50 protein-coding genes and 1 riboswitch (1 of these 51 running past the window's edge) are annotated in these 57,671 nt (G+C 41.4%); of the genes, 40 read left to right on the forward strand and 10 right to left on the reverse strand.

The window, feature by feature from the left end:
* Positions 1 to 132 precede the first annotated feature (132 nt).
* Positions 133 to 2,397, reverse strand: a complete 2,265-nt coding sequence (locus DWW33_RS05320; RefSeq protein ID WP_199650741.1) for an LTA synthase family protein — start codon at positions 2,395 to 2,397, stop codon at positions 133 to 135.
* Positions 2,398 to 2,659: 262 nt separating this feature from the next.
* Here DWW33_RS05320 and DWW33_RS05325 point away from each other — a divergent pair, with 262 nt between their 5' ends.
* From DWW33_RS05325 to DWW33_RS05365, 9 genes are all read left to right on the forward strand, one after another.
* Positions 2,660 to 3,385, forward strand: coding sequence for an ABC transporter ATP-binding protein (locus tag DWW33_RS05325; protein WP_118639009.1), 726 nt, complete (start codon positions 2,660 to 2,662; stop codon positions 3,383 to 3,385).
* A 14-nt stretch (positions 3,386 to 3,399) separates the two neighbouring features.
* Positions 3,400 to 4,317, forward strand: coding sequence for a SufB/SufD family protein (locus DWW33_RS05330; RefSeq protein WP_117841369.1), 918 nt, complete (start codon positions 3,400 to 3,402; stop codon positions 4,315 to 4,317).
* A 229-nt stretch (positions 4,318 to 4,546) separates the two neighbouring features.
* Positions 4,547 to 5,398 carry an EamA family transporter gene (locus tag DWW33_RS05335; RefSeq protein WP_118639010.1) on the forward strand — a complete coding sequence of 284 codons (852 nt, stop codon included), beginning with the start codon at positions 4,547 to 4,549 and terminating at the stop codon, positions 5,396 to 5,398.
* A gap of 20 nt (positions 5,399 to 5,418) precedes the next feature.
* Positions 5,419 to 7,722, forward strand: coding sequence for a glycoside hydrolase family 31 protein (locus tag DWW33_RS05340; protein WP_118639011.1), 2,304 nt, complete (start codon positions 5,419 to 5,421; stop codon positions 7,720 to 7,722).
* Positions 7,723 to 7,763: 41 nt separating this feature from the next.
* The gene (locus DWW33_RS05345; RefSeq protein WP_118639012.1) at positions 7,764 to 9,071 is read left to right on the forward strand and encodes a patatin-like phospholipase family protein; all 1,308 of its coding nucleotides are present in this window, start codon (positions 7,764 to 7,766) and stop codon (positions 9,069 to 9,071) included.
* A 73-nt stretch (positions 9,072 to 9,144) separates the two neighbouring features.
* The gene (locus DWW33_RS05350) at positions 9,145 to 9,534 is read left to right on the forward strand and encodes a hypothetical protein (RefSeq protein WP_117946135.1); all 390 of its coding nucleotides are present in this window, start codon (positions 9,145 to 9,147) and stop codon (positions 9,532 to 9,534) included.
* A 195-nt stretch (positions 9,535 to 9,729) separates the two neighbouring features.
* Complete coding sequence (locus DWW33_RS05355) at positions 9,730 to 12,264, forward strand: hypothetical protein (RefSeq protein WP_118088113.1); 2,535 nt, start codon at positions 9,730 to 9,732, stop codon at positions 12,262 to 12,264.
* A gap of 185 nt (positions 12,265 to 12,449) precedes the next feature.
* Positions 12,450 to 12,704, forward strand: coding sequence for an HPr family phosphocarrier protein (locus DWW33_RS05360; RefSeq protein WP_117698651.1), 255 nt, complete (start codon positions 12,450 to 12,452; stop codon positions 12,702 to 12,704).
* Positions 12,705 to 12,724: 20 nt separating this feature from the next.
* The gene (locus tag DWW33_RS05365; RefSeq protein ID WP_117698652.1) at positions 12,725 to 13,207 is read left to right on the forward strand and encodes a DUF6465 family protein; all 483 of its coding nucleotides are present in this window, start codon (positions 12,725 to 12,727) and stop codon (positions 13,205 to 13,207) included.
* 63 nt (positions 13,208 to 13,270) lie between these two features.
* Here the strand turns inward: DWW33_RS05365 and DWW33_RS05370 are convergent, their stop codons facing one another.
* The 4 genes from DWW33_RS05370 to murC all read right to left on the reverse strand — a co-directional run bounded on the left by DWW33_RS05370 (position 13,271) and on the right by murC (position 18,248).
* On the reverse strand, positions 13,271 to 14,458 hold the full coding sequence (locus DWW33_RS05370) for a ribose-phosphate pyrophosphokinase (RefSeq protein ID WP_022243630.1): 1,188 nt from the start codon (positions 14,456 to 14,458) through the stop codon (positions 13,271 to 13,273).
* A 71-nt stretch (positions 14,459 to 14,529) separates the two neighbouring features.
* Entirely contained in the window at positions 14,530 to 15,522 is a 993-nt protein-coding gene (locus DWW33_RS05375) for an ATP-binding protein (RefSeq protein ID WP_117841363.1), read from the reverse strand.
* Positions 15,523 to 15,556: 34 nt separating this feature from the next.
* Positions 15,557 to 16,585 carry a DnaD domain protein gene (locus DWW33_RS05380; protein WP_118541926.1) on the reverse strand — a complete coding sequence of 343 codons (1,029 nt, stop codon included), beginning with the start codon at positions 16,583 to 16,585 and terminating at the stop codon, positions 15,557 to 15,559.
* A gap of 283 nt (positions 16,586 to 16,868) precedes the next feature.
* On the reverse strand, positions 16,869 to 18,248 hold the full coding sequence (murC, locus tag DWW33_RS05385) for a UDP-N-acetylmuramate--L-alanine ligase (protein WP_117841362.1): 1,380 nt from the start codon (positions 18,246 to 18,248) through the stop codon (positions 16,869 to 16,871).
* Positions 18,249 to 18,540: 292 nt separating this feature from the next.
* Between murC and DWW33_RS05390 the strand changes: the two genes are divergently transcribed.
* From DWW33_RS05390 to DWW33_RS05435, 10 genes are all read left to right on the forward strand, one after another.
* The gene (locus tag DWW33_RS05390; protein WP_022243626.1) at positions 18,541 to 19,815 is read left to right on the forward strand and encodes a glucose-1-phosphate adenylyltransferase; all 1,275 of its coding nucleotides are present in this window, start codon (positions 18,541 to 18,543) and stop codon (positions 19,813 to 19,815) included.
* The gene (gene glgD, locus DWW33_RS05395; protein WP_117698654.1) at positions 19,812 to 20,930 is read left to right on the forward strand and encodes a glucose-1-phosphate adenylyltransferase subunit GlgD; all 1,119 of its coding nucleotides are present in this window, start codon (positions 19,812 to 19,814) and stop codon (positions 20,928 to 20,930) included. Before DWW33_RS05390 ends, glgD begins: the two co-directional genes overlap by 4 nt.
* 39 nt (positions 20,931 to 20,969) lie before the next feature.
* Complete coding sequence (spoVG, locus tag DWW33_RS05400) at positions 20,970 to 21,239, forward strand: septation regulator SpoVG (protein WP_117698655.1); 270 nt, start codon at positions 20,970 to 20,972, stop codon at positions 21,237 to 21,239.
* 435 nt (positions 21,240 to 21,674) lie between these two features.
* Positions 21,675 to 22,427 (forward strand): sugar phosphate nucleotidyltransferase, encoded by a 753-nt coding sequence (locus DWW33_RS05405; protein ID WP_022243623.1) that lies wholly within the window; start codon positions 21,675 to 21,677, stop codon positions 22,425 to 22,427.
* Entirely contained in the window at positions 22,415 to 22,975 is a 561-nt protein-coding gene (gene pth / locus DWW33_RS05410) for an aminoacyl-tRNA hydrolase (RefSeq protein WP_117698657.1), read from the forward strand. The genes DWW33_RS05405 and pth overlap by 13 nt, the downstream gene beginning before the upstream one ends.
* A 12-nt stretch (positions 22,976 to 22,987) precedes the next feature.
* A complete protein-coding gene (mfd, locus tag DWW33_RS05415) occupies positions 22,988 to 26,536 on the forward strand; it encodes a transcription-repair coupling factor (RefSeq protein WP_118639013.1) in 3,549 nt (1,182 codons plus the stop codon).
* A 75-nt stretch (positions 26,537 to 26,611) separates the two neighbouring features.
* Positions 26,612 to 27,709, forward strand: coding sequence for a peptidyl-prolyl cis-trans isomerase (locus tag DWW33_RS05420; protein ID WP_022243620.1), 1,098 nt, complete (start codon positions 26,612 to 26,614; stop codon positions 27,707 to 27,709).
* 89 nt (positions 27,710 to 27,798) lie between these two features.
* On the forward strand, positions 27,799 to 28,302 hold the full coding sequence (locus tag DWW33_RS05425) for a shikimate kinase (RefSeq protein WP_118173092.1): 504 nt from the start codon (positions 27,799 to 27,801) through the stop codon (positions 28,300 to 28,302).
* A 3-nt stretch (positions 28,303 to 28,305) separates the two neighbouring features.
* Positions 28,306 to 29,937: a M23 family metallopeptidase gene (locus tag DWW33_RS05430; protein WP_243088547.1), complete on the forward strand. Its 1,632-nt coding sequence runs from the start codon at positions 28,306 to 28,308 to the stop codon at positions 29,935 to 29,937.
* Positions 29,938 to 30,087: 150 nt separating this feature from the next.
* On the forward strand, positions 30,088 to 31,380 hold the full coding sequence (locus DWW33_RS05435; RefSeq protein ID WP_118639015.1) for a UDP-N-acetylglucosamine 1-carboxyvinyltransferase: 1,293 nt from the start codon (positions 30,088 to 30,090) through the stop codon (positions 31,378 to 31,380).
* A gap of 275 nt (positions 31,381 to 31,655) precedes the next feature.
* On the opposite strand, the gene DWW33_RS05440 is transcribed toward DWW33_RS05435, so the two are convergent.
* Positions 31,656 to 32,786 carry an HD-GYP domain-containing protein gene (locus DWW33_RS05440; protein ID WP_117841357.1) on the reverse strand — a complete coding sequence of 377 codons (1,131 nt, stop codon included), beginning with the start codon at positions 32,784 to 32,786 and terminating at the stop codon, positions 31,656 to 31,658.
* Between the two features lie 249 nt (positions 32,787 to 33,035).
* Positions 33,036 to 33,137: riboswitch (SAM riboswitch) on the forward strand.
* A 156-nt stretch (positions 33,138 to 33,293) separates the two neighbouring features.
* Between DWW33_RS05440 and metK the strand changes: the two genes are divergently transcribed.
* The 6 genes from metK to DWW33_RS05465 all read left to right on the forward strand — a co-directional run bounded on the left by metK (position 33,294) and on the right by DWW33_RS05465 (position 39,012).
* On the forward strand, positions 33,294 to 34,481 hold the full coding sequence (gene metK / locus DWW33_RS05445) for a methionine adenosyltransferase (RefSeq protein WP_022243616.1): 1,188 nt from the start codon (positions 33,294 to 33,296) through the stop codon (positions 34,479 to 34,481).
* 336 nt (positions 34,482 to 34,817) lie between these two features.
* On the forward strand, positions 34,818 to 36,305 hold the full coding sequence (locus tag DWW33_RS05450) for a sensor histidine kinase (RefSeq protein ID WP_117698662.1): 1,488 nt from the start codon (positions 34,818 to 34,820) through the stop codon (positions 36,303 to 36,305).
* The gene (locus tag DWW33_RS05455) at positions 36,298 to 36,987 is read left to right on the forward strand and encodes a response regulator transcription factor (protein ID WP_022243614.1); all 690 of its coding nucleotides are present in this window, start codon (positions 36,298 to 36,300) and stop codon (positions 36,985 to 36,987) included. Before DWW33_RS05450 ends, DWW33_RS05455 begins: the two co-directional genes overlap by 8 nt.
* A gap of 23 nt (positions 36,988 to 37,010) precedes the next feature.
* Positions 37,011 to 37,151, forward strand: a complete 141-nt coding sequence (locus DWW33_RS15645) for a hypothetical protein (RefSeq protein WP_158564710.1) — start codon at positions 37,011 to 37,013, stop codon at positions 37,149 to 37,151.
* Positions 37,144 to 37,917 carry an RluA family pseudouridine synthase gene (locus DWW33_RS05460; RefSeq protein WP_118639016.1) on the forward strand — a complete coding sequence of 258 codons (774 nt, stop codon included), beginning with the start codon at positions 37,144 to 37,146 and terminating at the stop codon, positions 37,915 to 37,917. The genes DWW33_RS15645 and DWW33_RS05460 overlap by 8 nt, the downstream gene beginning before the upstream one ends.
* 18 nt (positions 37,918 to 37,935) lie before the next feature.
* Positions 37,936 to 39,012: an AI-2E family transporter gene (locus tag DWW33_RS05465; protein WP_118639017.1), complete on the forward strand. Its 1,077-nt coding sequence runs from the start codon at positions 37,936 to 37,938 to the stop codon at positions 39,010 to 39,012.
* A 98-nt stretch (positions 39,013 to 39,110) separates the two neighbouring features.
* Here DWW33_RS05465 and DWW33_RS05470 read toward each other — a convergent pair whose 3' ends face one another.
* On the reverse strand, positions 39,111 to 40,451 hold the full coding sequence (locus tag DWW33_RS05470) for a butyryl-CoA:acetate CoA-transferase (RefSeq protein ID WP_118639018.1): 1,341 nt from the start codon (positions 40,449 to 40,451) through the stop codon (positions 39,111 to 39,113).
* Between the two features lie 78 nt (positions 40,452 to 40,529).
* Positions 40,530 to 41,558, reverse strand: coding sequence for a glycosyltransferase family 2 protein (locus tag DWW33_RS05475; RefSeq protein ID WP_118639019.1), 1,029 nt, complete (start codon positions 41,556 to 41,558; stop codon positions 40,530 to 40,532).
* A gap of 163 nt (positions 41,559 to 41,721) precedes the next feature.
* Between DWW33_RS05475 and DWW33_RS05480 the strand changes: the two genes are divergently transcribed.
* The 10 genes from DWW33_RS05480 to DWW33_RS05530 all read left to right on the forward strand — a co-directional run bounded on the left by DWW33_RS05480 (position 41,722) and on the right by DWW33_RS05530 (position 51,667).
* Complete coding sequence (locus DWW33_RS05480; RefSeq protein WP_118639149.1) at positions 41,722 to 42,675, forward strand: DMT family transporter; 954 nt, start codon at positions 41,722 to 41,724, stop codon at positions 42,673 to 42,675.
* 1 nt (position 42,676) lies between these two features.
* On the forward strand, positions 42,677 to 43,876 hold the full coding sequence (locus DWW33_RS05485) for a class I SAM-dependent rRNA methyltransferase (protein ID WP_118639020.1): 1,200 nt from the start codon (positions 42,677 to 42,679) through the stop codon (positions 43,874 to 43,876).
* A 135-nt stretch (positions 43,877 to 44,011) separates the two neighbouring features.
* Positions 44,012 to 45,304, forward strand: coding sequence for an ATP-binding protein (locus DWW33_RS05490; RefSeq protein WP_118639021.1), 1,293 nt, complete (start codon positions 44,012 to 44,014; stop codon positions 45,302 to 45,304).
* A 208-nt stretch (positions 45,305 to 45,512) separates the two neighbouring features.
* The gene (locus DWW33_RS16125) at positions 45,513 to 45,767 is read left to right on the forward strand and encodes a zinc ribbon domain-containing protein (protein WP_256385585.1); all 255 of its coding nucleotides are present in this window, start codon (positions 45,513 to 45,515) and stop codon (positions 45,765 to 45,767) included.
* A 232-nt stretch (positions 45,768 to 45,999) separates the two neighbouring features.
* A complete protein-coding gene (rlmD, locus tag DWW33_RS05500; RefSeq protein ID WP_118639022.1) occupies positions 46,000 to 47,244 on the forward strand; it encodes a 23S rRNA (uracil(1939)-C(5))-methyltransferase RlmD in 1,245 nt (414 codons plus the stop codon).
* 208 nt (positions 47,245 to 47,452) lie between these two features.
* A complete protein-coding gene (locus DWW33_RS05505) occupies positions 47,453 to 47,719 on the forward strand; it encodes a type II toxin-antitoxin system Phd/YefM family antitoxin (protein ID WP_118639023.1) in 267 nt (88 codons plus the stop codon).
* Between the two features lie 3 nt (positions 47,720 to 47,722).
* Positions 47,723 to 48,037: a type II toxin-antitoxin system RelE/ParE family toxin gene (locus DWW33_RS05510; RefSeq protein WP_118639024.1), complete on the forward strand. Its 315-nt coding sequence runs from the start codon at positions 47,723 to 47,725 to the stop codon at positions 48,035 to 48,037.
* A 388-nt stretch (positions 48,038 to 48,425) separates the two neighbouring features.
* Positions 48,426 to 48,647 carry a transcriptional regulator gene (locus tag DWW33_RS15925; protein ID WP_243088548.1) on the forward strand — a complete coding sequence of 74 codons (222 nt, stop codon included), beginning with the start codon at positions 48,426 to 48,428 and terminating at the stop codon, positions 48,645 to 48,647.
* 140 nt (positions 48,648 to 48,787) lie between these two features.
* A complete protein-coding gene (locus DWW33_RS05525) occupies positions 48,788 to 50,233 on the forward strand; it encodes an alanine/glycine:cation symporter family protein (RefSeq protein WP_118056591.1) in 1,446 nt (481 codons plus the stop codon).
* Positions 50,234 to 50,311: 78 nt separating this feature from the next.
* Positions 50,312 to 51,667 carry a sodium-dependent transporter gene (locus tag DWW33_RS05530; protein WP_118639025.1) on the forward strand — a complete coding sequence of 452 codons (1,356 nt, stop codon included), beginning with the start codon at positions 50,312 to 50,314 and terminating at the stop codon, positions 51,665 to 51,667.
* Positions 51,668 to 51,938: 271 nt separating this feature from the next.
* Here DWW33_RS05530 and DWW33_RS05535 read toward each other — a convergent pair whose 3' ends face one another.
* A complete protein-coding gene (locus DWW33_RS05535; RefSeq protein ID WP_118056589.1) occupies positions 51,939 to 53,585 on the reverse strand; it encodes a SulP family inorganic anion transporter in 1,647 nt (548 codons plus the stop codon).
* 357 nt (positions 53,586 to 53,942) lie between these two features.
* Here DWW33_RS05535 and DWW33_RS16130 point away from each other — a divergent pair, with 357 nt between their 5' ends.
* The 3 genes from DWW33_RS16130 to DWW33_RS05545 all read left to right on the forward strand — a co-directional run bounded on the left by DWW33_RS16130 (position 53,943) and on the right by DWW33_RS05545 (position 55,332).
* Positions 53,943 to 54,071, forward strand: a complete 129-nt coding sequence (locus DWW33_RS16130) for a hypothetical protein (RefSeq protein WP_256385586.1) — start codon at positions 53,943 to 53,945, stop codon at positions 54,069 to 54,071.
* A gap of 20 nt (positions 54,072 to 54,091) precedes the next feature.
* Positions 54,092 to 54,184 carry an MscL family protein gene (locus DWW33_RS16205; RefSeq protein ID WP_330408422.1) on the forward strand — a complete coding sequence of 31 codons (93 nt, stop codon included), beginning with the start codon at positions 54,092 to 54,094 and terminating at the stop codon, positions 54,182 to 54,184.
* A 200-nt stretch (positions 54,185 to 54,384) separates the two neighbouring features.
* A complete protein-coding gene (locus DWW33_RS05545; protein ID WP_118056588.1) occupies positions 54,385 to 55,332 on the forward strand; it encodes a tRNA dihydrouridine synthase in 948 nt (315 codons plus the stop codon).
* 78 nt (positions 55,333 to 55,410) lie between these two features.
* On the opposite strand, the gene DWW33_RS05550 is transcribed toward DWW33_RS05545, so the two are convergent.
* Positions 55,411 to 55,863 (reverse strand): metallophosphoesterase family protein, encoded by a 453-nt coding sequence (locus DWW33_RS05550; RefSeq protein ID WP_117699060.1) that lies wholly within the window; start codon positions 55,861 to 55,863, stop codon positions 55,411 to 55,413.
* A 537-nt stretch (positions 55,864 to 56,400) separates the two neighbouring features.
* On the opposite strand from DWW33_RS05550, the gene DWW33_RS05555 reads away from it, so the two are divergent.
* A complete protein-coding gene (locus tag DWW33_RS05555) occupies positions 56,401 to 57,234 on the forward strand; it encodes a deoxyribonuclease IV (protein WP_118639026.1) in 834 nt (277 codons plus the stop codon).
* 90 nt (positions 57,235 to 57,324) lie between these two features.
* On the forward strand, positions 57,325 to 57,671 hold the 5' portion of the coding sequence (locus tag DWW33_RS05560; RefSeq protein WP_118639027.1) for a flagellar filament capping protein FliD. The gene runs 316 nt beyond the window's last position; only the first 347 of its 663 coding nucleotides appear in the window; it begins with the start codon at positions 57,325 to 57,327; the stop codon falls past the right edge of the window.

A 57,671-nucleotide genomic window follows, 5' to 3' on the forward strand; every position in this document is an offset into this window, starting at 1 on the left:
CTATAACGCATAAAAACACCCTCCTTACTGGTTGTCCAGTAAAGAGGGTACATATCATAGAAGAATTCATCCCATCGGGACTTTCTGTTTACGCGAGAAACTCGCAAAGTGTGTTTCTCGTAGTTTATTCTTTTAATTCTGTGTCAGTGGAGTATTGACTGCATGCTCTACAGACTGGTCAGTTGCTGTACCGGCACCACTTAAAGACTGTTCAGAGGACTGCTCTGTGGATTTCTCAGTGGACTGGGTAGAACCTTCTGTATCAGTAGAAGGCTGTTCTGTTTCGGTAGCAGGCTCTTCCGTATGTTCTACATCCGGGTCCTCATAGAGGAACTCGTTGGAGCTTCGGAAGATGGTGCTGCTGGAACCTACAATGTTAGCAACAATCGTATCGCCGTCTTCAATGTCGTCAAGATTAATCTTTAACATGGTGCTTCCCAAGAAGGAAGTGGATACCTTCTCTCCGTTGACATAAATTTTCGTCCAAGGAGTAAATCCGGAGCCGTAAATACATAACTTATTGTCATCGGATTTCCATACACTGTTAATCGTTACATCATCAATACCCATAACCAGATCACTTGCTGGATATTTATCTGTTCCGTTGTAAGCATAACGTTTTCCGTAAAGAAGGTCATACTGTAAATTCTCTAAGTTCTCGTCGTAAGAAGCAGAACCCTTCTGGCTCTGGATGTAAGAGAACATGGTTCCTTTGTGGATGTCAAGCTGGTTGGTGATGTTTGCTAATAATTCATAAGCAGCACAGTCAGCATCCTGTTTTGGTAAATTAAAGTTGTTCCAGGTAACATATTTGGTTTTGAAAATGTCACCGGATACCATATCATCATCGGTCAGTCCCATGGTAGGAAGGTGGTCGCCGAAGAATACCACGATGGTCTTTTCATCCCGTTTGGAAAGCTCTTCGGTTAAGTTGCCGATGAATTTATCTACTTCGTGAATCATGTTAATGTAATATTCCCACCGATTGTTAGAAGCCTCATCTGCAGCACCGCTTACTGCAATTTCCGGATTTTCAAGAATCTTTTCAGTAGGATAATCACCATGTCCCTGTACGGTAATGGTATATACCAGATCTGACTGGTCAGGGGTAGAATCCATAGCCTTTAAGGTTTCACTGATTAAGATGTTATCGGTTGGCCAGGAACCAAGTGGTGTGTACTCCTGAATGTTCATACACTCTTTACTGGTGAAACTGTCAAATCCCATCAGGGAGAAGGCATTGGCACGGCTGTAGAAGTTACCACCGTTGTTATGTACAACATGTGTACCATAGCCGAGACTTCCAAGGTCGGAAGCAATACTTTCGCAACTGTCGATTTCTTTTAAAGTAGTCTTATATGGGTATTCGCCGGTACCAAAATACTGCATGCTCATACCGGTTAATACTTCAAATTCAGTATTGGCTGTTCCGGCACCTACAACAGGAACTTTTAAGTAACCGGAAGAATAGTTGTTTAATAAGTTGTGAAAATTTGGAACCGGATCTTCTGAAGTATGTAAGAACTTAACATCAGAGGGATCTACAAAGGATTCCAGTAAAACAACAATAATATTTGGCGCATCTTCGGCAGCTTCGGTAGTTTCTTCCGGAACGGAAGCCCCTATTTTGGCAATACGCTCTTCGGAATAACTGTCCGGTTTACTCATACCACGGTCAACAACGCTGGATGAGAAGCCGTAGACAAAACCATAATTTTCATAGCCCTGTGCAATATTGGCAAAATAGGAAGCAACAATATTATTGGACTGGGCTGCCTTGGTAGTTACCGGTAACATCAGGAAGATAACAGCAACCATAAGCGGACTTACAATCCAGTTGATTTTGCCCTGATATTTTGGTCCTTTGATAAAAAGCCAGATACAGAAAAGCAGGAAAAGACCGACTACGATAATAACGGCGAGTGCTTCACCAAAGGTAAAGTATTTGGTGTTCTGCATGGCAAATAAGTCAGACAGACATTTCAAATCTGTAAAACCAAATGGAGTTACACGTTTGGAAAGAATAACACCATTGATGGTTCCAAGGAAAAGCCAGAAGCCGCTGATTAAGAGACGGGCAAGTGTTCTTCTTCGAATCAGATAGACCAGGGATAAACTTGCAAAAATAATAAATGAGTTATAAAGGTAAGCAATGGTGTGTCCTGCAATAAAGGAAAATGCAGAAAGCACATTTCGTCTGGAAATACATTCAATCACCAGAACGAGGAAACAGGACAGTAACAGATGGAATACCAAAGAGTATTTGTTCATAATCACAACTGCACGGTCAAGGTGTGGATGTGGTTTCTTCTCCCGGTTCTTAAAAGTATTTATTTTGTTTTTTAGTTTAAAAAATAAGTTCTTGCACTTACTTAAAAAAGAATGTTTTTCTCTCATAATAATGGTTCTCCTCCCAGTAGATTACACACTTTTTACATATAATTTACTTTTGACTGAATAAGGATATATCTATTTAAGAAAAAAAACAACGGTAAATCTCGATAAAAATTTATTAATATTTCATTAAAAAGAATCCAAAATGTATAATAGAAGGGAAAGAAGTTGGCAAAAAAGCCATTTTGTGCTATCCTTTTTTTATAAAAACCAGGTTCGCAGAGAGGCAGATAGGTGAATCTGATAGTAAGGTGAGGAAAGAGAAATGCTGGAATTAAAAGACATTAGTTTTCAGGTAAATGATGAAACAGCAGACAGGGAAATATTAAAAAATATCAATCTGAAGATAGAAGACCGGTTTGTGGCAATTACCGGACCAAACGGTGGAGGTAAATCCACACTGGCGAAGCTGATTGCCGGAATAGTGACACCAACTTCCGGACAGATTTTATTGGATGGAGAGGATATTACGGGATTATCCATTACTGAACGGGCAAGAAAGGGAATCAGCTTTGCGTTTCAGCAGCCGGTAAGATTTAAGGGATTGACCGTAAAGGATTTGATTACACTGGCATCGGGAAAAGATATTTCCATCAGTCAGGCATGTTCCTATCTTTCAGAAGTAGGACTTTGCGCAAAGGATTATATTGGCAGGGAGGTAAATGACAGCCTTTCCGGTGGGGAGCTAAAGCGTATTGAGATTGCAATGATAATTGCAAGAGGAACCAAATTATCCATATTTGATGAGCCGGAGGCAGGAATTGACCTTTGGAGTTTTAACAATCTGATTCAGGTATTTGAGAATATGTATCAGAAAATCAATGGCTCGATTCTGATTATTTCACATCAGGAGAGAATTTTAAACATTGCAGACCGGATTATTGTAATTGCAGATGGAGAAGTAAGCACAGCCGGAAGCCGGGAAGAAGTGCTTCCAAAGCTGTTAGGCAGCAGTGAAGCCTGCTCTACTTTGATGGAAAAATTAGTCTAGGAAAAGGTGAGAAAATGGACAGTATAGAAAAGAATCTTTTAGCAGAGATATCAGATTTACACAGCGTGCCGGAAGGCGCATATAATATCCGTAACAACGGAAAACTGGAGGCAAGAAATACAACTGCAAATATTGATATTGTAACTAAGAAGGACAAGCCGGGAATTGATATCTATGTAAAACCGGGAACAAAGAATGAGAGTATGCATATTCCGGTTATCTTAAGTGAAAGCGGCTTAAAGGACCTGGTGTATAATGATTTTTATATCGGGGAAGGTGCAGATGTGACAATCATTGCGGGATGCGGTATCCACAACTGCGGAGACCAGACATCACAGCATGATGGAATACACACCTTTTATATAGGAAAGAATGCAAAAGTAAGATATGTAGAAAAGCATTATGGTGAAGGGGATGGAAATGGAGCCAGAGTCTTAAATCCAACTACAGTGATCCACATGGAAGAAGGCGGATTCATGGATATGGACAGTGTTCAGATTAAAGGAGTAGACTCCACAATCCGTACAACCGAAGCAGACCTTAAAGAAGATGCGTCCCTTGTGATTCATGAACGTATTATGACTCATGGACAGCAGAAGGCAGAGACAGATTTTACGGTAGATTTAAATGGAGCACATTCCAGTGCAAATGTGGTATCGCGTTCGGTAGCAAAGGGAGATTCCCACCAGAAGTTTGTTTCTTATATTCGTGGTAATAATGCATGCAGCGGACATACAGAATGTGATGCCATCATCATGGACAATGGAAAGGTGGAGGCAATTCCGTCTCTTGCAGCGAATGATATCGATGCAGCATTGATTCATGAGGCAGCAATTGGAAAAATAGCAGGAGAACAGCTGATTAAGCTGATGACACTGGGACTGTCTGAAAAAGAGGCAGAGGAGCAGATTGTAAATGGATTTCTGAAATAGGATATGTATGGGGAATGAAGGGAGCAGGAAAGAACAAACAAGAGAAGAGAAATACCGAAAGAGGCGGAAGAATGGAATAAGATAATATTTGAAATATTATGACGGGTATGGATATTAAGTGAAGTGGCATCTGTATTTGAACGATGCAAAAGTGGGTGGTAAAAATAAAGTCTGCTGCAGTGCAGATTAAGACAGAATTTTCCCGGGATAATAGAAAAGAGGAATAAATATGTGGCTTGCATATGCATGTGGCTCTGCTTTTTTTGCAGGTATTACGGCAATATTGGCAAAAGTTGGAATTAAGAAAATAGACTCGAATCTTGCAACAGCAATCCGGACGATTGTAGTATTGATGTTTGCATGGATTATGGTATGGCTTACCGGATCTTATACTCCAGTCAGAAGTATAGAAACACGGACGTTAATTTATCTTGCATTATCAGGAATAGCGACCGGAGCATCCTGGCTTTGCTATTTTCGGGCATTGCAGCTAGGCGATGTAAACAAAGTAACACCGATTGATAAATCCAGTACAATCCTGACAATGATTCTGGCAGTCATTTTCTTAAATGAAGGACTGAACGAGAAGAAAATTATTGCCATGGTATTAATTGGCGTTGGAACGATGCTCATGATTACCAGAAAGAAAAGCGGTGGCACAAAGAGCCGGGCATGGCTTATCTATGCACTGCTGTCTGCAGTGTTTGCCAGCCTGACATCCATCCTTGCCAAGGTGGGAATAGATGGTGTGAATTCCAATCTCGGAACGGCATATCGTACTGGAGTGGTACTTGTTATGGCATGGGTGGTAGTATTTGTAACAAAGAAACAGAAGCAGGTCCGGAGTATGACCTTCCGGGATGGAATGTTTCTGATTTTATCCGGAATAGCAACCGGAGCATCCTGGCTTTGTTATTACCGGGCGTTACAGCTGGGCGAAGCCAGTGTAGTGGTACCGATTGATAAACTAAGCATTGTAGTTACAATTGTATTTTCATCTGTGTTTTTAAATGAAAGACTACAGCCAAAGGCATTCTTTGGATTAATTATGATAGTGGGAGGTACATTGCTACTAATATAAGCAAAAGTGGAGGAAAAAGTATGCTGGGAAAAAGAAAATCTTATTATGTGGAGAGTGGAATCATTCATTTTGTATTTGAATATGGCATGGGAAGCTTAGAGGTTCTGACAGATAACATTGTAAATGTGTTTGTTCCGTTCGAAAGTGAGGAACATCGTTCAAAAGCCATCGAGGGAGAAAAGTCAAAACATATACATTTTGATGTGCAGGAAGGAATTGACTATCTTGAGGTTCGGACTGCAAGATTAATCATACGCGTATATGATAATTTTATGGTGGATTTTTATGATGTGAATGGACAGCTTCTCTGTGCGGACTATCGTGGTGGAAGGGAATTTGCAACACAGATTAGTGAGAAATTTATCGAATTCTTAAAAGCAGAGGGACATGAGGTGCCGCAGGCGACAGATAAGAATTATCATGTGCAGGCTGTAAAACGCATGGAGGGAGACGAAGCCTTCTATGGCTTTGGTGATAAAGCAGGGGTATTAAATAAGAAGAATTACGATTATGAGATGTGGAATACAGATAATCCGGCGGCGCATACGGAAGCCTTTAAAGCATTGTATAAATCGATCCCGTTCTTTATAACATTGCGTGAAAGCTGCGTATACGGAATCTTTTTTGATAATACCTGTAAGACTTATTTTGATCTGGCAAAAGAAAATGCGGGATACTATTTCTTTGGCTCAGACCGTGGCAATCTGGATTACTATTTTATTGCCGGGTATAATATGCCGGAGGTAGTAGCTGGTTATACTTATCTGACCGGAAGAACACCGCTTCCGCAGCTTTATACATTAGGCTATCATCAGTCGCGCTGGGGATATGAGACTTCCGCAGAGATCCGCGCAATTGCGGATAAATATCGTGCATTAAAGATTCCGATTGATACGATTCATCTGGATATTGACTATATGGATGGCTACCGGGTCTTTACCTGGAATGAAAAGGACTTTGGCAGACCGGGTGAAGTAATTGAGGATTTAAAGAAAAAAGGATTTAAAATTGTTACCATCATTGACCCGGGTGTCAAATTAGATCCAGGTTATGATATGTATGATGAAGGCATGAAACAGGGATATTTTGCCAAGACACCGGAAGGAGATACCTATGTAAATGCAGTATGGCCTGGAGATGCGGTATACCCTGACTTTGGAAATCCGAAGGTAAGACAGTGGTGGGGAGAGAAGCAGAAATATCTTGTGGACTTAGGAGTCCGCGGTGTATGGAATGATATGAATGAGCCGGCAAGTTTCCGTGGAGAACTGCCGGAAGATGTCGTGTTTACGGACGAAGACAGACCATGTGATCATGGCCAGATGCATAATGTCTATGGGCATCTGATGGCAAAGGCTACCTATGAAGGCTTGAAGAAGCAGGATGGCAGAAGACCATTTGTAATCACACGTGCCTGTTACAGTGGTTCCCAAAAGTATACCACAGCATGGACAGGAGATAATCAGAGCCTGTGGGAGCACCTGCGGATGGCAATTCCGCAGATGTGCAATCTGGGATTATCCGGTATGGTATTTATCGGAACAGATGTAGGTGGATTCGGTGCAGATGTGACACCGGAACTGCTGTCAAGATGGATACAGGTCGGCTGCTTTTCACCGTTGTTCCGGAATCATTCTTCCAAGGGTTCTACCAGACAGGAGCCGTGGCTTTTCGGAGAAGAGACATTAAATATTAACCGGAAATATATTGAACTTCGTTATAAATTACTGCCATACCTTTATGATTTATTCCATGAGACGGAGCAGAATGGTATGCCGGTAATCCGTCCACTGGTATTACATTATGAGAAAGATAAAGAAACATGGAATCTCAATGGAGAATTCCTGTTTGGAGAGCGTATGCTGGTAGCTCCTGTAGTAGAGCAGGGAATGACGAAGAAGCTTTTATATCTGCCGGAGGGAATCTGGTATGACTACGATACAAGGGAAAAATATACCGGAAAGCAGTATATTGTAAAAGACGCACCTCTTGATGTATGTCCGGTTTTTGTAAAAGCAGGAAGCATTATCCCATGTTTTGAACCAATGCAGTATGTGGGAGAAATTGAACTGGATACGCTGATTCTTGATGTATATCCGGGAGAAGGTCGTTATGTGCATTATCAGGATAACGGAGAAGATTTTACATATCAGGATGGTGTATATAATGAATATGAGATGACCATCACAAAGGATGAGACATTAACAGTCCAGATGCTGCATAAAGGTTATGAAAAAGTATATAAGAAATTTGTGATATGTTACAAAGGACGTAAAAATGAGTTCGCATTCAATGGAGAGAAACTGACAGTCTGGCTTTCTTAAAAGAAAGGCAGAAGCCGGGAGATAACCGGAGGAGGACTTATATGAAACGTGGAATTGCATTAAGTGGAGGCGGTACGAAAGGCTCTTATGAACTGGGAGTCTGGAAAGCATTAAATGAACTTGGTATCGATTATCAGATTGTAACCGGAACATCCATAGGTTCCATTAACGGAGCCTTAATGGCAACGGGAGATTATGACAGGGCTTATGAACTATGGAGCACCATAACCATGGAAGATATGATGGAGGATGGAATCAATCTGACGGATACCATAGAGGGCATGTATGACCAGAGAGAGGCAATTGGTCCATTCCTGAAAAAATATGTAAAGAATAAAGGTGCAGATATTTCACCTTTTACTGCTTTTATTGAAACACTGATAGAAGAGGATAAGATTCGGAAATCAAAGACAGATTTTGGATTGGTTACGGTGGAATTTCCGTCTTTAAAACCCTGCGAACTGACAAAGCGTGACATTCCGGAAGGACTTATGAAAGATTATATTCTGGCATCTTCTGCAATTTTTCCATTATTCCCGATGCATAAAATCGGAGAGATAACGTATCTGGATGGATGCTATTATGATAATCTTCCAATTGACCTTGCCATCCGAATGGGAGCACAGCAGATTATTGCTGTTGATTTACATACATCACCGGCACACGATGCCTATGCAAAGCGGCCGTATGTAACTTATATCAAGCCAAGCCGCGCCCTTGGAACCATGATGAATTTTGACCATGCTCTTTTAATGGCAAATGCCAGAATGGGATACCAGGATACCATGAAGGTTTATGGAAAATATTATGGCTATGTATATACCTTTGAAAAGGAATCCATGGAGAAATACCGCAGGGCAATGGATCACTTTTTGTATCGGATGACAGAACTGGATTTACTGGTCAGGGATGAAATGCCGGTAAAACGTTTTGCTAAGAAAAGCGAATTTAATAAAGTACATACACTTCTGGCAGAACGAAGTGAAAAGGAGAAAATGTCACCGAGGGAATATTTCCTTGCAGCGGCAGAAATCTGTGGAGAGGTATTTGATGCAGATGCAGCAATTGAATATTCCATGGAACATTTTGTGGAAACACTTCATAAGAAGTTGGCAGATGCAGAGTTAAGACAGGTGACAGAATGTATCATTGCACATAAATTAAGGGAGCCGGCAGGACTGATTGCAGAGGTTAAAAACTTTGGAAAAGAAATGCTGGTGGCTGCGGCTGCATATTATGCGGCACAACAGGACACACTGACGTCAAAAGAAATTCTGAAACTGCATGCCATGTTCCCAAAGGAACTGACAGCGGTGTTATTTCTGATGTCGTTGGAAACAAACAGATAACAGCATTTTTGCCGTCAACAAACAGTCTCTGTTGCATATATTATACTGATGAGAATCAGGAGAGAAGGAAACATTGGATTATAATCAGGATATTTTCTTTAAGATGCAACAGCAGCAGATGCCGGGCAAACAGCCCTTTTACATGACAAATCCAATCCAGAATCTTTACATGACGGAGTTAGAATATCAGAGGGATTTAGACCGCATGAAAGAGATGTATCCGCTGGAGATAAGAAAAGTACAGGAGCTGGTGGAAGAAGAATGCGATAAGATGGAATATGAGGGAAGTCTCATGTTTGACGAGTATCCGGACCGGCTGATGCTACGGCAGATTTGTAAGAGAATCCGTGATAAGGCGGGACTTGGGGAAAGCCGGGAAGACATGGATGCTCCGGAAATTCTTCTGTTTCATGAGATGTTTCACCGCAGATGCCGTTACAGACGCTGCCGCAGATGCTGGTAGCGGATAATAAAATAGAGGTTGAGCTTTTGCAAAAAAGGAATTACAATATAGCTGTCGTTTTTTGATGGCTATATTGTTTGTTTACGTGAGTAGCGAGAAAAATCGCATGCCTGCATGCAGATTTGACGAGCACCGCGATAACTTGAGAAACTCGCAAAGCGTGTTTTTCGTAGTTTAGGAAGATGAGGAATACAGATGAATAAAGGAATGATTCGGGCACTGGTGTTAGCAGGTGTGTTTCTGGTATCAACCGTAGTGTTTAGTTTTTTGACAAATAAAACAAATCCCGATATGACAACAGAACTGGAGGAGGCAACGCTGCCGACTGTCCAGCTTTATTATAAAGAGCAGAAAATCAATGAACTCTACGGGTATGTAGATGAAATGAATGCAGTTTACATGAGGGACAGCATTACGCCGATTGATACGGACAGGCTGCTTCCAATCCGCGTTCAGAATGGAAGCTATGCAGTGGATGAACTTTCCTATGAGATCCGGAGTATGGATACTAAGCGTCTTATTGCAGATGCGAAGGTAGATAGTTATTCCCAGAAGAATGGAGTGATTACAGCAGACCTTCCGATTCAGAATCTTCTGGATTCCAATGCAGAATATCTGTTGATTATACATTTACTGCATGGGGATGATACTTTAAATTATTATACAAGGATTATTGAACCGCAGGATTGTTATGTGAAGGAAAGCATTGATTTTGCAAAAGATTTCCATGAAAAAACATTTCAGGAGGATGGAAGCGGCTCTCTGGCAACTTATATGGAACCGGATTCTTCTGCGGATAATACCACGCTTGCCAATGTCAGTATTCATTCCACACTGCGACAGGTAACATGGGATAAATTCAATGGGACCGTTCTGACGGACCCATCGGTAAGCATTAAAGAAATCAATAATTCCTATAATGTAATTCTATTGGATTATGTAGTGACGGCAACCGGAGATAATGGGGAACTGGAATATTATAATGTAGAAGAATATTACCGTGTCCGTTATACCAATGACCGGATGTATCTATTGAATTTTGAAAGAACCATGGATGAAATTTTCCGGGCAGAGAATGATGATTTTTATGAGAATTATTTACAGCTTGGAATATGTTCGTCCGATGTGGAATATAAGAGTAATGAGACAGGAAGTATTCTTTGTTTTGTAAAAGAAGGAGAACTCTGGTGTTACAATGCGACAGAAAAAAAGCTTTCCCAGGTGTTCAGCTTCCGTGGTTATGAGGGGATTGATTCCAGGGAAAATCATAAGGAACATGATATCCGGATTATTAAGGTGGATGAAACAGGAAGTGCTGATTTTGTTGTATATGGTTATATGAACAGGGGAAACCACGAAGGTCAGGTGGGTGTAGGTGTTTATCATTATGACAGCGTGGCAAATACAGTAGAAGAGGAACTGTTTATACCATCCACCCACTCTTACGAAGTGCTGAAATCAGAACTGGGACAGCTGATGTATGAAAATGAAAGTGGAATGTTCTACATTATGATGGGTGGGACACTGTATGAGATTAATCTTGCTACTACCAAAGAAAAGGAAGTAGTCAGCGGATTTGAAACAGGAAATTATGCGGTATCAGAGAATAACCAGTTTGTTGCTTATATTGCAGATGGCAACAGTGACAGCGGTTCGAAAATTACTGTTCTGAATCTGGAGAATTCGAAAAGCTTTGAAGTGGCAGCGGCAGCAGGAACGTATATCCGGCCACTGGCATTTATGGAAGATGATTTTATCTATGGCGAGGCGGATGACAGTGATGTGTATACAGATTCTGCCGGAAATGTACAGTTTCCGATGAATCATATTTATATTGTAGATACGGATGATGAAGAACACGGAGTGTTAAAAGATTACCATAAGGATGGATATTATGTGGCATCTGTAGAAGTTGTGGATTATACTATTTATCTGAACCGGGAACAGTATAACGGTATGGCTTATGTTCCGGCGGAACAGGATACAATTATGAATCGTGAGGGAGATTCTGCAGAAGTAGTCAGCATTCACAGTACGGTAACGGAACGAAAACAGACGCAGCTGCAGCTGCAATTATTACAGGAAGAAGAGATAAGCTCGGGTCGTCTTCTGACTCCGAAACGGATTGTATTGGAGTCACCGAGAAATGTGAATCTGAAAGAGCCGGAAGAGACAGATTATTATTATGCTTATTCTGCCGGAAGAGTAGTGCTGGCAACGGATAATGCGGCAAAAGCCATTGCAGTGGCAAATGATAATGTGGGCGTTGTGGTAGGAAGCAGACAGCAGTATATCTGGAAGAGGGCAAGAAAATCTTCCCAGTCACCACTGACGATTACAATAGGTGATGCAGACGCATCCGGAACAACGATAGCAAAAGCAATCAATGGTATGCTTTCGATGCAGGGATTAAATGTTGGTGTAGGAGAATTGATGACATCCGGAAATACACCAAAACAAATTTTAAAGGATACCCTGCAGGACTCTGTAGTCATTGATTTGACCGGAAGCGATCTGGATGCAGTGTTATATTATGTCAATCTGGGAACACCGGTATTTGCCATGAACAGTGGAAGCGAAGCTGTATTGATTACAGGCTATGATAACGCAGGAGTCTATATTTATAATCCGGCAACCGGTGCAACAGAGAAGATGTCAATGACGGATGCACAGAATTTATTTGATACAGCAGGTAATGTATATTTTGCTTATATGAAAATGGCAGAATAGGGATGCAGGCAGAGACAGGCGTGAAAAAGACGCAAAAAACGTATAAAATTGCCTAAAAAAAGCCGAAGTTTTTTGGCAGTTTCGGTATTAGTGCTGTATTTTCACAAAGTCTATTGCAAAATCTGTTAGTGTAGGATATATTAACTTTTGTACTAATTGTACTACTTAGAAGCGAGGAAGATAACATGAGTAGAAAAGAAGTTACAGTTTCAAACGTTTCAAAAAAACACGATAATCCAATTGCAGAGTTGGTTCAGGTTGCCTGCCAGTTTGACAGCAATATTACTCTGGAAAGTGATAACCGTAAAATTAATGCCAAGAGCATCATGGGAATTATGGCATTTAATCCGTCCAAAGGAATGACGGTTAACATTGTTGCAGAGGGAAATGATGAAGAAGAAGCCCTATTAGCAATGGAGAAGTTTTTAGTGTGTGATTAATTTTCAGGGAGGGAATTATAATGCAGAAGAGACCAGTTGAAAAAGCAGCCGAAGTAAAGGCAGCAGTAAAAGCTACAGAGACAAAGGCAGTAGTTAAGGCAGAAGAGGTTAAGGCAGAAGCAAAAGAAGTTGTAGCGAAGAAAGCAGAAACCGTAGTAAAGAAAGCGGAAGAGACAGTTAAGAAGGCAGAGGAGACAGCAAAGAAAGCAGAGACAACTGTAAAAGCAGCAGCAAAGACTACCGCAAAGAAAGCAACCAAGAAAGCAGCGGCTAAGAAAACTACTAAGGTAGAGAAGAAAGAACTTGTACCGGAAGTATTTGTTCAGTTTGATGGTAATGAAGATGTTGTTGCAAACGTGATTGAGAGAGCAAAAGAAGCTTTCACAGCAGACGGACACAGAGCATCCAGCATCAAGTCTTTAAAGGTTTATTTAAAACCGGAAGAATATGCAGCATACTATGTTATAAACGATACATATGCAGGCAAGGTTAACTTATTCTAGTTTTATTTTGCCCATGATATTAAAATGGCTTCGGAATTCCGAAGCCATTTTTGCTGTTGTTATTTATTTCTTTTTCTGATTAGCTTTATATTTCTTTATAAGCTTCTGGATACGCTCGTTTGGATCTAAGAGCTCGCTGATAGAAGCATCATGATTCAATGTATCAATAATATAAGCAATATATTTGCTCATGTCACAGTTGATATAATATGGACGGCTTAAAAGCTCCGGAGTCTGATAAGTCAGGTTGGTGGTAACTACACGGTAGATAGTTCCATCTTCTACAGCTTTATCGAATTTTTCCAGACCATTGGTGAAAAGTCCGAAGGTTGCAACGACAAAGATTCTGTTTGCTTTTCTCTTCTTTAGTTCGGTTGCAACGTCAATCATGCTTTCTCCGGAAGAAATCATATCATCGATAATCAGAACATCTTTTCCTTCTACGGAAGAACCTAAAAATTCATGTGCGACAATAGGGTTACGTCCGTCAACAATTCTGCTGTAATCACGACGTTTGTAGAACATACCCATATCCAGACCAAGTACACTGGAAAGATAAATTGCACGTCCGGTACCACCCTCATCCGGGCTGATAATCATCATGTGGTCAGAATCAATCTGTAAGTCAGGAACGTTTTTGCAGATACCTTTGATAAACTGGTATGCAGGCTGAACAGTTTCAAAACCACCCTTTAAAGGAATTGCATTCTGGACACGAGGGTCATGTGCATCAAATGTAATAATGTTGTCAACGCCCATGGCAACCAGTTCCTGTAAAGCCAGTGCACAGTCTAAAGATTCCCTGGTGCTTCTTCTATGCTGGCGGCTTTCATAAAGGAATGGGATGATAACAGTAATTCTTCTTGCCTTGCCGCCAATTGCAGCAATAATTCTCTTTAAATCCTGATAATGATCGTCTGGGGACATATGGTTTGTCTGACCGCACAGAGAATAAGTAAGGCTGTAGTTGGTGACATCAACCATAAGATAAAGGTCATAACCACGAACAGTTTCTTTGATCATTCCCTTTGCCTCGCCTGAACCAAAACGAGGGGTAACTGCTTCAATGATATAAGAATCACGTTTGTAGCCCATAAAAGCTGCATCATTCTGGTGCTGATGCTGTCTTTCGTCTCTCCATTTGACAAGGTATTTGTCAACTTTTTCTCCTAATTCCTGGCAGCTCTGTAATGGAATAATTCCAAGAGAACCAGTAGGAAGGGTTTCTAAGTTTCTTTCACTGTTTGACATGAATAGGTTCCTCCATAGAAATAATTTATCTTATATAGTTCAATAGATATAGCATCTAATTGAATGCGTAATTAATGCAGCTTTTTCTTAAGACGGATATCGTCCCCAAAAAGCTTGATCATCGTATAGCTGCTGAAGATGCGGGAGCAGATACGCTCGGAATATACATCAGCAAGCTGGTCGATACTTAAATTCGTAGAAATCAATGTTGATTTCTGACGCAGCATACGTTCGTTCAGACACAGGAAAAGCCGGGATGCCGTAAAGGAGTTGGCAAGCTCGGTTCCAAGGTCATCAATGATTAAAAGATCACAGTCGAAGATATTCTGTCCGGCAGCAGAAGCTGCAGCGTCCTTCTGGAAAGTGTCCTTTTCAAATATATCAAATAATTGGAAGGCTGTAAAATAAATAACGGAATGTCCTTTATCTAAAAGCTCTTTGGCAACGCAGTTTGAAAGAAAAGTCTTACCGACACCGGTTGCTCCATAGAAAAAGAGATTTTCAAAAGAGGTATCGAAATGCTCAATAAAGGACTTACAGTCTGCAACAGCTTTTTTTGCAGTATCATAAGCAGATAATCCGGTTGTGGGATTTATCTGCTCTTTGGAATAGTATGCATAAGAGAAATTCGAAAAATTCTCTTTGGCTAAAATATCTTTTACATTAGACTGCGTATAGACTAAATCAATGGCAGCCTGTACAAAACAATGACAGCGTTCATTCCCAATATAACCGGTATCCTTACAGTCCTTACAGGTGTAAACCGGTTCCAGATAATCAGCCGGATAACCCAGAGAAGCAATCAGATTCTGTTTCTCCCTGCGAAGAGCAGCAAGCTGTTCTTTTAATGAAGAGAGAACAGAGGAATCTTCTGCTCCATCATCAGATAAAAGCTGTTTTGCACTTGCTACTGAGATGGAAGAAATCTCGTTGTCTATTTCTGTAAGGCGCGGACATTTTCCGTAGACTTCCTGAATGCGTTCATCCAGAAGATGCTGATTGTGAAACTGTCTGGCATTATATTGCCGGATTAAAGTATCGTATTGTGAATTATTAAGAGACATGAAATGCTCCTTTAGTATTCCTGAAAAAAGTGTCTTAATTATTTAAGAGCTGTTTTTCAAGCTGTTCAAAATTATAGGTACGCTGTGAAAAATTGTTAAACCGGTTGGCGGCAGTCTTGTTTACGGTGACATTGCGGGAAGAAGATGCCTTGCTTTTTTTGTAAGCAGTGTCTAATATAGCAATATCCTCTAAATGGTGGATATTGCATTTATGCCAGTTCTCTAAGATGGTATCGGCATACTGGAAGCTTGGCTGATTTGTCGCCTGCAGTGTCCGTTTGCATGCCTCGGAAATGATATCCAGTGTAAATCCAAACTGGCTGGTCCATTTATCTACCAGTTCAAGTTCGTATTCAGCCAGTTTTCTGCCGCTGATTCCAAATGCCTTCATGACACCATAATGTGTCTGCTTATAGGCACTGGAAGAACGTCTGGCATCTTCCGCAGTACGGATAGAAGAAGCAGACCAGGAAAGGGCAATCTTGTCCATATAGCGGATGCTCTTATGGCCGTTGTCCACACAGGATTCTACCAGATATTCAATCAGGTCTGTGGAGAATTTCAATTCATCTGACCAGTAAAGAATGGTTTCATAATCTTTGATGGACAAAGGATGTCCGATATAGCGTTCAATAATGAATAATAAATCGCTGGAAGCCTCATCATTCTGGAAAGACAGAATCTGGTCTTTCGTATAGGATGGACGGATATCTACAGAAGATGCCTCCGTAGGATTTTCCACATGTTCAGAATCCTGCGTAACCGCAGAAACAGGCTCACACAGGCAGATGCCGGTAAGCTGTTCGCCGGAATTATATTCTAACTGGAGTAAGTGTTTCTTCTCCCAGTATTTTAAGGCACGTTTAATATCCTTTTCTGTATGGTCAAATTTATCAGCCATCTTAGAAATGGAAAAATTCTCAGCTGCGTTGATGCAGCGGAGTAAATATAAATAAATTTTTACAAATTCTCCATTGGCATCTGCCATATACTCATCAATAAAGGTATTGGATACGCAGGTAACCGTGGATTTGCTTTTCGTATGTAATGTTATGTCTGTCATAAGAACTCCCTCTTTCACCGACCACATTATAGCATATGAATCTAAAATTGAGAAGTCTTATTTTAACCAAAAATCCAGTAAAATCAAGGGTTTCCACATTTGCACAGAATTGTGAATAATGTGGATAACTTTCTTTTGAAAGTGCATTATGGTAACTGAAATGGGAGCAGTTTGGCGGTTAATGCAGATAGAATGGCGATTTTCAAAAATACATTATGTAAACAAAAAAATCCACATCCATAATTCACAAAAATGTGAATTACGATGTGGATAATGTGGATAACTACTGCTGAAGCAGGTGTTCTCCTATAAGATACACGTCTCCGGCCCCCATAGTTATCAACAAATCATTGTTTATGCATTTTTCCGATAAAAATTTTTCAATCTCATCAAAAGACGGGAAGTAATAACTTTCCTGACCGTTTTTCTGAAGCTCTGCCAAAAGGTCTTTGGAAGAAATTCCGATCGTATTTTTCTCTCTGGCTGCATAGATGTCTGCAAGGACTACAATATCTGCCATGGAAAGCACCCGGGCAAAATCACTTAAGAATGCCTTGGTTCTGGAATAGGTGTGTGGCTGGAAAACGCAGATAATCCGTCCGTGTGGATAATTCCGGGCTGCGGTTAATGTAGCAGCTACTTCGGTCGGATGATGTGCATAATCATCGATAACGGTGATACCGTTCTTTGTTCCTTTGTATTCAAAACGACGTTTGGTGCCGCCAAACTGAAGCAGTCCCTTTTTGATAACATCCAAAGGAAGACCGAGATTTAAGCAAAGTGCAATGGCAGCCAGTGAATTGGAGACATTATGCTTGCCTGGAACGCTTAAGGAAACGGTTCCTAAGTCTTCGGTTTTGTGCATCAGAGTATATGTGCCGCAGGCATGGTCATTATAAGTAATATTTTTAGCATAAAAGTCATCGTTTTCGCATAAACCATAAGTAGTGACGCTACAGGACAAATTGTTGGTAATCTGATCTAAAGCTGCAATCTGGCCGTTGATGATTAATACACCATCATGTGCAGTATTTCCGGCAAATTCATGGAAAGAACGGCGGATATCATCGATATCTTTGAAGAAGTCGAGATGCTCAGCTTCCACACTGGTGATGATACTGTATTTCGGATGAAAATGCAGGAAACTGTTGGTATATTCGCAGGCCTCGGTAATGAATACTTCTGAACCACCTACGCGGATATTTCCACCGATTGCTTCTAAGATACCACCAACACTGATTGTAGGGTCAGCCTTTGCAACAAGAAGAATCTGTGAAATCATGGATGTGGTAGTGGTTTTTCCATGGGTACCGGCAACTGCAATGGATTTCTCATAGTTATCCATAATCTGTCCAAGCAGTTCTGCACGGGAAAGCATTGGAATACCGGCATCTACGGCTGCTTTAAATTCCTCATTGTCCTCGCGGATGGCAGCAGTATAGACAACCAGTGCAGGACGGATGGATAAGTTAGATGCTTTCTGGCCAATGTAAATGGCTGCGCCTTTTTTTGCAAGGCTGTCGGTAAGCGCAGACTGCTTTGCATCAGAACCGGAAATGGTAAAACCTTCTTCCAGCAAGATTTCTGCAAGACCACTCATACTGATACCGCCAATACCGATAAAATGTACATGAATAGGTTCTTCAAAATTTAATGAATACATAATTCTTTACCTGCCTGACTTATAATTTCGTTTCTTGAGAAAAGATTTCTTCCTAATATTATAACCATATGCAGGGAATTTGCAAATCTATTTTGTCTGTCAGGAAAAAAGAATGCAAAATAATGGAGGTGATTTTGTAAAAATGACAAGAAATGTTTGAAAATTGTCTAAAATGACTAAAATTTGCGAAAAAAGATAAAATAATTATACAAAATGCTGTACAACATATGGGCAGTGTGTTATACTTTTGTTATACCAAAATGACCTGATTTTATGACGAGAGGTGAATGACGTGATTAAGAAAGAAATGATAGCCATGCTTTTGGCGGGCGGACAAGGAAGCCGTCTTGGAGTATTAACTTCCGGTGTAGCGAAGCCTGCAGTCGCATTTGGAGGAAAGTATCGTATTATCGACTTTCCATTGAGCAACTGCATCAACTCAGGTATTGATACCGTCGGAGTGCTGACACAGTATCAGCCATTGAGATTAAACAGACATATTGGAATTGGAATTCCGTGGGACTTAGACCGTAATAACGGAGGAGTAACGGTTCTTCCACCATATGAGAGAAGTGATAACAGTGAATGGTATACTGGTACAGCAAATGCGATTTACCAGAACCTGAAATATATGGAGACTTATAATCCGGATTATGTGCTGATTTTATCAGGCGACCATATTTATAAGATGGATTATGAAGTAATGCTTGATTTCCATAAGGAAAATAATGCAGACGTAACAATTGCAGCAATGCCTGTTCCAATAGAAGAAGCAAGCCGTTTTGGTGTGGTTATAACAGACGAAAATAAAAAAATTAAAGAGTTCGAGGAAAAACCGGAACATCCGAGAAGTAACCTCGCATCCATGGGAATATACATATTCAACTGGAAAGTATTGCGTGACAGTTTAATTGCTATGAAGGATCAGAGTAATTGTGACTTCGGAAAGCATATTATTCCATACTGCCATGAGAATGGAAAGCGTTTATTTGCTTATGAATTCAATGGTTACTGGAAGGATGTTGGAACACTTTCCTCCTATTGGGAAGCAAATATGGAATTGATTGATCTGATTCCGGAATTTAACCTTTATGAAGAATACTGGAAGATTTATACCAAGAGCGATAATGTAGCTCCGCAGTATCTTGCAGCAGAGTCAAAGGTTGATACCAGCATTATCGGAGAAGGTGCTGAAATTTATGGAGAAGTGCAGAATTCTGTAATTGGTGCAGGAGTCCGGATTGAAAAGGGTGCGGTGGTACACAATTCCATTATCATGAAAGAATGTGTGATTGGAGAGAATACTGTGGTGGAGAAATCCATTATTGCAGATAAGACCATTGTTGGAGCAAACTGCCACTTAGGCGTAGGCGAGTATGCACCAAGCACATTGAATGAAAAAGTATATGCATCTGATCTGGTTACTATCGGAGAAGATTCTGTAATACCAGACGGAGTTTCAATTGGAAAAAATACAGCGATTTCCGGAGTAACGGAACCGTCAGATTATCCAGATGGAATGTTAGCAGGCGGTGGAGCTATTATTAAGGAAGGTGACAGAATATGAAGGCATTAGGATTAATTTTAGCAGGTGGAAACAATCATCGTATGCAGGAACTTTCCAGCAAGCGTGCAATTGCAGCAATGCCAATCGGTGGAAGTTACCGATGCATTGATTTTGCATTGAGTAATATGAGCAACTCACATGTTCAGACCGTTGCAGTGCTGACTCAGTATAATGCACGTTCTTTAAATGAACATTTAAGCTCATCCAAATGGTGGGATTTTGGAAGAAAACAGGGAGGTCTTTATACCTTCACTCCTACTGTAACCGCTGACAACAGCTGGTGGTACAGAGGAACTGCAGATGCAATGTACCAGAACATTGATTTCTTGAAAAAACGTCATGAGCCATATGTAATTATTACAGGTGGTGATTGTGTATACAAGCTGGATTACAATAAGGTATTGGATTACCATATTGAGAAGAAAGCTGATATAACTGTTGTGTGCAAGGATATGCCGGAAGGCGCAGATATCAGCCGCTTTGGTGTAATCCGCATGAATGAAGAATCCAGAATCACAGAGTTTGAAGAGAAACCTATGGTATCCAGCTCTAATACAATTTCTACCGGTATTTATATCATCCGCAGAAGACAGCTGATTGAAATGTTAGAGCGGAGCGGTCAGGAAGACAGATGGGATTTCGTTACAGATATTCTGATTCGTTATAAGAATATGAAACGAATTTATGGATATAAAATGGAAGATTACTGGAGCAATATTGCAACAGTAGATTCATATTACAATACAAATATGGATTTCCTGAAACCGGATGTGAGAAATTACTTCTTCCGTGAGACACCGCATATCTATTCGAAAGTAGATGATTATCCACCAGCAAAATACAATGCAGGTTCTGATGTGAAGAACAGCCTGATTTCCAGTGGATGTATCATCAACAGTAAAATAGAAAATTCTGTATTGTTTAAAAATGTGTTTGTAGGAAAGAATTGTGTAATCAAGAATTCCATTATTCTCAATGACGTATACATTGGAGATAATACGCATATTGAAAACTGTATCGTGGAAAGCCGTGGAACGCTGAAAGCCAACACGTATTATTGCGGTGACGACGGAGTAAAGGTTGTACTTGAGCGCAATGACAGATATGCACTGTAGGCAGAAGACTTAAGAGAAAGGCGTGAAGGGGGTAACATAATGCAGATTACAGATGTAAGAATACGTAAAGTTGAAAAAGAAGGTAAAATGAAAGCTGTGGTATCTATTACCATAGATGAAGAATTTGTTGTACATGATATCAAGGTGATTGACGGAGAGAAGGGACTCTTCATTGCAATGCCAAGCCGCAAGGCTGCTGATGGGGAATACAGAGACATTGCACATCCAATTAACTCAGATACCAGAAATAAGATACAGCAGATTATTTTAGAAAAGTACGAAAGTGAAATCGCAGCTGAGGAGGCGTAACACGTACATAGAATAAGGAAGACGAGCAGGCTGTCACAGAAATGTGGCAGCCTGTTTTTCACACTTCTTTTTTTGAACAATTGATAGAATGAAGTATAAATATGCCGTGGGGCAAATGAGAAAGCATGAAAAAGCCTGTTAGGAGCACTTGGAATTTCGGGCGAAAACAGACAACGCCGGCACAGGGAAGTGCCGGCGAGGAGCAAGCAACATGGATGTTGATTTGCGCCGGTTGTCAGAACTGATAAAAATTTTTTCAAAATTCTTAGTGCTCCTTATAGTCTTTTTCGCTTTTCCATTTGCCCCACGGCAGATTTACATTGTCATCTATTTCATATTTTGGAAAAAAGGATGACAAATTTCTGAGAAAGAAGTATACTAAAATGTAACAGTATTTTCGGCAGAAAGCCGGAGAGGAATAAAGAGGATAAAAATATGGAAGCATTAAAAGCGGTAATATTGGCAGCTGGAAAGGGAACCAGAATGCAGTCAGACCTTCCGAAAGTAGTGCATACAATAGACGGAAAGTGTCTGGTAGATTATGTAATTGAAGCGGCAGAAGGAGCAGGAGCGGAGGATATCTGTCTGGTGGTAGGCTATAAGCATGAAGAGGTAGAGAATACCATTTCACATAAAGATGATGTAACATTTGTACTGCAGGAGCAGCAGCTTGGAACTGGTCATGCGGTAAAATGTGCCAAGGATTTTCTGGGAAAAGATGGACATACACTGATTCTTTTTGGAGATGCGCCACTGATTACATCTGCAACCTTAAAGCAGCTTTTGGAGCATCATATCCAGCATAAAAATGCAGTAACCGTATTGTCAGCAACGATAGATGACCCGACCGGATACGGAAGAATTATCCGCAATGAATCAGGAGAATTTATAAAGAGCGTAGAACATAAGGATGCAAACGAGGAAGAGTTGAAATCCCATGAGATTAATTCCGGAATGTATGTGTTTAATACCTGGGAATTATCACAGGCATTGGATAAGATTCAGCCGAATAATGCACAGGGTGAATATTATCTGCCGGATACGCTTACGATATTAAAGGATAAAGGACTTCGTGTAGATGCATTTGCACTGGAAAGCCCGGAAGACATCAATGGAGTAAATGACCAGAAGCAGTTAGAATCAGCTGCAGAAATCATCAGAAGAAGGAAGAAAGAATGTACATTATAGCGGGACTTGGAAATCCTGGAAAGAAATATGAACATACCAGACATAATGTTGGCTTTGATGTCATGGATGTACTGGCAGAAAAATATAATATAAGGATGGACGAAAAAAAGTATAAAGCAATCTGCGGCAAAGGAATGATCGGAAGTGAAAAAGTTGTTCTGGTGAAGCCACAGACTTTTATGAACTTAAGCGGAGAAAGCATCGCTGAAGCAGTAAATTTCTATAAAGTGGATCCGGCCAGTGAACTGTTAGTGATTTTTGATGATATCAGCCTGGCACCGGGAAGAATACGGATTCGTAAAAAAGGCAGTGCCGGCGGACACAATGGAATTAAAAATATTATTGCGCAGGTGGGAACAGAGCAGTTTGCTAGGATTAAGGTAGGTGTCGGTGAGAAACCACAGGGCTGGGATTTGGCAGACCATGTCCTTGGCCATATGGATAAGGCAGACCGGAAACTGGCAGAGGAAGCATTTTTAGATGCGGTATCTGCGGTAGAACTGATTGTCGATGGAAAAATCGAACAGGCAATGAATGACTATAATTAAAGGAAGAACATTATGAATGTATTTTTGCAGCCCCTTTCGGAACTGGAAGAATTGCAAAATGCCTTAAAGCAGCTAAAGAGCAGTCCGGGTATCGTTCAGATATCCGGATGCATGGATGCGCAGAAGGCACATATGGTATTTGCGGCGAACGATGGTTTTAGAAATAAAATCATCGTTACTTTTAACGAACAAAAAGCAAGGGAAATCTTAGAAGATTATCGTTTTTTCGACAGGGAGACTCTCTATTTCCCGGCGAAGGATATTTTATTTTATCAGTCGGATATCAGAAGTAATCAGCTTACCGGAGAGCGGATTGCCCTGTTAAAACGTTTATCCGAAAAGAAGCCGGTTACAGTGGTATTGACTTTTGACGGACTGATGAACCGGATGGCAGGACTTGAAGCCTTTAAAGAAGCGGTGCGTACTTATAAGGTGGAAGACGAATTAGACTTTGAGGCAGAGACAAAGCGGCTTTTGCAGATGGGGTATGTGCGCAATTATCAGGTGGAAATGCCGGGAGAATTTGCGGTGCGTGGAGGAATCCTTGATATATATCCTCTGACGGAAGAAAATCCGCTGCGTATTGAAATGTGGGGAGATACCATTGATTCCCTGCGAAGCTTTGAGGCTGAGAGCCAGCGTTCCATAGAGAATTTGGAAGAAATTACGTTGTATCCTGCAACGGAACTGGTGCTGACGGAAGAACGGAAGCAGGCGGGCTTGAAGAAAATTCGACAGGAAGCGGTAAAAGCAGAAAAGAAGTTCCGCGACCAGATGAAAAATGAAGAAGGCCATCGCATCAAACAGACGGCGGCTGCTTTGGAAGAAGAGATAGAAGAATTAGGTGGTGCAGCTAATTTGGACAGCAGCCTTGCATATTTCTTCCCGGAGGCGGTAAGCCTTTTGGATTATTTTGGCAAAGACGAGACTCTTTTAGTCCTGGATGAACCTGCCCGGCTGATGGAAAAGGGCAGAGTGACAGAGCAGGAATTTGAAGAGAGCATGAAGCAGCGCTTGGAGAAGGGTTATATCCTGCCGGGACAGGCAGAAACGCTCTTTACCGGAAAGGAAATTACTGCGAAGATGCAGAGTTTCCACGGACTTGCACTGGCAGCACTGGATATGAAGGTGCGGGAGTTAGACATTACGAACCGTTACCATATTCAGGTGCAGGGTGTGAATTCCTATAATAACAGCTTTGCAACGCTGGTGAAGGATTTAAAGAATTATAAGAAAAACGGATACCGGGTCGTTGTATTATCCGCATCTAAGACAAGGGCAGAGCATCTGGCGAAGGATTTACAGGAAGAAGAGGTAAGCTGTTATTATGCCAAAGATTTTGAACGGGAATTGCAGCCGGGAGAAATCTTAACTGCCTATGGAAAAGTAAAACGTGGATACGAATACCCGCTGATTAAATTTGCGGTTATCACAGAAAGTGATATATTCGGGCAGGAAAAGAAGAAACGGAAGAAACACCGCCTCTATGATGGAGAAAAGATACAGAGCTTTCGTGACCTTCATGTAGGTGATTATGTGGTACATGAAAATCACGGCCTTGGCATTTATCGTGGAATCGAGAAAATCGAAGTCGATAAAAAAGTCAAGGATTATATCAAGATTGAATATGCCAAGGGAGGCAATCTTTATATTCTTGCAACCCAGCTGGAACTGATTCAGAAATATGCCGGTTCCGATGCCAAGAAACCAAAACTAAACCGGCTGGGCAGCCCGGACTGGGATAAGACAAAAACCAGAGTGCGTGGTGCGGTAAAAGAAATTGCCCACGAACTGGTGGAACTCTATGCTATCCGGCAGAACAAAGAAGGCTATGTCTATGGTCCGGATACTGTATGGCAGAAGGAATTTGAAGAGATGTTTCCATTTGAGGAGACAGAAGATCAGGAACTTGCCATTGAAGCAACCAAAAATGACATGGAAAGCACCAAGATTATGGATCGTCTGATTTGCGGAGACGTAGGATATGGCAAGACGGAGGTGGCAATCCGTGCTGCCTTTAAGGCGGTGCAGGAGGGAAAACAGGTAGTTTATTTAGTACCGACCACAATCCTGGCGCAGCAGCACTATAATACCTTTGCCCAGCGGATGAAAGATTTCCCGGTAAGAGTAGATTTGCTTTGCCGTTTCCGCAGCCCAAAAGAGCAGAAGAAAACCATCGAAGATTTGAAAAAAGGCATGGTGGATATTATTATCGGAACCCACAGAGTGCTTTCTGAGGATGTGAAATTTAAGGATTTGGGACTTCTCATTATCGATGAGGAGCAGCGTTTTGGTGTGGCTCATAAAGAGAAAATCAAGCAGATGAAAAAGGATGTGGATGTGCTGACTTTAACGGCAACACCAATTCCAAGGACATTGCATATGAGCCTTATCGGAATCCGTGATATGAGTGTTTTAGAGGAGCCGCCGATGGATCGTGTGGCAATCCAGACTTATGTCATGGAATATAATGAAGAAATGGTGCGGGAGGCAATCTGCCGGGAATTAGCAAGAGACGGACAGGTTTATTATGTATTTAACCGGGTAAATCAGATTGCAGAAATGGCTGCGAAAATTTCAGAACTGGTGCCGGATGCCAATGTGGCATTTGCCCACGGACAGATGAAGGAACGGGAACTTGAGGATATTATGTATCAGTTTATCAACGGAGAGATTGATGTGCTGGTATCCACAACGATTATCGAGACGGGGCTTGATATTTCCAATGTAAATACCATGATTATTCATGATGCGGATAATATGGGACTGTCACAGCTCTATCAGCTTCGCGGAAGAGTAGGGCGTTCCAACCGGACGGCATATGCGTTCTTAATGTACCGCCGGGATAAGATGTTAAAAGAAATCGCAGAGAAACGTCTGGCTGCAATCAAGGAATATACAGACTTAGGAAGCGGCTTTAAGATTGCCATGCGGGATTTGGAAATCCGTGGAGCCGGAAACCTGCTGGGTGCCCAGCAGAGCGGACACATGGAGGCAGTCGGTTATGACCTTTACTGCAAGATGCTCAATGAGGCTGTCAAACAGGAGAAGGGAATCGGAGTGGAAGAAAGCTTCGATACAACAGTAGATGTGGAAATGGATGCATTTATCCCACCGTCCTATATTCCAAACGAGACACAGAAGCTGGATATTTATAAACGAATTGCAGCCATTGAAAATGATTCGGAAAGTGATGAGATGCTTGATGAGCTGACAGACCGTTTTGGAGACCCGCCAAAATCAGTAACAAACCTTCTTTCCATTGCATTGATAAAAGTGCTGGCGCATCAGGCGTATATGAAGGAAGTGGTAGAGCGTGGCAATACAGTGCGCTTTGTCATGTATGAAAAAGCTGCGGTGAATCCGGCAAAAATACCGGAACTTCTGTCAAAATATGATCATGCGTTGAAATTTATACCGGATCAGAAAGGACCGTATTTTGTGCTGAACCGGGGAACCAACAGCCGGACAGTATCAGGCAGCAGTATCGACTATATCCGCCAGTTTGTGTTGGATGTGCAGACGATTCTGGTAGAAAAAACCATAAAAAAGGATGCTTAACTGCATAAAAATCTTGCGGCATGTACGAAAAAGCACTATAATAGAACGATGATAAATATTTTGGAGGAACGTGATATGAGATTTAAGAAATTCACAGCACTTGCATTGGCGGTTGTTACTGCAGCTTCCGTAGCTATGACAGGATGTGGCAGCAGAATCGATGAAGATGCAGTTGTTGCTACATTAGGAGATAAAGAGATTTCACTTGGACTTGCCAACTTTATGGCACAGTATACAGCAGTATCCTATGACAGCTATATTACCATGGGATATGCTAAGGAAAATATGTGGTCACAGGATTTATCCGGAAACGGTAAGACTATGCAGGATAATGTAAAAGATGGAATCCTGACACAGATACAGACCAATTATCTCTTAGAAGACCATATGAAAGACTATGGTGTGGAAATAACGGATGAGGAGCTTTCTGATATTGATACTGCGGCACAGCAGTTCATGGATGATAACAGTAAGGAAGCAATCAGGACCATGGGTGCCAAGAAAGAATACGTAGCAGAAATGCTTCGACTGAACCTGATTCAGAAGAAGATGCATAATGCAATCATTGCAACTGTAGATACCGAAGTTTCTGATGAAGAAGCGGCACAGAGAACCTTCAGTTATATCAAGGTTTCTACCGAGGCACATTATGATGACAGCAAGAATTATGTGGAATATACCGATGATGAGAAGGCAGAATTAGAAAAAACTGCAGAGAAAATCGCAGAAGAAGCGAAAACCGATTTTGATGCAGCAGCAACAGACAACGGATATACTGTAAGCACTTATTCATACGGCAGTGATGAAATCGGTGAAGATGGAACAGCAACCGGAAGTATGGATGCATCCATTATTACAGCAGCAGATGCGTTAAAAGAGGGAGAAGTTTCTTCCATGATTTCCGTAGATGGAAAAGGATATTATGTTATCCGCTTAGACAGTGAATTTGACCGTGATGCAACCGACAAAGAGAAAGAAACAATTGTTTCCCAGCGTCAGTCCGATAAATATACGGAAGTATGCGACAGCTACAAGGAAGAAAAAGAATGGACGGTAAATGATGATGTATGGGCAGCTGTTAACTTTGATAAGCTCTATACCATCAAGAAAACAGATACAGAAACAGAATCTGTAAGTGAGACAGAGACAGCATCAGAGGCAGCAACAGAATAATTGCAGAAATTACAAAGTGACAAGAACATAGAGAAGCAGAAAATTTATTTTTCTGCTTCTTTTCTATCACATAGATACAGGAGTATGGAATGAAAGACAATATCGTATTAATCGGAATGCCGGGCGTAGGAAAAAGTACTGTAGGTGTCGTATTGGCGAAGGCATTAGGCTATAATTTTGTGGATGCAGATTTAGTCATCCAGCAGCAGACTGGAAAGCTTTTGTGTGAGCTGATTGCAGAGCATGGAACAGAAGGATTTCTTGAGATTGAGGATGAGGTAAACAGCAGCATAGAAGGCCATAAAGCAGTCATTGCCACAGGAGGCAGTGCAGTATATTGTGCAAAAGCCATGGAGCATTATAAAGAAATTGCAACCGTACTTTATCTGAGTGTATCTTATGAGACATTAGAAGAGCGTCTTGGTGATTTGAAGAACCGCGGTGTAGTATTAAAAGATGGACAGACCCTGAAAGATTTGTATGATGAGAGAACGGCATATTATGAAAAATATGCGGATATCACCGTAAGTGAAGAGGGATTGTCTATTCGTGAAACAATCGATGTGGTAAAAGAAAAACTCGGGATGGAATAAAAGATGCAGATACCAGGGAATGCACAGGAACCTGTGAAGATACAGGAATCAGATAAAATGAAGAAGTCAGATAAGATGCAGGAGCAGAAAAAGAAATCAACAACTTTAAATAGAATTGGAAAAGTCGATAAAAAGATTCGTATCCGCATGTGGGCAGCAGGCATATTTTTCGTCTGTCTGGTACTGGTGGTACTTTTGCAGAAATTTTCACTGGGACAGAATTATTTTGTGGTAACCGTAAATAATAAAGTGGTAGGCTGTGTCAGCAGCAAGACAGATGTGGAAAAGGCAGTACACGAAAGCCGGCGGCAAATGGCAAAAGAGAGTGAAGGCTATCTGATGCAGGAGATTTTTTATGAGACAACAGAAAGCCATAAGCCATTTCAGAAGCTGTTAAGTGAAACTGCATTAAAAGAAAAGATTACAAAGGAGCTTAAGAAAGATAATTCCGGAGAAATCTTTGCATATACGGTAAGTGCCGGTGAAAACCAGCTTTCTTTTGCAACTTTAGATGAAGTAGAAACGTTTTTAGGACGTTTGAAGGAAGAACAGGATACGGACAATCGGTTTGAGATAGAGTTCAAAAAGGAAACGGATCATCAGGAGGGAATGCTTCTTGCAAACTTAAAAGAAACAGGTGATTCAGAAAAAACAGAAGATTCTGCGGATGCCGGTATTGTGCAGCAGCTTGGGACCTATCTTTCCGATGCACAGGAGAATCCCGGGGAAAATAATTATGAAACCGGAATTCTTTCGATGGAATTTGCACAGGATGTGGAAGTGTTCACCAATCTGGTAGCAGCGGACACCCTGACGGATATAGATGCCGCGGTGGAAGAAGTAACAAAAGAGAAAGAAACGAATAAAATATATGAGATACAGCCGGGAGACTGTCTGTCGGTCATTGCACAGGAGCATGATACATCGGTGGCAGCAATTATCGCACTCAATGGATTGTCCGGGGAAGATGCAGTAATCAGTGCCGGTGAAGAACTGATTCTGTCGGTGCCTCAGCCGGACATCAGCTTACGGATCAGCGAAGGCGTAGTATATGAAGAGGATTATACCGCAGAGCCGGAGATTGTACCGAATGATTCCTGGTATACGACCGACGAAGTGGTGCTTGCAGAGGGAACTACCGGACATCGCGAGGTTAATATGGTGGTGACAACAGAGAATGGAATTGAGACGGAGCGGAGTATGATCCACCAGACCATACTGACAGAGTCAACGCCGGCAGTTATTGAGCGTGGAACCAAGATACCGCCAACTTACATTAAACCGCTGATTGGCGGAAGAGTTTCTTCCGGTTTTGGAAGAAGATGGGGCAGAATGCATAAAGGAATTGACTGGGCATGTCCGACCGGAACCAAGGTATTTGCATCCAGCAATGGTGTAGTAGTCAGTGCTGGTTATGTTTCCGGTTATGGCAACTGTGTCTTAATCAGCCATCCGGATGGAAGAATGACACGATATGCGCATAACAGTAAATTACTGGTAAAAGCAGGACAGAGCGTATCGCAGGGTGAAGTTATCGCATTAAGCGGAAGTACGGGGCGTTCTACAGGTCCGCATGTGCATTTTGAGATATTAATTAATGGCTCCCAGGTAAATCCGGTGAACTATCTGAATTAATTTCGATTTACAAGTTAGTGAATATATAATATAATAATACTATTGTAGATAATTCTTTTGAGGTACGAGAAATACTTGACAAAAGAGGAAATAAGTTACTATAATATTTTGTTTGCAATTTTGTAGGGAATCTAAGCATAGAGGTGCGAGATGGAACAGTATGTGATTAAAGGTGGAAATCCTTTGGTTGGCGAAGTTGAGATTGGTGGAGCTAAGAATGCTGCACTGGGAATTCTTGCGGCAGCAATTATGACGGATGAGACCGTAATAATAGATAATTTACCAAACGTTCGTGATATTAATGTGTTATTAAGTGCCATGGAGGGAATTGGTGCTAAGATAGAGCGTCTTGGAGAACATAGGGTAAAGATTAATGGTTCACTGATTCATGATTTGAGCGTGGACTATGAATATATTAATAAAATCAGAGCTTCTTACTATCTGTTAGGAGCATTACTTGGTAAATATAAGAAAGCAGAAGTGGCTTTTCCGGGTGGCTGTGCAATCGGAACCCGTCCGATTGACCTTCATCTGAAAGGTTTCCGTGCGTTAGGAGCCGATGTTGATATTCAGCATGGGTTAATTTCTGCTACTGCAGAGCATCTGGTGGGAAACCATATTTATTTAGATAAAGTTTCTGTAGGAGCAACCATCAACATTATGATGGCGGCATCCATGGCAGAGGGAAAGACTATTATTGAAAATGCAGCTAAGGAGCCACATGTCGTAGATGTAGCAAACTTCTTAAACAGCATGGGAGCAAATATCCGTGGTGCAGGAACAGATGTCATCCGTATTGTGGGTGTAGAGAAGCTTCATAAAACAGAATATTCTATTATTCCGGATCAGATTGAAGCAGGAACTTTTATGTTTGCAGCGGCTGCAACCAAAGGTGATGTAACTGTTAAAAATGTTATTCCCAAGCATTTAGAGGCAACCACAGCAAAATTAATTGAAATTGGTTGTGAAGTGGAAGAATTTGATGATGCAGTACGTGTGGTATCCAGCAAGCCATTGCATCATACCCAGGTAACTACTTTGCCGTATCCTGGCTTTCCAACAGATATGCAGCCACAGATGTCGGTGCTTTTAGCATTAGCAGAAGGAACAAGTACCGTAACAGAAAGTATTTTTGAAAACCGTTTCAAATATGTAGATGAACTGACCCGTATGGGTGCACAGGTGAAAGTAGAGAGCAATATTGCAATTATTACCGGTGTTGAAAAATACACAGGTGCAAGAGTCAGTGCTCCGGATTTAAGAGCAGGTGCAGCCCTTGTAATTGCAGGTCTTGCAGCAGAAGGCATCACCATTGTAGATGATATTTATTATATTGAACGTGGATATGAACATTTTGAAGAGAAATTAGCTTCCCTTGGTGCAATGATTGAAAAAGTAAGCTCCGAGAAAGAAATCCAGAAATTCACATTGAAAGTATCATAAGATAAGAGCATCACAATATAGAAAGTTCTGAATATAAATACTAATATGAATATTGCAATGAGACAGAAGTGTTAAAAAGCGTTATCATAACCAAAAAAAGATATTTGGTAAATATGCTGCAAATGAGGCATAGTTATCAGATATCTTTTATACTTTACAGGAAATTGCTTTCCTGTAAAGTATAAAACGCTCCGCGAGGATGCGCATTGCGGCGTATAAGGCAGATGTCGCAAGCGACCGCCGCAGGCGCTAGAATGTGCCAAGGCACATTCTTTTTATATGATTGCTTTGATATATAAAGGACTTTTCTCAAGGTCAATACAGGCTCCATCATCTAACTGAACCAGTGGCTTGGAAAGACGACGATGATTCAATAAAACAATGCGGGCGGAAGTACCATCACTTAACATAACCCGGTTGTTCTGGTATGCATTGGCAATATTCTCTAAGAAGGTCAGAATATACTTTGGCTTATATTTCTGCAGACCGTCTTTTTCAAATTCGGCGATTACCTCAAACGGACAAAGGGGAGCACGATAGGAGCGTGCTGCTGTCATGGCATCGTAAACATCGGCAATCGCAATGATGAGTGCATAGTCATCGATTTCTTCCATGGTAAGCCCCATTGGATAACCGGAACCATCGCAACGTTCATGGTGCATGAGAGCTGCCTTTTTAATATGGGAATTTAATGGCTGGGATTTTAAAATATCGTAGCCATATTTCGGATGATTACGAATCATCTGAAATTCTTCATCTGTTAATTTTCCGTCTTTATTTAAGACCTCATCCGGAATTTTTGTCTTACCGATGTCATGAAGCAGACCGGCAAGGGTGAGAGTGTCTAATTCTTCATTGGAAAAATGCAGCCATTTTCCGATAATACGGGAGATGATGGCAACATTCAGACTGTGTGCATAGGTGCTGTCGTTGACCTGACGCATATTATGTAACATATCAAAGACATCCAGAGTGGTCTGCTTTGGACTTACTAAAGAAATGGTCTTTGATAAAAGCTCTTCTTTGTTTACGGTTCCTCCATCGGAAAGGTAAGCATCAAAACAGTTCTTTAAATCCTGGGAACGCAGGGTGAAATCCACCTGAAAACGCTGGAATTCCGGAGAACTTTTGAGCTTCTGTGAGTAAGAAGCATCAGAAACCGGACTTGGTGCAGAAACAGGGCTTTTGGCAGGAAAATATGCCGGATCCTTTGGCGTTTCCATTGGAGCAGCGACCTGTTTATTTTCTGTAATCTGCACACTGGCGATGCCATAAAATTCCAGTCTGGAAATCAGGGTACGCGTAAGTTCTACATTCGGATTAATAATAAGCTGTCCACGCTTGGTGCGGACAGGAATTGCTGTAACCATACCTGGTAACAAATCTTTTGTCTGATATTCTTTCATGCATGTGGTCCTCGTTCTGGATGGATTTTATAATTATGATAGAACAAATCACAATTATATTCCTATTTAAGTATATTCTTTTTGCTAAAAATGTCAATCTTAACAGCAAAAACCGGTAAAATTTGTCAAAAGGATACAAAAAGTAATAAGGAATGTTTTCTCTGTTGATGAGAAAATATGGTGCTTGACATTTCGATATAATAGGTGTATTCTCTCCCATAGAGATTTGAAAATTCAATATTGTAATTTCTCTTATTCAGAGTGATGGAGATACATAGGATCAATGAAGTCACGGCAACCCCACAGCATAAGGAAGGTGCCAACCTGAGCGAGCAAGTCGAACAATAAGAGGATTTGATTATCTTTACCGTTATCGGGTCCGCTTATGATGTAAGCGGTTTTTTTTTTATTTTACGCGAGCAGCGAAAAAAGGTCTGGAAGAAAGAGGAGCCAAGCGCACCCACCAGATACTTAATAAGGGAATCAACAAAACGAGAGGAGAAAACGATGGAAAAAAGATTATTCACATCAGAGTCCGTAACAGAAGGACATCCAGACAAAATGTGTGATGCGATTTCAGATGCAATTCTTGACGCATGTATGGCAGAGGATCCAATGAGCCGTGTTGCCTGTGAGACAGCAAGCTGTACCGGATTTGTACTTGTAACAGGAGAGATTACTACAAAGGCAAAATTAGACATTCCTGCAATTGTAAGAAATACTGTAAATGAAATCGGTTATGACCATGCAGAAACCGGATTTGACGGACATACCTGTGCTGTTATGGTAGCATTAGACCAGCAGTCACCGGATATTGCAATGGGTGTTGACAAGGCTTTGGAAGCAAAAGAAAATAAAATGACCGATGAGGAGATTGAAGCAATCGGTGCCGGAGATCAGGGTATGATGTTTGGTTATGCAACCAACGAGACACCGGAATATATGCCATATCCGATTTCTTTAGCTCACAAACTGGCATTACAGTTAACCAAAGTTCGTAAAGATGGTACTTTAAAATACTTAAGACCAGATGGAAAATCACAGGTTTCTGTAGAGTATGATGAGGCTGGAAAACCAAAGAGATTAGAGGCAGTTGTACTTTCTACACAGCATGACGAGGATGTAACTCAGGAACAGATTCATGAGGATATTAAGAAATATGTTTTTGACCCAGTCCTTCCAAAGGAATTAGTTGATGAGAATACTAAATTTTTCATCAACCCAACCGGACGTTTCGTAATCGGTGGACCACACGGTGATGCAGGTCTTACCGGACGTAAAATTATCGTAGATACATACGGTGGATACGCCCGTCACGGCGGCGGAGCATTCTCCGGTAAGGATTGCACCAAGGTTGACCGTTCAGCAGCATATGCAGCACGTTACGTTGCTAAGAACTTAGTAGCAGCAGGTCTTGCAGAGCGTTGTGAGATTCAGTTATCTTATGCAATCGGTGTAGCACAGCCTACTTCTGTTATGGTTGATACTTTTGGTACCGGAAAAGTTTCTGATGAGAAATTAGTAGAAATTATCCGTGAGAACTTTGACCTTCGTCCGGCAGGAATTATCAAGATGCTTGATTTACGCAGACCGATTTATCGCCCGACAGCAGCATATGGTCACTTTGGAAGAACCGATGTTGCACTTCCATGGGAAGCGTTGGACAAAGTTGATGAATTAAAGAAACACTTATAATATTGGAATAGATTCCAGAATAGTATAAAGAAGAAAGACCTCTTTTCGGAAAAGATTTATTTCTTAAGGGAAATGATTGAAATGCCGGAAAGAGGTCTTTTGGTATTTACGCGAGTAGCGAGAAAAATCGCATGCTTGCATGCAGATTTGGCGAGCACCGCGATAACTCGAGAAACTCGCAAAGCGTGTTTCTCGTAGTTTTAATGAGAAAACCAGCAAAGAGTTTTGGGTGGTTGGAAAATAATTTATAAATTCTTTAGAATAATTCTCAGAATTTTCATGGGAAAAGAGACTGCATGTGGTATACTATGATTATGAAAAACTGGAGGCTTGAGAATGAAACTAAGGACAAAGCTGATTATATCATTTTGTATTATCATATTTGTGCCGGTGACATTGGCCGCGTTGGCAATGTGTGGATTCCGTTATTTTCAGTTAAGAGATATTGCCAACACCTATCAGGTGGAAGATGGAAATATTAGTTATCTGACCAATACGGTGCAGATGTGGAACCGGGTGACAAAGGACAGTTGTCAGAAGTTACTGGATACAGCGGAAAGCGACCCGGACAAATTCCTGGACATGAAATATTTAATGCAGGTTAATGAGACTCTGCAGGGGAAAAACTCCTACCTGATTGTCATGAGGGATAATGAAGAAGTCTATGTGGGAACGAATGATTTGAATACGGTTCCGGAAAATCTGCCGGATTACATGGATACAAAGACAGGGGGAGAGACCGGCTATTTCATTGACAGTGATAAACAGGAAATGATTAAGCGGATTGACTTTGATTTTTCGGATGGTTCGGAAGGAACGTTGTTTGTAATTACATCTATTAAATCACTCGTGCCGGAAATGAAGGAACTTCTGATAGATATTATTATTTCTGTGTTATTGATACTTTTGTTGACGGCAGGTATGCTTACCATATGGAATTACCGGAGCATCATTACTCCGATTAAGAAGTTAGAGATGGCAACCCAGAATATCAAAGAGGGAAACCTTGATTTTACTTTGGAAATAGACAGCAATGATGAAATTGGCGAGCTGTGCCGGAACTTCGAAGAGATGCGGCAGAGACTGAAAGATTCTGCAGAAGAGAAGCTGGCATCAGAGAAAGAAAACCGTGTTTTAATCAGTAATATTGCCCACGATTTAAAGACCCCGATTACTGCTGTGAAAGGTTATTCGGAAGGTCTGATGGATGGTGTGGCAGATACGCCGGAAAAAAGGGATAAATATATCAAGACCATTTATAATAAAGCCAATGAGATGGATTTACTATTAAATGAGCTGACACTTTATTCAAAGATTGATACTAATCGAATTCCATATAATTTTAGCAAGATAAATGTAATGGAATATTTCGATGACTGCGTAGAAGAAATCGGCCTGGATTTAGAGGCAAAAAATATTGGTTTATCGTATTTTAATTACGCCGGGGATGATGTGCAGATTATTGCAGACCCGGAGCAGTTAAAGCGTGTCATTCATAATATTATTAATAATTCCATCAAATATCTGGATAAGCCGAAGGGCTTTATCAATATTCGTGTAAAGGATGTGGGTGATTTTATCCAGGTAGAGATAGAAGATAATGGAAAAGGAATTGCAAAGAAAGACCTGCCATATATCTTTGACCGGTTCTTCCGGGCAGATACTTCAAGAAATTCTGCAACCGGCGGAAGTGGTATCGGTTTATCCATTGTCCGTAAAATTATTGAAGACCATGGCGGAAAGATATGGGCAACCAGTAAAGAAGAAACAGGTACAATCATGTATTTTGTACTGAGAAAATATCAGGAGGTTCCAAATGAGTAAAGTATTGATTATTGAAGATGAGGTTTCAATTGCAGAACTGGAGAAGGATTATTTAGAGTTAAGCGGTTTCGACGTCGAAATCGAAAGTGATGGAGCAAGGGGTTTGGAGAAAGCACTGGCATCTGATTTTGACATGTATATCTTAGACCTGATGCTTCCGGGCATGGACGGCTTCGAAATCTGCAAACGTATTCGTGAAGTAAAGAATACACCGATTCTTATGGTATCTGCCAAGAAGGACGATATTGACAAGATTCGCGGACTGGGACTAGGCGCAGATGATTATATCACAAAACCATTCTCCCCAAGCGAGCTGGTAGCGAGAGTAAAGGCACACCTTGCCCGTTATGAAAGACTGATTGGCAGCAATGTGCAGGAAAATGATATTATTGAGATTCGTGGAATCAAGATTGATAAGACAGCCCGCCGCGTCTGGGTAAATGGCGAGGAAAAAGCATTTACCACAAAGGAATTTGATTTACTGGTATTCTTAGCACAGAATCCGAATCATGTATTTACCAAGGAAGAACTGTTTAAAGAAATCTGGGATATGGAATCCGTTGGTGATATCGCAACCGTAACGGTACATATCAAAAAGATTCGTGAGAAAATTGAAATGGATACCGCAAAGCCTCAGTATATCGAGACAATCTGGGGGGTAGGATACAGATTTAAATTATAAATGGTCTGGTAGCAGCTAATCCGGTGGCATTGTTATTTGCTTTACTTATTGCGGCAGCTATTATTGTTGACTTTGTATGTATTAAAATTTATGTAAAAACAAATTCAGCTTTATTTTTACAATTAGAAAATGCACAGGAGATGCAGGAAAAAGTATATGTATAAGATTGCAGAACATATTTTATATGAGGATGGCAAGCTGCTTGTCTGTATAAAACCGGCAGGGATTGCAGTGCAGACGAAGCGTATGGGCGAGCAGGATATGGAGAGCCTGCTTCGGAATTATCTTGCTGCAAAAGGAGAGACTCCCTTTATTGGAATCATCCATCGCTTAGACCAGCCGGTGGAAGGCGTAATGGTCTTTGGAAAGACCAAAGAAGCTACAGCAGAGCTGAACCGGCAGATACAGAAAAATGGTTTTGGAAAATATTATCTGACAGTGGTATATGGAAAAGCAGAACCGAAAGAAGGACAGCTTACCGACTTCCTTAAGAAGGACGGCAGAAGTAATACTTCTTCTGTCGTAAAACAGGGAACCGCAGATGCAAAGCGGGCGGCGTTAACCTATCGGGTGCTTCAATATAGTACGCTTGATGATAGAGATGGCAGAGATGGTAAAGCTGCTTCAGGAGCGGGTACAGCGGATGGAACATCGGAAAAAACTGAAGCTGCGGAAGAAATCAGTCTTCTTGAAGTAAAATTAGAAACCGGGCGGCATCACCAGATCCGTGTGCAGATGTCGCATCATGGCTGGCCATTGGTGGGAGATAGAAAGTATGGAAGGAAGAATGAAAGTCTGCCGGGAATGAGGTCGATTCCACTGGCACTTTGTTCTTATCGGCTGGAATTTCTGCATCCCACAAGCAAAAAGAAGATGCAGTTTCAGATAACACCGGAAGGTCAGGCATTTCATTTATTTTCAGATTTATAATACATAAAAAAGTCCGGGATGCCACATACTGATGGTATGACTGGAAAAACAAGACAACTTATAAAAAAGATTATATATTTAGCAGGGATTACAGTTGCAGTATATTTGGGAATGCGTTTCGCACTGCCGATTGTAATTCCTTTTTTACTGGCAATCCTTATTGCAAGAACATTATGTAAACCAGTAGCTTTTCTGTCAGAGAAAACAAAGTTTCCAAAAGGAATTGTAAGTACGGCGGCAGTGTTGTTGCTGCTGGCTGTGATTTTTCTGCCGATGGGCTATCTTGTATACAAGGGAATCTGCGAGCTAGCATCATTGATAACGAATTATCCGGAATTATTTGGAAAAGCAGATACGCTCTGGTGCAGTTGCTGTGAGCGGGTTGCGGAAATCACCGGCATGAAAGCAGAGACAATGGTGCAGTGGGGAAAAAACTGTGCGGCATATGTCAGCAGTCAGGCAGAAACGAAGCTGATTCCGGCAATGATGAATGGCTCGCTGGCATCTTTGCGGGGACTGGCAGCATTCTTTGGCATCTGCATTGTAACTGTTGTGGCGGCAGTACTGATACTCTGTGATTATGATAATCTGGTGCAGCGTTGGAGAAAAAGCAGCTTTTATTCCTGGGGCGGACGGATATTTCAAAATATGTGTCATGCCGGTGGAACATATCTTAAGGCACAGCTTATTATATTGGCATTAATCAGTGGCGTATGTATAGCAGGTCTGTTCCTTACCGGAAATTCTTATGCCATTCTGGCGGGAGTACTGATTGGCATGAGTGATGCACTGCCTTTTATTGGAACAGGACTTGTCTTTATTCCATGGCTGATTATCGATTTATTTCGTGGAAAGTATTTTGCGGCAGTGATATATGGTATACTGTTTATATTGAGTACCTTTATCCGGGAATTTATGGAGCCAAGGCTTATGGGAAGAGGGCTGGGCGTGCATCCGCTGGCGGTTATTATCAGTATTTATGCAGGTCTGAAAATATATGGAACAGCCGGTGTTATTTTAGGTCCGCTTTCCGGATTTTTAATCTGGGAAATTTATCGCAGTATCTGTGGAAGAGAGGAAAAAGAGATAACATGAAAATTGTGTGCATTTATGGACAGAATCATAAGGGTTCCACCTATCATATTGCAAAAATCCCATGGGATAATCCCATGGGATTTTTAAAAGTTACGTAGTTATTTGTTGCTTCTTCTCCAGATATGCATTTTCTCTGCATCTGCGATTAATTCATCACGGAAGTCCGGATGTGCGACAGAGATAATTGCTTCACATTTCTGCCAGGTAGAAAGTCCCTTTAAGTTGACTTTACCATATTCTGTTACCAGATAGTGGATGTTGGCACGGGTATCAGTTACGATAGATCCTGGATCTAAGGTAGGAAGGATACGGGATTTCAACTGACCATCCCTGGTTGTAAAGGTAGAAGAACAGCAGATGAAGCTCTTACCACCATTAGAAAGGTATGCACCCAGAACGAAGTCTAACTGTCCGCCGGCACCACTGATGTGTTTGATTCCAGCAGACTCTGCATTTACCTGACCGAAGAGGTCTACATTTACTGCATTGTTAATGGAAATAAAGTTATCCAGTGCGGAAATGGAACGGATATCATTTGTATAGCTTACCGGAGCACTCATAAGTTCCGGGTTTTCATCTAAGTAGTCATACATTTTCTGAGTTCCTGCACCGAAACCATAGGTCTGACGGAAACGGTCGATGTTTTTCTTGGAACCGTTGATTTTTCCTGCTTTTGCAATATCAACGAATGCATCAACGTACATTTCGGTATGTACACCTAAATCTTTCAAATCAGATTCTGCAATCATGGAACCAACAGCATTTGGCATTCCACCGATACCAAGCTGGAGACATGCACCATTTGGAATCTCATCTACGATTAATTTTGCAACTGCCTGATCGATTTCAGTAGCAGCTCCGCCACCACCTAATTCACCGATAGCCGGATTCTCGCCTTCTACGATGAAATCAACATCGGAAATATGGATGCTGTTTTCAAATCCGCCTAAGCAGCGAGGCATATTTTTATTTACTTCAACGATAACTTTCTTGGAAGTCTCGCAAACTGCCATCATATGAGAAGCGTTTGGTCCAAAGTTAAAATATCCATGTTTGTCCATTGGAGCAACCTGGAACATTGCTACATCATCCGGAGTAGCGGAGTCACGATAGTATCTTGGAAGCTCGGAATAACGGATTGGAGCGTAGTAAGAAAAACCACGGTTGATATATTTACGCTCGATTCCGGACATATGCCAGGAGTTCCAGGTAAAGTGTTCGCCGGCATCTTCACGTTCGAAGACAGCTAACGGTTTTAACAGAATACCACCTCTTAAGTTGACATCCTTTAATTCATCCGTACGTTTTGCAAGGGCTTTATCCAGTGCATCCGGAGTTCCGGTACACCATCCATAATCTACCCAGTCACCGGATTTGATGACTTTGACAGCCTCATCTGCGGAGACTAATTTCTGTTTATATTCCTGTGTGTAATCCATGAAAAACCTCCTGTATATTTTGTCTGTTAAATTATTATCATAGTACCACTTCGTACATGATTATTCAAGTCGAAGGGACTAAGAATTATCGTCTGGGAGCTGCCATTGTCTGGCTGCATTTCTATATTCTTCCGCCTGGGCTGCATTCCCGGATTTTTCATAGCAGTCAGCCAGTCCGTTCAGCGGAATATTTCCACTGGTATGGACATCAAGAATGCTGGCAGTTTCAAAGGCTGCGTTGTAGTACCACACGGCTGCTTCATCATAATCTTCTGCGTCAAAAAAATAATTTCCCAATTCGCAGCAGATTTCTGCACAAGGGGTAGTAATCATATCCTTCAGTGCCAGCTTGAAAAATTCATTGACATTTCCGGTAATCCGGTAGCAGCGGCTTAAGATACAGCCGGCTTCCTTGCGGGCATCCCCAGAAGCGGTTTCATCCTGCAGGGTAGCAAGAAATACTTTTGCGGCGGCAATGAAATCTTCTTTCTCCCCGGTCATGAGGAGCTCTTTGGCATACATCCGGTGCAATTTTTCGGAAAGCCGTCCGTCCCGGTCAAATGCCAGTAAGAAGCCTTTGAAATCACGGCTGCTGTGCAGGGACTGCGGAAGATGCGTAATAGCAATATCACTGTCAAAGACAACCGGGTCTAAGCGCACCGTTTCGTGAATCGGGTCAATCCAGGTAAAGGTACGGAGTCTCCGGTAGAGCTTCGGACGGTATTCTTCTTTAAAGTTAAGCACCGTATTAAATTCATTTTTGGTCACATATTTCATCTGTACAATTTCGACCTCCGGAACCATGGCTTCTTTTAAAAGCCGGAACTGTTCCCGGTTCTCATCATCTAAGACTTCATCTGCATCTGCGGTATAAATGTATTCCATGGAAGCTTTGGAAAAAGCAAAATTTCTGGCATCTGCAAAGTCATCCTTCCAGATATAGTCATAGATTTTATCGGTATAGCGGGCAGCAATTTCCCTGGTGCGGTCGCAAGAGCCGGTATCCACGATAATGATTTCATCCATCAGACCGGCGAGTGAATCCAGACAGCGGGAGAGAACCTGCTCCTCGTTTTTTACAATCATGCAAAGGCTTATTGTTATCATCAAATCATCTCCTTTCGCAAGCACCTATACAAACATATTTATTATCGCATATTTCAGGGAAAAAGTATATCAGTAGGGACAGAATTTATTTGACAGAGCCGGCACTGGTGTCTATGATGAAATGAGACAAGAACGAGAAGAAAAGAGAAAGCTTGAGAAAAGGATGAAAGAAATGGAAACAAAAGAAAAATTCATGCAGAAAACCATCGTAGTCTGGCTGGGAGCATTGGTGTGCTGCCTGTTGTGGGGCAGTGCATTTCCGTGTATTAAAATCGGCTATCAGATGATGTACATTGCATCGGATGAGGTGGCGTCCCAGATTCTGTATGCCGGCTATCGGTTTACGCTGGCGGGAATTTTAACAATAATATTGGGAAGTATCGGAAGCAGACAGTTTCTGCGTCCGACAAATGGCTCTCTTGGAAAAGTTTTTAAATTAAGCAGTTTGCAGACTGTGGGACAGTACCTGCTTTTCTATATCGGACTGGCGCACACCTCCGGGGTAAAAGCGTCCATTATTGAAGCATTAAATGTATTCGTGGCAATTCTGGTAGCAAGTCTTTTATTCCATCAGGAAAAATTATCGACGCGGAAAATAGCAGGCTGTATCATTGGATTTGCAGGCGTGGCACTGGTAAATATGGGAAGCAGCGGATTTGATTTTCATATGAGCGTGACCGGAGAAGGATTTATTTTCCTGTCAACGGTAGCGTATGCATTTTCTTCCGTGTTGTTAAAGCGGTATTCCAAATCCGAAAATCCTGTCATGCTGAGTGGATACCAGTTCCTGGTGGGTGGAATTATTATGGCATTGTGCGGCTTTGCAGCAGGTGGACGGGTGAGCGGATTTACGGCATCATCCTTTGGGCTGCTGTTTTACATGGCATGCATTTCTGCCGTCGCATACACGCTGTGGGGCATTTTATTAAAATACAATCCGATTTCCCGTGTAGCGGTATTTGGATTTATGAACCCGGTGTTTGGTGTGATTCTTTCTGCATGGCTTTTGGGAGAAAAAGAGCAGGCAGCAGGCATCAAAAGTGTGATTGCCCTGATACTGGTATGCATTGGTATATTTGTGGTAAATTATAAGAAAGAGGTTACGAAGGAGGACTAACATGAGTGCAGTTGTAACATTGAAAAAAGGCGAAGGAAGAATGGTAAAATCCGGTGGCATGTGGATTTTCGATAATGAAATAGAAAGTGTCATGGGAACATTTGAAAACGGAGATCTGGTGCTGGTACACGATTTTGACGGATATCCGATGGGCATTGGATTTATCAACCGCAATTCCAAAATCCGGGTGCGCCTTTTCAGCAGAAAAGAAGATACAGTTATTGATGAAGCATTTTTCCGGACACGATTGCAGCAGGCATGGGAATACCGGAAAAAGACGGTAGACATCTCATCCTGTCGCGTGGTATTTGGAGAGGCAGATTTCCTGCCGGGACTGGTTATCGATAAGTTTTCGGATGTGCTGGTAGTGCAGTCCTTAGCACTTGGCATCGACCGTTACAAAGAGCTTATTGTAAAGTGTTTAAAGGAAATTTTGGCAGAGGACGGCATTACAATCCGCGGCGTATATGAGCGGAGTGATGCAAAAGTCCGCAAGCAGGAAGGCATGGAGCTTAAGAAGGACTTTATCGGAGAAACATTTGATACCAATGTGGAAATTGTAGAAAATGGTGTGCATTATATCGTAGATGTAAAGGATGGTCAGAAGACCGGATTTTTCTTAGACCAGAAATACAACCGTCTTGCCATTCAGAAATTATGTAAGGATGCAAGAGTGTTAGACTGCTTTACCCATACCGGCTCCTTTGCATTAAATGCTGGAATTGCCGGAGCAAAAGAAGTCACCGGAGTGGATGCTTCGGAACTTGCCGTACATCAGGCAGAAGAAAATGCAGCATTGAACGGTCTTTCCGGCACGGTAAAATTCCTGTGCAGGGATGTCTTTGAACTGCTGCCGGAATTAGAGGAAGCAGGCGAAAAATATGATGTGGTAATCTTAGACCCGCCGGCATTTACCAAGTCCAGAAATTCTGTTAAAAATGCCATCAAGGGCTATCGCGAGATTAATCTTCGTGCCATGAAGCTTGTGAAAAATGGTGGATTTCTTGCAACCTGTTCCTGCTCCCATTTTATGACGTATGAGTTGTTTACCAAGACAATCGGACAGGCAGCTCACAGCGTCCACAAGCGTCTGCGTCAGGTGGAATTCCGCACCCAGGCACCGGATCATCCGATTCTCTGGGCGGCGGACGAATCCTATTATCTGAAGTTCTATGTGTTCCAGGTTGTTGATGAGATGTAAAAATTTTTGAAAGTGGCAGGTCCTAAGTGGATTGCCACTTTTTTGTGTGCAAAAACACGTTGATTCGTATGGAAAAATGTAATATAATACATTAAAAGACGCGATGATATTTTAAAGAAGGGAGAGAGCACACACATGAAGCGTAAAATAACTGCTAAATTATATGAATGGAAAAATATGAAAAAAAGCAGAATGCCGTTACTTATTTATGGTGCAAGACAAGTTGGAAAAACGTTTGAAATGCGTGAATTTGGAGCATTATATTATAAAAATACAGTCTATGTAAATTTTGAAACGGACGAAAGAATTGGGAAGTATTTTGATACAGATATTCATGCAGATTATATCATCGCCATATTAGAAAAATATTATCAGGTAAAGATTGTACCGGAAAATACGCTCATTATTTTTGACGAGATACAGATGTGTGAAAGAGCATTAACTTCTTTAAAATATTTTTCAGAAGAGACACCGGAATACCATGTAATAGCTGCCGGAAGTCTGCTGGGTGTAGCAGTCAACCGTGAAAAATATTCATTTCCGGTAGGAAAAGTTCAGATGGTTACCATGTACCCGATGGATTTGGAAGAGGTATTGTGGGCTAAGGGAAAGCAGATGCTTTCGGATACCATACGGGAACATTATGAAAATAATCAGCCGTTAGATGAGATATTGCACGAGGAAGCTTTGCAGGAATTTTATCATTATTGCATCGTGGGAGGAATGCCGGCAGCAGTAAAGGCAGACCTTGCAAAAGACAGTCCATTGGAGCAGACGGAAATTCGTCAGATGCTGTTAAATTCTTATATTGCAGACATGACAAAATATGCAAATCAGACGGACACCGTGCGTATTTTTGGAGTGTATGATTCCCTGCCGGCACAGTTGGCAAAAGATGCAAAAAAATTTCAATACAAGTTGATAAAATCAGGAGCACGGGCATCTCAATATGGAGATGCAATTGATTGGCTGATTCGGGCTGGAATTGTGAATAAATGCATGAAGTGCAGTCAGGGATTTTATCCGGTTGCGGCATATCAGGATGTAAGTGCATTCAAATTATATTACAGTGATATGGGTATTATGTCTGCAAGAATAGGAATGACGTTGGAAGCATTACAAAGCATGGAAACAGAGCATTTTCGTGGCATACTGACAGAAAACTATGTTGCAATTGCTTTGAAAACAAATGGTTATGATCTTCATTATTGGGAGTCTGATAATACGGCGGAAGTGGATTTCCTGATACAAAAAGAAAGTCACGTTATTCCGGTAGAGTGTAAGGCTGGTAACCATGTAAAAGCCAAAAGCATGATGGTTTATATGGAAAAATATAATCCTTCGTATGCAATCCGGATTTCAACAAGAAATTTTGGGATGGCAAAAGGAATAAAATCAGTTCCGCTATATAGTGTATTTTGCATCTAAAGTTTTAGTTGCCTTATCGTACAGCAACAGTAAGTTGCTTTTCTGAAACTGAATTTACCGGTATGATATGGATAAAGGAGGTAGCAACGATGGAGACAAAAAATATTATTCTGGAACTTCGTGCACAAAGAGGAATGTCCCAGAATGAGCCAACGGAACATATACCTATAACGATATGGATGAATTAATCGACATATGCGTTAAAAACATGGTAAGCGATGATTTTACAGAGGAGCAGGCGCGCGCATATATGAAAGAAATGCTCCCAAAGTTAGATTATTGGAAAAAATATGATGAACTTAGCGACAATGGAGAGTTTGAGGAGTTTAAGCAACAGCTAATAAAGGAAATAAATGAACTTCACATAGACGGGCTTCCTAAGGTTGAAAAATTAAATGCACTGGTAGGAAAATGGCGAAAATCCGGAATTACTTCTTTACAAAAAGAGATGATTGCAGTTTGACTGAAAAAATTAAATAGTGTGAAATGCTGAAGGAACGTCGGTACAGCCTGTATCGGCGTTTTTGTGTATTTGTAAGAAGCTGCAAGTAGCAGGCCCAGCAGGTGCCATTATTTCGCATTTTATTTTAATTCATTTATGAAAATATTTCTGCAATAACCATAGAAAAAGGCTGCTAAATGCGTTAAACTAAAATATAGTATAGTATTTGAAAAAATAAGGAACGGTACAGGAAATGAGAAAGCCAGAAGAGAACAATAAATTTAGAAAAAAGGAAAATGCAAAAAAGCAGCATGGTTCAAAATCGGAACGTCCGGAAAAACACATCTGCCCACCGGGAGAATGTGATCTTGCAAAAAAATGTGGCGGCTGCCAGTATCAGGGAATGGATTATGAAAAGCAGCTCAACAAGAAACATCGGGAAGTAAAAGAGCTTTTAGGCAGCTTTGGAAAAGTGGAGCCGGTTATCGGAATGCAGGAGCCATTTCATTATCGGAACAAGGTCAATGCTACATTTCAGCGGTTGAAAAACGGAACAGTGATTTCCGGGGCATATCAGCAGGGAACACATTCAGTGGTAAAGATTGATGAATGTCAGATTGAGGATAAGATTGCAGACAGCATCATTTATGATATTCGTGGAATGCTTCGCTCTTTTAAAATAAAAGTATATGACGAGGACAGCGGGTATGGATTGCTGCGCCATGTTCTGGTAAGAAGAGGTTTCCGTACTGGCGAAGTTATGGTTGTTCTGGTGCTGGCATCCCCAATTCTGCCGTCAAAAAACAATTTTGTAAAAGCACTTCGTGAAAAGCATCCGGAAGTTACAACGGTGGTGGTAAATGTGAATGACCGGCGCACCAGCGTTGTCTTAGGGGAGCGGAATATTACTATTTATGGAAAAGGATTTATCGAGGACGAGTTGTGTGGACTTCGTTTCCGCATTTCTCCATCTTCATTCTATCAGGTGAATCCGGTGCAGACAGAAATCCTTTATGGCAAAGCCATTGAGTTTGCCGGACTGACCGGAAAAGAAAAGGTAATCGACGCATATTGCGGCATTGGTACCATTGGCATGGCAGCAGCAGGCAAAGCCGGCTCTGTCATTGGCGTGGAAGTGAATCGTGATGCGGTACGTGATGCCATTACCAATGCGAAGCGCAATAACATGAAAAATATCACATTTTACAATGAGGATGCCGGAGAATTCATGGTCAAAATGGCAGCACAGGGTGAAACTGCCGATGTGGTATTCATGGATCCGCCTCGTGCCGGAAGTGATGAGGCTTTCCTATCTTCACTGCTACAGCTTTCTCCAAAGCGTGTGGTCTATATTTCCTGCAATCCAGTCACCCAGGCACGGGACCTGAAGTATCTTATAAGCCACGGCTACCGGGTGGAGCGGTGCCAGCCGGTGGATATGTTCCCGTGGACGTATCATATAGAAAATATTGTATCGATGACACGAAAAGATAAATAAGTGCCAGGTTGTGACTTCAGATTAGATAGCGCAAACTGAGTGAGAGGATTAGATGTTATGGAAGGAGTGGTGCAAATCCCTTAACTTTTCGGTATAGAGCAGGGCATTTTGAAAAAACTTTATAAGTGAAGACATTGACTCCATTGTATAAAATGAGTAAAATATAGTTAGAATATTACTATCACAACATTTCCAGGGAGGTGGCAATATGAATATTCGTCCGTCTGCAGCAATTCGTCAAAATTATAATGAGATTGCCGATATGTGTCGTGAAACGGCAGAACCGGTATTCCTGACAAAGAATGGCGAGGGAGATTTGGTTGTTATGGATATTGAAACTTACAATCGCCGGGAAAAAATGCTGAAATTACGGGAAGAGTTGCTTGCTGTTGAGGAAGACAGAATGGCAGGAAGAGAAGGCTGTACTCTTGATGAATTGGATATATACCTTGATGATATGATGAAAGAGGTATAGTGTATGGCAGATAAAAAATATAGAGTAATTGTTTCTGAACGGGCAAAGAGAATGTTAGGGACGCACATACGTTTTGTGGCACAGGTTAATAAGGAAGCTGCGATTGCAAAAAAGAAAGAACTGATGACAGCAATGCGTTCCTTAGAAAGTATGCCACAGAGATTTCCTTTCTTTGAAGAAACTTACATACCACCAAATAAATATCATAAGATGTTTGTGGCAAAGTGGTATCTGGTTCTTTATCAAATTGAAGATGACACAGTGTATGTGGATACAATTCTTGACTGCCGCAAGGATTACAGTTGGTTTATCCGGTAAAATAGAATCATCGATATATATAATTGACTTATAGGAAAAAGCCCCGTTTTCCATCATTGACAACCACCCCACCCTGCCGTGTACCAACCCTGAATTTGATCTTGAAGGGAGAGTGTCTAATGAGAATATAATCGACTTTTGAGAGCATGAAGATTTTAATTGCAGTAAACATACCGCTAATTCATGTTGCCAAAAGTGGATTATGTTCTCATGACCACTCTTTTTTGTTGCAATTAATAAGCATATGATAAGAAATTGCTGCTGACAGGACATAACCACTATTTGGCGACAGATAGGAGGCTATATGTTACTCGAAAATGTTTCTTTCACTATTGATACGGACTGGAAACTTGGATTTATCGGAAGAATTCAAGGCAAATCTTGAACTGTGGAGAGATTATGTGGAGCTTTCGAAGCTGCAGGCAAGAGTAAACGGTTATTTATCAGTGGAAAAAATGGAAGCGGCAAGACCAGTCTTGTTGTAAAAACACGCATTCCTGTTCGTACTCTTGAGGATTGGGAGGCTGCAAGACGGACTCCGCCGGAATATATTCCAAGATTAATCGATTATCAGTTAAAATATGAGAAGTTGATGCAGGAAAAGAACTGAGTCAGGTGCAGCAGGCTTATCTGGTGGATGTGATTATGACCTGGATAGAAAAAGAGTTGTCACATTATGATAGCCAAATGTGAAATTAAATGTTAAAATACCACAATAAGGTTATTACGAAGAGAGAAAGGTATTTTATAATGGTAGTTTCAATTATTGAAAAAGTGTATTCATTTTTATGGGGAGACTGGATTAAAATTCCGCTTCCGGGGGGAGGAAGTCTTGGCATTTCACTGCTGATTATTCTGTTGATTCCGACAGGAATTTATTTTACGATTCGGACAAAGTTTTTACAGATAAGACTGTTCCCGGATATGGTGCGGGCACTGGTAGCAAAGAAGGAGCATAAAGACAGTCTGTCAACTTTTCAGACGCTGATTGTGTCCACGGCAACCCGTGTGGGAATGGGAAATCTGGTAGGTGTAGTTGCAGCAGTGTCGGCAGGTGGAGCCGGAGCGGTATTCTGGATGTGGATTACAGCGCTGATCGGTTCTGCTACAGCGTTTATTGAAGCAACTCTGGCACAGCTGCATAAGGAAAAAGATCCGCTGTATGGCGGTTACCGCGGTGGTCCGGCATATTATATCCATCATTTTTTTGAAGAAAAGCTTGGAAAGAAGAAAAAACATGTGCTGATGGCAGTGTTATTTGCCATATCCGGTCTGATTTGCTGGTGTGGAATCAGCCAGGTAATCAGTAATTCGGTGGTATCTTCTTTTGAAAATGCATTTCATATTCCACCTTTGTATACAACAATTGTACTGGTGGCAGTTGCGGCGGTGATTGTATTGCGGAAAAATGCAACTGTAAAAGTATTGGATATGATAGTACCGATTATGGCAGTGTGCTATTTCTTTATTACATTATTTATTATTATCGTAAATTTCCGCAGTATTCCGGGCGTATTTGGCAGGATTTTTGAAGAGGCATTTGGTATCCGGCAGGTAGTATCCGGTGGATTTGGAGCAGTGCTTATGAATGGAGTTAAGAGAGGACTGTTTTCTAATGAAGCAGGTTCCGGTTCTGCACCTTGTGCAGCGGCAGCAGCGGAATGCGATAATCCGGTACGTGCGGGACTGACACAGGCATTGGGCGTATTTATCGATACGATTATCATTTGCAGTTGTACCGCTATGATTATGCTTATTGCACCGGAAAAGATAATTGCAGGAAAAGCTGGTATGGATTTGCTGCAGTCCACCATGCAGTATCATCTGGGCAGATTCGGAGTTATCTTTATTGCACTGACCTTATTTCTGTTCAGCTTTTCCACATTTCTTGGAATATTGTTTTATGCCAGAAGCAATGTGGCATATTTATTTGGAGATAAATGGATCTGGCAGACCCTTTATAAAGTCGTTGCACTGATTATGCTTTTTATCGGCGGAATTGCAACCTATACCTTCGTATGGGATTTAGGCGATGTGGGAATCGGACTGATGACGATATTTAATATCGGAATGCTGTATCTTATGGGGGGACAGGCATTGAAGGCACTGTCGGAGTATGAGAAAGAGAAAAAGACAGAAAAAGACAGTAATCAAAATCCGGCACCGGGAATTATCTTTTTAGAAAAAGAAAAGTAATAAAAAAGAAGTAGTTATCAAAACCGGTGATTCCATGTTATACTAGGGAGAAAACTACAAAAGGAGAAATTTATAGATATGGGTCGTGAATCATTTAAGTCCCGTCTGGGATTTATACTGGTAAGCGCAGGATGCGCAATCGGAATTGGAAATGTGTGGAGATTTCCGTATGTGGCAGGACAGAATGGCGGAGGAATCTTTGTACTGTTCTATCTTATATTCCTGATTGCCATGGGGCTTCCGGTACTGACAATGGAATTAGCAGTCGGAAGAGCCAGCAGAAAAAGTGCAGTTTTAGGATATAAGGCGTTGGAGAAGCCAAAGAGTAAATGGCATATTCATGGCTGGGTGGCAATTTTCGGCTGTTATATGCTGATGATGTATTATACAACGGTTTCCGGCTGGATGGTAACTTATTTCTATAAGTTTGTAAAAGGTGAATTTACCCCGGGAATGGATGTCGAGCAGACCGGAGCTGTGTTCAGCAATCTTTTGGCAGATCCCAAACAGATGGCATTCTGGATGATACTGACTGTTGTGGTTGGATTCTTTGTATGCAGCCGCGGCTTGCAGAACGGATTGGAAAAAATCAGTAAAGTTATGATGAGTGCACTGCTGATACTGATTATTGTCCTTGCAGTACATAGCCTGACACTTTCCGGAGCAGGCGAGGGATTGAAGTTCTATCTGGTGCCAAATATGGACAGTGTCCGGGAAGTCGGTTTGAAAAATGTAATAACCTCTGCCATGAATCAGGCATTCTTTACTTTGAGCCTTGGCGTGGCAGCAATGGAAATTTTCGGAAGCTACATGGGCAAAGACCATACGCTGGCAGGAGAAGGAGTACGTATCTGTGCACTGGATACCTTTGTGGCGATTATGGCAGGATTGATTATTTTTCCGGCATGCTTCAGCTATGGCGTGGAAGTAGGTGTAGGACCAAGCCTTATCTTTGTGACACTGCCAAATGTCTTTGTAAATATGGCTGGCGGCAGAATCTGGGGCGCACTGTTCTTCCTGTTCATGACATTTGCAAGCTTTTCTACGGTAATTGCCGTATTTGAAAATATCATGTCCTTCTGCATGGATATGTTTGGCTGGAACCGCAACAAAGCGGCACTGGTAAATGGAATTATTATCCTTCTTGCCAGTCTGCCATGTGTCTTAGGATACAATGTGTGGAGCAATCTCCACCTGATTGGCGGAAGGGATGTGCTGGACAGCGAGGACTTTATCGTAAGTAACCTGCTGCTGCCAATCGGTTCTCTTGTTTACCTGCTGTTCTGTGTGACGAAGTGGGGCTGGGGATTTGACAACTACTTAGAGGAAGCAAATACCGGAAAAGGCATTAAGATTGCAAGAAGATTAAAGCCATATTTCCAGTTTATCCTTCCGATACTGATTCTGTTTATTTTGATTCAGGGATTGTTATAAAAGAGGAAAAAGTGTGTAATTGCAGGAAGCATATGCGATTACACTTGCATAATTAGAAATAAAAGTGTGCATTTTGCCATGAATTTTAACAGAAAAAGTGAAAATCTGTTAAATGCAGTTGGTAGAGTGCACACTTTTATACTTTACAGGAAATTGTTTTCCTGTAAAGTATAAAACGCTCCGCGAGGATGCGCACTGCGGCGTATAAGGCAGATGCCGCAAGCGACCGCCGCAGGCGCGAGAATGTGCCAGGGCACATTCTTTTTAATTTTTATTTTACCAGTGCTTCTGCATAATCCAGTGCATCCACAATATTGTGATGGAAATTTTCTTTTCCAACTAATTCAATAAAACCATCTTTTTCCATCACGCGCATTGGCTGCTCATTGACATGGGAGAATACCAGCGTGATATTTTTGCGTTTTGCACGGTTGGCAAGCTCATGGAGAGAACGCATTGCGCTGGCATCAATGGCAGGAACGCTACGCATACGGATGACAACAACCTTCGTATGATGGTTACTGTTGATATTAAGAATCTGGTCTGCTGCGGCGAAAAACATCGGACCGCAGATTTCAAAAACACTGATGGAATGCGGGATGTCACGCAGTTTTTCCGCTTCACCCGGTGTAATGTCAGGAGAATCTGTGTATTTCCATGCTTTGATATCAGCTGTTTCTGCCATACGTTTCATAAAGAGCAGAGCTGCTAATACAACATCGATTTCGATGGCAACCACAAGGTCGAAAAATACTGTTAAGAAAAAGGTTGCAACCAGAACGATGATGTCACTCTTAGGTGCCATCTTACAAAGGCGGAAGAAAGAGGACCAGTCTGCCATGTTAGCGGCAACTACTAAAAGTACGGCAGCCAGTGTTGTCATAGGAATCAGTGCAGCCAGCGGCATCAACACCAGAAGAATAATGGTTAAAGTGATGCAGTGGGTGATTCCGGCAATCGGAGTACGTCCACCGTTTCGGACATTGGCAGCAGTTCTGGCAATGGCTCCGGTGGCAGGAATTCCGCCGAAGAGACCGGAGAAAATATTTCCAAGCCCCTGTCCCACTAACTCAGCATTGGATTTATGGGTATCGCCAATCATACCATCGGAAACAACAGCAGACAGTAAGGACTCAATTCCAGCTAAGATTGCAATGGTAAATGCCGGGGACAACATTTCCTGTACCAGCTTCATGGAAAGGGATGGAACATGAAAACCTGGAAATGCAGAATTTAATTCCCCGTAAACACTTCCGATGGTATTGACCGGAAGCTTGGCAAAATAAACCACTGCTGTTGTTACGATAATCGCAATCAGAGACCCCGGAATCTTATCGGTAACCTTCGGCCAGAGCAGCATAATTGCAACAGCCGCAATGCCAATCAGGGTTGCAGTCAGGTTGATGGAGCGGATATTTTTTGCATATACAATTACTTTATCTAAGAATTCAGAAGGAACAGAGGCAATATCCATACCGAAGAAATCCTTTAACTGTCCTACAAATAAAGTAACTGCGATTCCACAGGTAAATCCGGTGGTAATGGTATAGGGAATGTATTTAATCAGGGAGCCAAAACGGCAGATTCCCATAATTACTAAGATAATACCGGCAAGAATGGTAGCAACAATCAGACCGTCGGTTCCATACTCTGCAACGATGCCATAGATGATAACAACGAAAGCGGCAGTCGGACCGCCAATCTGTACACGGCTTCCGCCAAAGAATGAAATAAAAAATCCTGCGATAATTGCAGTATAAAGCCCCTGTTCCGGACCAACACCGGATGCAATCGCAAGGGCAATCGATAGTGGCAGAGCGATGATGGCAACAATGATACCGGAAATGATATCCTTCATCAGCTGCTCCTTCGTGTAGCCCTTCATCACATCAAAGAGCTTTGGTCGTAGTTCGTTCATAATAAAATCTCCTCATTTGTTCCTTTGTTTATAGTGGAAGATGAAATTTCTGTTTTGTCAGGATATCTGCACAGATATTCCAGAATACAGCGAAAACTTCACTTTCCCCCACTAAACACGCAATTCAAAAGTTTAGCACTCTTATAGTCTTATTTCAATGACAAAATCCAAGTTTCAGCCATTTGGTCAACAAATTTGAAAAAATAAAATTTTTTTGGAAATTTTAAAACCTCATCCATTTTTCATCCGTCTAGCAAGTGAAAGGAGGAAGAGCAATGCATGAGAGGGAAACTTTTATAACGATGGCAAAAGAGGATATCAAAAATCAGAAGTTTACATAATGGAGTAGACTATAGTATGGTTTTTGATTATAATTATTATATTAGTAACAATGGTGATATAAAGGCAGCCTTTGGAAATGATTTGAAGAGTTACTATATGCATTATATGTCCAATGGAAAAGCAGAAGGAAGAACTGCTAAATAGTGTGCCAGGAACAAAGGAGAATGAAGATGTGGAAAGAGTTTAAGAAGTTTGCAGTAAGAGGAAATATGTTAGACCTTGCAGTCGGTGAGATTATCGGTGGTGCTTTTAATTAACTGGTAAGCTCGCTGGTAGACAATGTAATTATGCCGATTCTTAGTCTTGTAGTTGGAAGACTGGATTTCAGTAACTGGTTTATTCCACTGGAAGCAACACGCTGTCCACATTGTACAAGCATGCTTGAAATCGAAGGGTAAGATAAAAAGCAGAATTTGAAAACAGAATTGAAAAATGAAATAAAAAACAGGATGTACCAATGAAACTATATTTAGCTCCCTTAGAGGGAATTACAGGATATGTATACCGGCAGGCTTACCATGCATGCTATGAAGATGCCGACAAATATTTTACACCATTTTTAGCTCCACATACGAAGCGAAGCTTCAATGCCAGAGAAAGAAATGATTTAATCCCAGAGCATAATGCTGGCATGTATACCGTGCCACAGGTGCTGTCAAAGAGCGGAGAAGATGTGGCAGCAATTGCAGAAGAGCTGAAAGCATTTGGCTATCAGGAAATTAATATCAACGCCGGATGCCCTTCCGGAACGGTAGTATCGAAGGGAAGAGGTGCCGGACTTTTAGATGATGAAAGAGCCTTGCTTCATTTCCTGGATGAAATGTTTGAAAAGACGGATGCAGAGATTTCCATTAAGACAAGACTTGGCATGGAATATCCGGATGAATTTGAAGGCATTTTAAAAATATACAATCGTTTCCCGATAAAGGAGCTGATTTTACATCCCCGTGTCAGAGAAGATTATTATAAAAATAAGCCGGATTGGACGATGGTAGAGTATGCACTGGAGTACAGCAGGAATCCGCTGGTTTACAATGGAGATATTTTTACAGTGGAAGATTATGAGCGGTTTACAGAACGTTTTCCAACGATAGATGCCATTATGTTAGGGCGTGGTGTTATAAGAGACCCGGCACTCATAGAGAAAATCCGCTCCGGTAGCACAATAGACAGGGCTGCTGAATTAAAGCGGCTTTATACATTTCACAATAAGCTGGTTGCCGGCTATCAGGAAGAAATGTCCGGGGAGAAAAATGTCCTCTTTAAAATGAAAGAATTGTGGTTTTATCTTGGCACACAGTTTACCGGAATTGAAAAACCGTTGAAGAAGATAAAGAAAGCAAACAGCCTGATAGAATACCAGGCTGCTGTTTCAGAGATATTTTCAACTGGTGCTGGAAAATAACCGAAAGAGTCAAATGACATAGAATCATGATGTAATATCAATTGATATGCAATAAAAATTATCACACGATATAAATTGCTATTCGGTATAAATGGGTGAAATAGAAACATCGTCCCCATCCAAAGTCAGAATAGCGATAGTACAGGAGGAACCACTGCGGCTTCGACCGGCACTGCCCGGATTGATGAAAGTAGTGGTTCCCCTTTTGCTTACTTCATAATGGTGGGTATGCCCGGTAATAATAAAATCTGCTTCCGGTTGTGGATAAGGCAAATCGCTTTTCTTATGGATGAGATAGAAAATCTTCCCACCAATGGGAGCCGCCAGAGTCTCCGGCAGATATTTCGTCCATTCGCCTTTGTCGCAGTTCCCCTTGATAATATAAAGCGGAACATGCAGTTCTTTTAAAGTTTCATAACATTTGAGACTTCCAATATCTCCTGCGTGCAGAAGATAATCACAGCTTTGCAGCTCGTCTAAAAATGTATCCTTTAATACACCATGTGTATCTGATAAAATTCCAATTTTCATAAAATGTACCTTTTTGTATGTGTCCTATTAAATTGCGAGGGCGGGATTGCTGGTTTGGGGTTACTTTTTCATTTTATAACGGTTATAATGAAATAACAAGTGTCCGGTGATTGGGAGAGGGGAAAAGACATCGATAAATCATTGGAATAGAAAGAGAATTTGATTTACTTTAAAATGCCGTAGTTCTAAGACACAAGTTTTTCTTTTGACGATAAGAACAGTCTTTCCAATGTTTGACAAAAAACACTGTATTGTTCGCCGGAACGCGGATACCTTATGATGCTTGCTAGGGGCACTTGGAATCTCGTCTGGTAATAGGCAACGCTGGCACAGGGACGTGCCAGCGAGGTGCATTTGAGCATGGATGCGAATATGCACCGGTTGCCGGAAAAGCCAATAAGCAGAACAAAATTCATAGTGCCACTTGCAGACGTTGTATCGCATCTGGCTTCAATGGACAGGCTGACACGGATGAAATAACAATAGTTTTATAACCCAAAATTGATTGAACGTAGGAAAAGGAAAAAGGAGAAAAATATGTTTCGAATCGGTTGTCATTTATCATCATCAAAAGGCTTCCTCGCTATGGCAAAGCAGGCAGAGGAAATCGGAGCCAATACATTTCAGTTTTTTACCAGAAATCCAAGAGGCGGCAAAGCAAAGGATTTAGATGTGAAAGATATAGCTGCATATCAGCAGTATGCTGCGGAGCATGGCATCGGGCAGATTCTTGCCCATGCACCCTATACAATAAATGCCTGCGGCAAAGATGAGCGGGTACAGGAGTTTGCCAGAGAAACCATGGCGGATGATTTGCGGCGTTTAGAGGAGATACCGGACTGCAAATATAATTTTCATCCTGGCAGCCATGTGCAGCAGGGAGCGGAAGTCGGAATTGAAAAGATTGCAGGAGTCTTAAATGAAATCATGTGGCAGGAGCAGAAAACAACAGTGCTGCTTGAGACCATGGCAGGAAAAGGAACAGAAGTAGGAAGAAACTTTGAAGAACTGCAGGAGATTTTAAGCCGGGTAAAATATCCGGAGAAAGTGGGAGTCTGTCTGGATACCTGCCATGTTTTTGATGGTGGCTATGATATCAGCGGACATTTAGAGGAAGTGTTAGAAGAATTTGACCGCATTATCGGACTGGATAAGCTGTGTGCCATTCATTTGAATGATTCGAAAAATGTACTGGGCAGCCATAAAGACCGTCATGAATGTCTGGGTGCAGGCAATCTGACCATGGATGCCATTGTGCGGATAATCAACCATCCGGCATTGAAAAAACTGCCGTTTTACCTTGAAACACCGAATGATTTAGAAGGCTATGCCAGAGAGATTGCCATGTTAAAAGCGGCAAGAAAGGATTAGCTTAAAGGTTAAGTTTTTCGGAAAAAAGAACGATATATCAGGTATAAGACGGCATGGAGGCAATTTTGTCTTAAAATTAGGAGGAGAAACATGATTCGTGTAACAGGAAATAACAGCCTTTTGATGAGTTCACTGAATACGGACACAGACAATGATACAAAAGTGGTGGACCTGTTAAAAAAGAGCAGTGAGACAGAGAAGAGCAGCAAGACAACCGGGAAAAAGAGTGAAGAATATGACAGTGTCAAGAAGTCTGCATCCTCACTCAAAGCAAGTGCAGCAGTATTAAGTGAAACAGGAGAGGATTCCATTTTTGCCAAGGCAGAAGAAAGCGGAGATTATTCCGGTTTGATTTCACTGATAGAGCGTTTTACCGGAGATTATAACAGTCTTTTAGAAAGCCTGTCAGACCTTGATACAGACAAATCTGCAAATTA

This window comes from Roseburia sp. AF15-21 (genome assembly GCF_003479505.1).
In the GTDB taxonomy this organism is placed as follows: Bacteria; Bacillota; Clostridia; order Lachnospirales; family Lachnospiraceae; genus Roseburia_C; species Roseburia_C amylophila.

Bases quoted from the DNA above. Each gene is read 5' to 3' on its own strand.
- glgD (WP_117698654.1), top strand. From the start codon at position 19,812: ATGAAGGCATTAGGATTAATTTTAGCAGGTGGAAACAATCATCGTATG.
- DWW33_RS05465 (WP_118639017.1), top strand. From the start codon at position 37,936: ATGCCACATACTGATGGTATGACTGGAAAAACAAGACAACTTATAAAA.
- DWW33_RS05510 (WP_118639024.1), top strand. From the start codon at position 47,723: ATGGCAGATAAAAAATATAGAGTAATTGTTTCTGAACGGGCAAAGAGA.
- DWW33_RS05525 (WP_118056591.1), top strand. From the start codon at position 48,788: ATGGTAGTTTCAATTATTGAAAAAGTGTATTCATTTTTATGGGGAGAC.
- DWW33_RS05555 (WP_118639026.1), top strand. From the start codon at position 56,401: ATGTTTCGAATCGGTTGTCATTTATCATCATCAAAAGGCTTCCTCGCT.
- DWW33_RS05450 (WP_117698662.1), top strand. From the start codon at position 34,818: ATGAAACTAAGGACAAAGCTGATTATATCATTTTGTATTATCATATTT.
- DWW33_RS05345 (WP_118639012.1), top strand. From the start codon at position 7,764: ATGAAACGTGGAATTGCATTAAGTGGAGGCGGTACGAAAGGCTCTTAT.
- DWW33_RS05320 (WP_199650741.1), bottom strand. From the start codon at position 2,397: ATGAGAGAAAAACATTCTTTTTTAAGTAAGTGCAAGAACTTATTTTTT.
- mfd (WP_118639013.1), top strand. From the start codon at position 22,988: ATGAATGTATTTTTGCAGCCCCTTTCGGAACTGGAAGAATTGCAAAAT.
- DWW33_RS16205 (WP_330408422.1), top strand. From the start codon at position 54,092: ATGAAGATGTGGAAAGAGTTTAAGAAGTTTGCAGTAAGAGGAAATATG.
- DWW33_RS16125 (WP_256385585.1), top strand. From the start codon at position 45,513: ATGGTAAGCGATGATTTTACAGAGGAGCAGGCGCGCGCATATATGAAA.
- DWW33_RS05440 (WP_117841357.1), bottom strand. From the start codon at position 32,786: ATGAAAGAATATCAGACAAAAGATTTGTTACCAGGTATGGTTACAGCA.
- DWW33_RS05550 (WP_117699060.1), bottom strand. From the start codon at position 55,863: ATGAAAATTGGAATTTTATCAGATACACATGGTGTATTAAAGGATACA.
- DWW33_RS05360 (WP_117698651.1), top strand. From the start codon at position 12,450: ATGAGTAGAAAAGAAGTTACAGTTTCAAACGTTTCAAAAAAACACGAT.
- DWW33_RS05530 (WP_118639025.1), top strand. From the start codon at position 50,312: ATGGGTCGTGAATCATTTAAGTCCCGTCTGGGATTTATACTGGTAAGC.
- DWW33_RS05460 (WP_118639016.1), top strand. From the start codon at position 37,144: ATGTATAAGATTGCAGAACATATTTTATATGAGGATGGCAAGCTGCTT.
- DWW33_RS05340 (WP_118639011.1), top strand. From the start codon at position 5,419: ATGCTGGGAAAAAGAAAATCTTATTATGTGGAGAGTGGAATCATTCAT.
- DWW33_RS05505 (WP_118639023.1), top strand. From the start codon at position 47,453: ATGAATATTCGTCCGTCTGCAGCAATTCGTCAAAATTATAATGAGATT.
- DWW33_RS05455 (WP_022243614.1), top strand. From the start codon at position 36,298: ATGAGTAAAGTATTGATTATTGAAGATGAGGTTTCAATTGCAGAACTG.
- metK (WP_022243616.1), top strand. From the start codon at position 33,294: ATGGAAAAAAGATTATTCACATCAGAGTCCGTAACAGAAGGACATCCA.
- DWW33_RS05480 (WP_118639149.1), top strand. From the start codon at position 41,722: ATGAAAGAAATGGAAACAAAAGAAAAATTCATGCAGAAAACCATCGTA.
- DWW33_RS05490 (WP_118639021.1), top strand. From the start codon at position 44,012: ATGAAGCGTAAAATAACTGCTAAATTATATGAATGGAAAAATATGAAA.
- DWW33_RS05325 (WP_118639009.1), top strand. From the start codon at position 2,660: ATGCTGGAATTAAAAGACATTAGTTTTCAGGTAAATGATGAAACAGCA.
- DWW33_RS05335 (WP_118639010.1), top strand. From the start codon at position 4,547: ATGTGGCTTGCATATGCATGTGGCTCTGCTTTTTTTGCAGGTATTACG.
- DWW33_RS05535 (WP_118056589.1), bottom strand. From the start codon at position 53,585: ATGAACGAACTACGACCAAAGCTCTTTGATGTGATGAAGGGCTACACG.
- DWW33_RS05375 (WP_117841363.1), bottom strand. From the start codon at position 15,522: ATGTCTCTTAATAATTCACAATACGATACTTTAATCCGGCAATATAAT.
- DWW33_RS05425 (WP_118173092.1), top strand. From the start codon at position 27,799: ATGAAAGACAATATCGTATTAATCGGAATGCCGGGCGTAGGAAAAAGT.
- DWW33_RS05470 (WP_118639018.1), bottom strand. From the start codon at position 40,451: ATGGATTACACACAGGAATATAAACAGAAATTAGTCTCCGCAGATGAG.
- DWW33_RS05475 (WP_118639019.1), bottom strand. From the start codon at position 41,558: ATGATAACAATAAGCCTTTGCATGATTGTAAAAAACGAGGAGCAGGTT.
- DWW33_RS05405 (WP_022243623.1), top strand. From the start codon at position 21,675: ATGGAAGCATTAAAAGCGGTAATATTGGCAGCTGGAAAGGGAACCAGA.
- rlmD (WP_118639022.1), top strand. From the start codon at position 46,000: ATGAGAAAGCCAGAAGAGAACAATAAATTTAGAAAAAAGGAAAATGCA.
- DWW33_RS05365 (WP_117698652.1), top strand. From the start codon at position 12,725: ATGCAGAAGAGACCAGTTGAAAAAGCAGCCGAAGTAAAGGCAGCAGTA.
- DWW33_RS05430 (WP_243088547.1), top strand. From the start codon at position 28,306: ATGCAGATACCAGGGAATGCACAGGAACCTGTGAAGATACAGGAATCA.
- DWW33_RS05380 (WP_118541926.1), bottom strand. From the start codon at position 16,585: ATGACAGACATAACATTACATACGAAAAGCAAATCCACGGTTACCTGC.
- DWW33_RS05485 (WP_118639020.1), top strand. From the start codon at position 42,677: ATGAGTGCAGTTGTAACATTGAAAAAAGGCGAAGGAAGAATGGTAAAA.
- DWW33_RS05545 (WP_118056588.1), top strand. From the start codon at position 54,385: ATGAAACTATATTTAGCTCCCTTAGAGGGAATTACAGGATATGTATAC.
- DWW33_RS05355 (WP_118088113.1), top strand. From the start codon at position 9,730: ATGAATAAAGGAATGATTCGGGCACTGGTGTTAGCAGGTGTGTTTCTG.
- murC (WP_117841362.1), bottom strand. From the start codon at position 18,248: ATGTATTCATTAAATTTTGAAGAACCTATTCATGTACATTTTATCGGT.
- DWW33_RS05420 (WP_022243620.1), top strand. From the start codon at position 26,612: ATGAGATTTAAGAAATTCACAGCACTTGCATTGGCGGTTGTTACTGCA.
- DWW33_RS05330 (WP_117841369.1), top strand. From the start codon at position 3,400: ATGGACAGTATAGAAAAGAATCTTTTAGCAGAGATATCAGATTTACAC.
- DWW33_RS05435 (WP_118639015.1), top strand. From the start codon at position 30,088: ATGGAACAGTATGTGATTAAAGGTGGAAATCCTTTGGTTGGCGAAGTT.
- DWW33_RS05370 (WP_022243630.1), bottom strand. From the start codon at position 14,458: ATGTCAAACAGTGAAAGAAACTTAGAAACCCTTCCTACTGGTTCTCTT.
- pth (WP_117698657.1), top strand. From the start codon at position 22,415: ATGTACATTATAGCGGGACTTGGAAATCCTGGAAAGAAATATGAACAT.
- spoVG (WP_117698655.1), top strand. From the start codon at position 20,970: ATGCAGATTACAGATGTAAGAATACGTAAAGTTGAAAAAGAAGGTAAA.
- DWW33_RS16130 (WP_256385586.1), top strand. From the start codon at position 53,943: ATGGTTTTTGATTATAATTATTATATTAGTAACAATGGTGATATAAAG.